Consider the following 50,821-nt stretch of genomic DNA (forward strand, 5'->3'; position numbering starts at 1 on the left):
GGAATCATTTCGGTTTTGCGAGAGAACTCGCGTCCCAACTTAAACTTCCGATCCGATTCAACCCTTTTGAATCGCTTTGGAATTTCGACCTCAACATTCCTCTTCCAAAAGTATTAGAAAATCAGAATGCACATTCTTACTATGCTTCTTCTATTCAGGGCATTTCGATTTTTCCTTCCAAAAGAAAATTTCAGGCGAGATTACAAAAATGCGGAATTCGAGTGATTAATAATGTCGTCGATATTTCCAATTACGTAATGCTTGAGATGGGACAGCCGACTCATTTTTTCGATAAGAAGTTTTTGGAAGGGCAAGGTGGGATTTCCCTCGAAGTCTCGTTTGCGAAAAAAGGGGAAAGTTTTGCGTTGTTGGACGAAAGTTCTCCTTCACTGGAAGACGAAATTCTTCTCATTAGAAACCAGGGAAAACCGGTTGCGATCGCCGGCGTAATGGGCGGAAAAGAATCTGCGGTTCAGAACGGTTCGACCGAAATCGTAATGGAGTCCGCGGTCTTTGCAAGGGAACGTGTTCGCAAATCGATCCGCCTAACAGGGATTCGGTCCGATTCTTCCGTACGATACGAGAAAGGTTTGGAAGCTACCACGACCCTTCCCGTGATTCGAAGAGCGCTCAATCTTTTAAAAGAAAACGGCTGTTCCGAGCTCAAAGCCTCGGAGCCGGTCGGATTCTTACATACTCCTCATAAAGAAGTTCACATTCATACGGACATTCATTTTATCAATTCGAAGTTGGGAGTGAGTTTATCGAAGGGTGACGTTACTGATATTTTGGAACGACTTCACTTTACGGTTTCCTGGAAAGGAGAACACCTGGAAGTTCTGGTTCCCAAATTTCGGCACAACTACGACGTTACGATTCCGGAAGATCTTGTGGAAGAAATCGGAAGAACCCGCGGTTACGATACGATCGAAGTAGCTCCGGTTTTGGCGGAAGTAAAAACCCCCGTTCGAAATCTGAGTCGCGAATTGGAAAGAAAACTCAAAACATTCTTTTCGGGAAGTCTCGGGTTTCACGAAGTTTACAATTATTCTTTTCAATCTTTAAAAGACAATACGTTCGACGGAGATCCGAAACTTTCGGTGAAAATCAAGAACGAGATGCCGGAAGAACAAGCCGTTTTAAGAAATTCTATGCTTCCTTCTCTTTTGAGAAACGTAAGAACCAATCAGGATCGTTTTTCCGAGATCAAATTATTCGAATTCGGAAGGGCTTATTTTAATTTGCCGGAACCGAATAACGAAAAGAAATTCTTTGCATATGCGGTTTCTTATGACAGAAAAAATTCGGAATCCGATTTAAAACTTCTCGAAGAGGATTTTCTAAACGTAAGAAAACAAATCGAATCTCTTCTTGAGTCCATTCGAATTTTTGAATATTCTTGGGAAATCAAACAGGAATCCTTTTATCATCCGGGAGCGAGTTTATCCTTGGTCGTCGATTCGCGTCAGATCGGAGTTTTAGGTTATGTTCATCCGGCGGTTTTGGATTCTTTCGAACTCAAAAAAAGGGTCATCTACGGTTCCTTCGATTTCTCTTCGATCGTAGAAATCTGGAATACAAATCGGAAAGTTTCAAGGTTTGTTCCTCCTTCTCAATTTCCGGAAGCCGAAATCGATCTTTCGATTCTGATCGGAGAAAAGGAGAATACGAATCGATTTACCGATCTCGTCAAAAAGGAAAGTATTCCGGAACTAAAGGACGGTTGGGTCTATTCTCAATTCTCCGGAGGAAACATTCCCGAGGGAAAAAGATCGGTCAGTTATCGTTTCAAATTGGTGAACTACGAAAGGACTTTTACGCAGGAAAGAATCAAAGAAATTTCCGATCAACTCGTGGACCTCGCCGGTAAGAACGGCTTCGCGCTGAGATAAAGATGAAAATCCACGAGACCGCATTCATTCATCCGCAGGCGACTGCGATCGGTTTGGTCGAGATGGGAGCTTTTGCTTCTCTTTGGCCGGGCGCCGTTGCGAGAGCCGATATGAATCATATCGTTCTCGGAGAAGGCGTGAATATCCAAGACAACACGACATTGCATACGGATTCGAGCAGAGGAATTTTGATCGGCGATTATACGTTAGTCGGTCATAATGCGATGCTTCACGGCTGTACGATCGGGAAAGGTTGTCTTATCGGCATCGGTAGCATTGTGTTAGACGGGGCGGAGATCGGAGACGGTTCTATGATCATGGCGGGTTGTATGGTCCGCGGTGGAAAAAAAATTCCGCCGGGTGCGATGGTAATTCAGAAAGACGGCGAATTAAAAATTTTCGAAGGAAAGGCAAAACCGATCCATACGGTTGCGGGTTGTTTGGAATACATCGCTCTTTCAAAACGTTTTAGAGACGGGATTTTCGGTCCTTTTTCCGAGGAAGAGGAACTCGAGTTTCAGAATCAGGCGAAAGTGATTTTAGAGAGAATGGGAATTCCTTTTAAGGGATGATTTTTTTGTTTCCGGAAGCCGATCGACCTCCGGAAATTTTGGAAAGAATTTAAATCTTAATAAACTTACCCAAAAGTTCAGATACCTTTTGACCTTTGCTTCTTGCATCCTTATCGAGAAAGGTTCCCGTAAAAACGTGGGCTTTCTTATCGACGATAAATACCAATTGATAGTTGTGAACCTTATAATTTTTCCCGGCGATGATTTGTTCGAATCTGCTTTCGAGAAGTGCGGAATCTAATCCCTGTATCTTGGATTTTTTCGGAGGATTGATCATTTCATATTTCTGAAAAACGGTCGGATACAGACCTGTGACCGCAGAAATATAATCATCGAGAGTAATTTCTCTCGGCTGTTTGGAAAGATCCTCGATCGTATAATTCACGTTAGTGTTAAACATTTGAGCTTCAGGACTTCCCGGCGGATATTCAAAAAGAAAAAAATTGATTCCGGCGACTTCCAACGCTTTTTTAATCGCTCCCGAATTGTCGGTACTCGCGGCGATTTCGTGCGCCTGATTGATTAGGTTGGGGTTGTCGTTAAAATGCCAGCCTTCGTAGTTGAGGCCGAGCCCAAGAGAAGGAAGTTGGACGACTTTCGAGTTTGGATCAAGGCTGTGTTCTTTTTTACAGGAAAAAAGGAACACGGCGATGAGAATCAAAAGTAAAGATTTTCGAATCGGATTATATTTCATAAAACGCCCCTTAAAAAAGGAAAAAGATAACTTCTCTTTAAAAAAAGCCAATCAAATTATGGATCGGCGAAGAAATACAGGAAGGAAAATCCTTAGTGTTGATCGCCCTAATTTCGAAGATCTTTATTTAAAAAAGAAAAGGCCGATCAAAAGACCGGCCTTTTTCAGAATTCTAAGATTTAGAATTCTGATTAGAAAGCGAAAGAAATTAGAACTTTGAATCGAGTGAAGATATCAGCCGCCGAAAATCCAAAGAGGAGCAAGAGGAAGAACAAACCGGATCCAAAGATAACTCTGTTCATCACAGTGTCGTATTTTAAGTGCATGAAGTAAGCAAGAACGAGAGAAGCTTTCACAGTGGCAACCGCCATAGCGATGATCACGTTCATGGCTCCAAAGTCGATTCCCGCAACCCAAACGGTTACAAAGGTAAAGAAAATCAAAGTGGCGAAGATGAGAGAATAGGTTTTAACGGAAATGATATGATGGGATCCGTGACCTTCTTCTGCGTGTTCCGCTTTTGCTGCAGGAACGCCGTTCATTTTGTTTTGTGCTTTTGTAATCGCGTCTTGAAGGGCTTTGCCGAGTTTGTTATCCTTGTTTCTTGAGATAAAATCTTGGAGTTTGTTTTCTTCCAAAATCTGAGAAAGAAAGTTAACGGTAAATCCCGCAAGAGTTGCGTTTACAATGGCGCCGGCTCCGACCACGAACCCGGTAAAGGGGATCAGAAATCCGATGCTAACGATTACATAAAGAGCGTAGTTTAAAAACAGTTCCATTTTATATCCTGAATTTGGACCGCAGAGTTTGCGGATGGTTTTCCGGGCGGTAAACCGCAACCTATGGGACATCCTGACAAGGTCTAAAAAAGCCTCAAGTACATTTCAAAGGAGAATCCTTTTCCTCCATTCTAAGTAGAATTTTTGAATTCTTTCGAGCATGGATTGTTCGGAGTTCTTGGGAAATCCTAAAAAAATCCAGACGGTTCCATAGGTTTTTCCGTTTGAAAATCGGTCCGGCGTGAGAGGAAGAATTTCTATTCCTTGAGAAATTCCCCAATGAAAAATCCATTCCGGATATCTTGGAATCGGTTTTTTTAAAGGGAGGGGAAGAATCGCTAGATTCGGATTGGTGATCAATTTTGTTTTGAGAAGAATTTCGGACCGCGAAAGTTCGGAGAGAATTCTTCCCATCGACCAACGAAAATTTCCTTCGCTTAGTCTTCTTATTTTTTGTTTATTTTGAGAATAAAACTCAAAACCGTCCAAGGAAACCGGGCCGTCATAATCCGGGGCAAAACTTTTCGAGAGGCTTTCCACAATGGGTTGAAGATGGGATTGGATTTGATCGGATTCTTTCTCGGAGGGAAGAAAGGCTCCGTTGTATTTTCCTTTTTCATCGCAGATTTGAATCGTGGAACCTTTTGAGGTCGGAACCCCGGCGTTCCAATCATAGAGACAAGAAAAATCAAAGGTTCTTTGCACCCAAGGCTCGGCGACGCAAGGAAACCGGAAACGATCTTTCTCGGTTTCGATTTCTTCCCAATTCTCCAAACCGAAAGAATTGAATTTTAGAATCTTATGTCTTCCGGAAAAGCTGAATTCCGGTTTGAGAACGATTCTTTCCGGCGGGAGTTCCGACCATTCTTCCAAGAGGGCCGGCAGATCGGAGATTCTCTTCAGAATCCGCGCGTCGATATCCTGAAAATCCATTTCCGATTTCCAACGAGTCAAAAGAATTTTAGAATTCAGTCTTTTCGAAAGATCCGCCTTTGCGGAAGAATAAATAATTTCACCGGAAGAATGTAGATCCGAAATCGATCCCCATTCTTCCCAGAGAAATCCGTTTTTCGGAGGAGAAGTCGTTAAATTCTTCTTTGAATTTCTTTTTAAAACTTGAAACGGCCCGAGCTGAATTCCCCTCGATTCCCAAAAGTGAATCCATTCCGGGTCCGGCGCTTCGCTGAGAAGAGAAACCGTTTGGAGATCTCGAATGGATTGAAAAAGATAGAAGAGATTCTCCAGAGTTCTGTTTTTAGAATCCAATTTTTCAGGCGCAATTCCGCCGATCTTGAGTTCCTCCTCGAAAAAGCCGTTAAACCTGGAATAACGAGTCATAATATTCTGCATTTTTTTTGTTTGTAAGATAAAGATACGGGGATAAGAATTTCGATAATCTGAATAAGGGTAAATCTATGAACATCCGTATTTTATCAATTCTGACAATTCTTTCGCTTACCGGTATCGGCGCAGCGCCTAACAAGGTGTTAACCCTAGAAGAGAAAGAAGAACAGAGACAGATAGAAGCCGTTCGTAAAGGCGGTTTTACGGATATCGAAGTGGACAACCTTCACGCTTCGATCGCCGGAAATATTCTTAAAATCAATAACCTTTTAAAGGATGAGACTTATAAAAAAGCCCTCCGCTATATCGAAGACGAACCGAGAGAGGCTGCAAAGTTTCTTTTCCAAGATAAGGAAAACAAACAATATTTGGAATTGGAACTCGGCCTCGGTCAGTCGTTTGCGGATTATCCGAAAACTTATCTTTATCAATCCAGAATTTATATTTATCCCGGAACGGACGGTCAATCCTTGGATAAGATCATTCTTCAGTTCAAAAGAACGAACGCGAAGGGTGAAGTTTTTATCCGAGAGATGAGACGTCTTATTAACAATTCTCCAAAAGGCCCGACCTTTTTGGGCGACGGAAAAAGAGCTCCGAACAATAACAGCGAAATCCTTTTGGAATTTTTTTCCAGCCATGATACGGATTTTCTCTGGCCGGACAATCCCATCCAACCGGTTCCCGCGAGCGTTACTTCCAAGCTGCACGATCCCGCCAATCCGCTTCCTTATAGCAAACAAAGACAAATTATCCTTCAGTACAAAAGATATATGAGAAAAGTGGATAAGATGGTCAGTCTAAAACTTCACACGATGGAATTGGACCAGAAAAGAATGGTTTCTAAAATGTTGGAATTCCGTTAAGAAAAAAGTATATTCTAATTTTAGAATGTTTGAAAGGCCGCGGAGAACTTCGCGGCCTTTTTATTAGAAAGATGGATCGGTTATTGAATTCTAAATTAAAAATTCTTCCCTTGTTCGAAAATCAATTTTATTCCTCTTGATTCCGAAGATTTTTTTCGAAAACGGCGTAGGGTTTTGAGTTAAGAATCGGCCGGCTTGAAAATCGGAGCGAGTGATCCTTTCAAAAGAAGGCGATTCTACTTCTTAATCAAAAAGTCGCTGATGACCTTTTCTTCGGTGAGATATTTTTTATTGAGATAGGAGATGGCGTAGTTGATAAATCTTGGAATCTCTTTTCCGGCGTCTAAAAGATCCAGCTTTGTCTGAGTCAATTCGTCGATCGTCGCCAAAGCCAGTTTTCTTTGACTTTGATGTGATTCGAACTCGTCTTCTGATTCCAACGCCATTTTACGGTTAACCCGTTTCGAGGATAACAGGAATCACAAGAAAGGGCAAGTCTTTCTTGTGATTCTCCAAAACTTAGGTTTCTTTATAATCCACTGCGGTTTGAATGCCGCGTTCTTCGTCGACGAAAGCATTGATCAAAAGCGAAATCACAAAGAAAACCGCGACCACTAAGAAAGAATTTCTGAGATCGAATAAAATCTGAAGTCCTCCGACCGCGACGAGTCCGAATGCGGCTGCAACTTTTCCTGAAAGTCCCCAGAGGCCGAAAAATTCTCCGGATTTGGATTCGGGAGCAAAGAGCCCGACAATCGCGCGACTTGCAGATTGTGTTGCGCCTAAACCGGCTCCTGCGAGAACCGTGGTTCCCACAAAAACCCATTGTTGTGTGGTCGGAATTCCGATTCCGATCAAAAAGGCGGTCAGATCCTTCACCCAATAAATGAGCAAGAGACAGGCAATCCATAAGAAAAGCGTAATGTTAAAGGTTTTTTTAGCTCCGATTTTATCTTGGATAAACCCGAAAAGGATCGCTCCGACTGCGGCAAAAAGTTGAATCAAAAGAAACATCGCGATCTCGTGTTTTTCTTCCGTTTTGATTTCCTGCGCTCCGTAGATAAATGCAAAGCTGATTACGATTCCAAGAGCTGCCATCGCGAAAAAAAGAGAAACAAGATAGATCGCCATATCCCTGAATTTATGAATTTCTTTCATCGTAGAAACGACTCTTTCCATTCCGATCTTGAGATAGGAGAGTCCTTCGGGTTTGTCCTTTCCTGCGGTGTATTCTCTTAGAAGCAGAAAGGTCGGAATTCCGGCGAATAAAAAGAAAAATGCGGTATAGGGTCCGACCATTCTTAGACTGTCGAAGTTTTCGAGCGTCTTGGGTCCTAAAGTGTTGACTAACGCGACGGCGGCGATTCCGCCGAAGTAACCGATTCCCCATGCGTAACCCGAAATTTTTCCCAAGTCTTCTTTTGGACCGAGATAGGGAAGAAAGCTCGAAGCAAAGTTTTCCCCCGAAGCGAAAAAGAAGTTAGAAAGAATGATCAGAATAAATGCGAGGACATATTCTCCCGGTGCAATTACGAACCACAAAGCCCCCGTCGAAATGATACAGAAGACATAACTAAAAAACAGAAATTGTTTCTTTCTCGCGGAATAGTCGGTGATCGCGCCGAAGATCGGTCCGGTTAATACGACAAGCAGATACGAGATTGCTAGCGCGATAGACCAGAGTAGATTTCCGTATTCGTATGGATTCTCCTGATTGGAGGAGGCAGGAACTACTAATTGGCTAAAAACGATTCCGTAGGTTACACTGATAATGACAGTCGTATAAGAGGAGTTCGCAAAATCGAACATACACCAGCCGAGGATTTCTCGGAGAGGGGCTCTTTTTGTATCTTGCATGGTTTTCCTTTGTTTTTAATCAGAAATTTCAAAAAAGGCTATTTTTCGGAAACTGGATGTCAAATGAAAACCGTAAAAAATTTCTCTTGCAGAAGAATTTCAGAGTCTCTAATCTGATTGGAAACCCGGTTTCTAACTGTCCAATTATATAGAAGATATGGATTCCTCATTTTTCAGCCAAGTCGATCTCTGCCAATTGATGCGCCCCCGAAAGGTCTGCGTTTGTAATCAGGTTTCGGAGGAAGAGATCCTAACGTCGATTCGAAACGGACACGATACGTTGGAAAAACTCATGGACGACACGGGCGCTTCGACCGGTTGCGGAACCTGTATGAGCTCTGTTCGTAAACTTCTGGCTCGGGAACTCAACGTTCCTCGAGCATGACTTCACTCCCGAATGTAACGATTAACATGGCGATGACTCTGGACGGAAAAGTCTCCCGTCCGGACGGGAGATGGTATGGTCTTTCTTCCAGAACCGATAAGAGGAGAATGGATGAAATCCGCTCCAAAGCGGAAGTTCTGATTCTCGGAAAGAATTCGATTCTCAACGACGATCCTGTCATTCATTTACGATACGTCGAAAATGGAAAAGACCCCAGACCTGTGATTCTTCTTCGCTCCGGAACTCTTCCCGAAGATAAAAAAGTATTCCGTTTTTCTAAAGAACCTCCTTTGATTTTTTGCCTGAACGAGAATTATTCCCTTGTGAGAGATAATCTTTGTTCCGTTGCTGAAATCATTTTGATTCCCGGAACAGACTTGAGTCCTTTGGAAGTGCTCAAGGTTTTATCAGAAATGGGTTATAGAGAAATTCTTCTGGAAGGGGGACCGTCCTTGAATGATTCCTTTTTTCGTCTCGATTTAATCTCAAGAATTTACGTTACCCTCGTTCCGTTTTTGATCGGAAAAAACGATTTACCCTCGATCACCGGCGGGAAAAAAGAATATTCGGACTTTGATCGGAAAAAATGGAAACTCATCACTTCGGAAATAATAGAAAATGAAGTTTTTCTAATGTACGAAAAAAACGAGTAAGTCCTAACTTTCGGAAACGAACTTTGAAACAAAAAGAACTTTTCTATACTTTTTTCTTAAGAGCCCTTCCGATTTTTTTTGTAGCGGTTTTGGTTTATGAACAATTCTTTCCTGAAAGAAAAATTTTGGTTCAACAAGATCGTCTCGTTTATCTGCCCGATCAAAAAGAATCGGTTCCTCTGGAATTGGAGTGGGTTCGATTGAAAGAACTTCCCGAGGAATGGACGTCGTATGTGGTTCAAGTCGAGGATAGGAGATTTTATTCGCATAGAGGATATTCTCTTTCGGACATTCATTCCACTCTCCTTTCTTCCGCGTTTTTCTTTCGAAAGATTAGGGGAGCGAGTACGATTACGCAGCAGCTGGCGAGAACGCTTTTTCTTTCTCGGGAAAAATCCCTATCTCGAAAATGGAAAGAGATCCAGATCGCTTCGGCATTGGAAGAGGATCTTGGGAAGAATGAAATTTTAGAATATTATATCAACAGTGTTTATTGGGGTAGAGGAATGAATGGTCTGAGCCAGGCTTCGCGTTACTATTTTAGAAAGAAGCCGATCGATCTCGAAAAAAATCAGTTCAAAGCCCTGGTTCAGATTCTAAAAAAACCGGATTGGTACAGCAGGGAAGAGGTGGTTGAACTCTCGAGAACGCTATAACTTTTCGGGAGTTTCCTTCGATCGAATTGGAAAGCCGAATTCAATCACTTTTTTGTCTGAATCAGTTTGTCGGAACAATTGAACGTTCGGAGTTTTTTTTAGATCATCGGAATGGTCGGAAGACCGACGATCATTTTGAGTTTAAGAAAAAAATCTAAGTCCAATCAGAATCTTTCGATTCTTTTTACAAGTGCGCGGATCTCTTCTTCCGACAATTCATCTTTAAAAGAAGGCATGGTTTGATTCTTCCCGTCCCGAATCGTTTTAAAAATTCCTTCTCTCATTTTATCCCCTCCAAAAAAGAAGCCCATTTTGATTCCAAATCCTCGAAGTTTTTTCGGTTTTGGAAGAACGGAATCCTTCGGAGTTCCGTCCACTCCGTGACAGGCGGCACATTTTTGCTCCCAGAGGAGATCGGCTCGGTTTTCGTCGATCGAAAAGTCGGAACTCCGATCTTTTGAATTCGGAGAAGTTTGGCAGAAAGCACAAAAAAAGAAAATTAGAAGAACGGAATGTAATTTCATTGCACTTCGATTCCATATGAAACTTGTCATTTGAAAACTTGAATTCCTATTCTCATTCATTTACTTTTGTTCCCCAGTTTTTCAGGTGCGAAACTACAAAGTTCAATAGGGCTTCCTGATTCCTTCTTGAATCGGTATTCGGGAGAAGCGGATCTCCGAACGTTATAAAAATCTTTCGATTCCTAAAAATACGCGCCAAATCTTTTACTACTCTTCCATTCTCCCAAAAATCCGTCTTGAGAGCGACCGGAATCACGGGAACTCCAGCACGAGCCGCGAGTTTGATCGCAATAGAATTGAATTCCGCAGGGGTAAAATCCGTAGTTCGAGTGCTCTGTGGAAAAACGATGATGGACATTCCTTTTTTGAGCAACGCCGTTCCTTGTTCCAAAACTGCGACCAAGTCTTCTCTGGGATTACTTCTACCCACGGAGATCGGATCTCTCGATCTCATGATCGGGCCAAAAAGTTTTCCCGTCGTTAGGCTTTCTTTGACCACGAACGTTACGGGTTTGAACTGGGTCACAAACGTGGGAAGAATAAAGGTCTCGCACGTGCTCATGTGATTTCCCGCGATGACAACGGGGCCGTCGACGGAAAGAATTTTTTCGATTCCTTGAACCTTGACTTTACCGCCGCAGTTTTCCACTAGATCCAGAATTTTGGCGGAAGATTCGCACCAAGTCGGATTATCGTACAGGCCCTTAAGAGCCAAGGTTCTACTTCTGAATATTTCTTTAAAATAACCGTAGTGAAAGGCTATGTCTGAGTTTCCGAAGATCAAGTCCGCAAAAGATCTTTTTTTGTCGGGAGCGGTTTCGTAAGAAATGGCAAGGCCTTCTTGGTAGCTCAGTGGTTTGCATAGATCGTTTCTTTGCAAAATTCGATGACTCATCTTAGCCTTCCTTTTTTTATACGCTCAAGTCGAGAGCGCAATTCTACATCGGTTTAGTTTTATTAAACCAAAAATCTTTACTTTAAAGAAAAGAATAGGAACTCTTTCTTTCCGGTTTTCATTATTTGATTGGAATTAGATTCGATTCTAAAGTTGCAAAAATGGAAAGAGGAGGATCGATTTTAGAATTTTTTAAAAGGAGGGCCTTAAAATAAGAAAACCCGGCAACGTCCTACTCTCCCATGCAGCGAACCACACAGTACCATCAGCGATGAGAGGCTTAACTTCCGTGTTCGGGATGGGAACGGGTGTGGCCCTCTCTCTATAGTCACCAGGAATCTTGAGGACAGTATTTTCCAAGAGAGCGCTTTGTCATTCTAAAATTAGAAAGTAAGAGTGTTTTTTTATTTTTTATTTCAGAGATTTTCAAAGAGAATTTTATCTTCTTCGAGATGAAGTCTTTCTTCAATTGCGGATTCGGCTGCGATTAAATCCGCAAATCCGGGAGAATCCGGAAGCCAAGGCAAAAGTTGCCAGATTCCTAAAAGTTCCTTATCGCCGGGGAGAATATAATCTTTTAGCGAAAAGGTCTGGAGATTGAATAAAAAGGAAAGTTTTCCTTGAGGGACGTTTTCGGATTTTTTAAGGGCGATCGTGAGAACACTTTGATTTTCGGGGAGACGATTGGCTCTGCAATGACGCACAACGTGTTTCGGGAAAAAACGTTCGAGAAAAAGAAAATGAGAAAGAATCGGAAGAGTAGTCCTATATCGAATTCTTAAACCCGAGGAATCTACGGTAAGTTCCAAGGTTTTGGTCATAATAAAAATCAGAGCGATCGTAAATATACCGAGAAATAAGATCGAAAAAGGGATAAAGAAGAATAGGAATATCGTTTCGAATTCTTTTATCGATAGAAAAATAGCTCCCCAGACGCCGTAAAAAATTCCCATTACCGAAAGAATCGTAAGTTTGTCTTTGATCGTTTTTTCTTTTGTAAATTCTACTTTTGTTCCTTTTTCAGCCGTGGACAACTTCAAGTATTTGGAATCTACTTTAGATTTTTCGAATGAAGGGAATACGGTCGAATTTTCTGCGACGTCTAAATTCTCCTTTGTATCGTCCGAAACCGGAAACGGAAGTAAGGCTCTGAATTTCGGAAGTTCCGCTTTTAGAGTTTCGATTGTTAAGTAAGAATGGAGAAGATAAAAAGCGCCGTCCGATTTTAGAAAGAATAGATCCCAAACCGTTCGAGAGCCGGAACTGCCGGAAGAGCTAGATGATCCGTTTCTGGAAACAACTCGCTTCTTTACCTTGTAACAGACGATCGTTGAAAGATCGATATTTAGGTTCGGTCGATTCGTTTCTTGGATCAAAAGAATTCCTTCTCCGGGGAGAATTTTCTCTTCTTGTATCGCATCTTTTGTTTTGCGATAAGCTCTTAGAGAAGAAAATAGAAGAAACAAAAAGGAAAATGTAAGATATACGATTAGGCTTGGATAAAGAGTTTCTCCTTCCGTAAACAGTTGGAGGGCGTAGATCAATATTCCCAATCCGAATAGAGAAACGAATAAGAGAATCACGAGAAGAAAACATCCCAAAAATCCTTGGAATCGATACGGATTTTTGGAAATTTTTACCGCGTAATCGGATTCAAAACTCCAAGTAGACATTGGATCCTCTTATCAATTTTTTTTGTTCAGAGAAGATTTGTATTTTGTTCATTCTGTTTTTTTTTGCCTCGGTCTTGAAGGTCGAATTTTATTCTCAGCGTCTTTCAAAAAATAAGAACAATAAATTATTGTCTTTTTCAAGTTCGGTCAAGTAGGAAAATTCATAAATCGGTATTCTCATTTTTCCCGAATTTTGAAGACCTTCGATTCTTAAAGTTGTATCCGAGATACTTTCCTTTGGAAGTCTTGCAGATAAGACTTCCTCAACTTCGTTCATGATTTTTCATTTTTGAACCGCAATTTGAGAAAGCGAATGACATTGGATGGAGGGCCGTATGGCTCAGTTTGAAAACGTTACAGTCGTAAAAAAAGCGAATATCTATTACGAAGGAAAGGTCACGAGTAGAACCGTTCTATTTTCGGATGGAAGTAAAAAAACTCTCGGTATTTTAATGCCCGGCGAATACGACTTTGGAACCGAGGAAAAAGAAATTATGGAAATCTTGGAAGGCGATTTGCTCGTAAGACTTCCGGGTGAAACTTCCTGGAAAGAAATCAAAGGTGGCCAATCCTTCGAAGTCCCCGCGAAATCCAGATTTCAATTGAACGTAAAGAAGATCAGCGATTATTGCTGTTCTTACGTTGTTTGATTTTTTTCTAAAAGGCGTTTTTTGAGAAACGATTCTTTCTCCGAGCTCGAAATCGTTTTCTTGTCTTTTGATACTAACAACTGTTAGATGTTGCCAGGGAAAATGGTCGGAGTTCGCGTTTTATTTTGGATGAGCTAAAAGTGAGTATCGAGAGGGTTTTTAGATAAAACACTTTATCGAAAGAATTGAATCCAAAAGAATTTACGATGACTTGAAACACAAATAAAAAGCCGAGATCGTTCGACCTCGGCTTTTTGCATTTAACGATGTCCGTTGAAAACGAAGGACTTCGCTTAATAAATCACTGATAACTTTCGATCGGGAGACAGGAACAGACCAAGTTCCGATCTCCGTAGACGTTATCCACTCTTCCCACATAAGGCCAGAACTTGTGTTCTTTTGTCCAAGGAGCTGGATAACCCGCTCTTTCTCTCGGATACAAATGATCCCAACGATCGGATGTCACCATCGCGGCCGTATGCGGAGAATTTTTTAGAGGGTTGTCCATCTTGTCTAAAACTCCGTTCTGAACGTCTAATATTTCTTGATGAATGAGAAGCATCGCTTCACAGAAACGATCCAATTCTTCCAACGATTCGGATTCGGTCGGTTCGATCATCAGAGTTCCCGGAACCGGAAAGGACATCGTAGGCGCGTGAAAACCGTAGTCGATCAATCGTTTTGCAACGTCTTCCACTTCGATCCCTGCGGTTTTTTTGAAAGGTCTTACATCCAGAATACATTCGTGGGCTACGAATCCGTTCTTGCCTTTATAAAGGACCGGAAACGCTTTTTCCAAACGTTTGGCGATATAGTTCGCGTTGAGAATGGAATTCTTCGTAGCCGCTGTAAGGCCTTCCGATCCCATAAGAATGATGTAAGTCCAAGAGATCAGAACGATGCTCGCGCTTCCCCAGGGCGCAGCGGACACGGCCCCGTGTTCGTTACCGGTTGTGTTGTCCACTAAAACATGTCCTGGTAAGAATGGAACCAGATGTTTTGCGACTCCGATCGGACCGACACCCGGACCGCCGCCTCCGTGAGGTATGCAGAAAGTCTTATGTAGATTGAGGTGGCAAACGTCCGCTCCGATTTCTCCCGGACTTGTTAAACCGACTTGAGCGTTCATGTTCGCTCCATCCATATAAACCTGTCCTCCGTTTGTGTGAACGATGGCGCAGATTTCTTTTACGGATTCTTCAAAAACTCCGTGAGTGGAAGGATACGTGATCATCAAAGCAGCGAGATCGTTTTTGTGTTCTTCCGCTTTTGATTTGAGATCGTCCAAGTCGATATTTCCGTTTGAATCGCAGGAAACGACGACCACTTTAAAACCCGCCATAGCCGCACTTGCAGGATTGGTTCCGTGAGCGGAGATCGGAATCAAACAAACGTTTCTGTGAGATTCTTTTCTGCTTTCGTGAAATCTTCTGATTGCAAGAAGTCCTGCGTATTCTCCTTGAGAACCAGCGTTCGGTTGTAAGGAAACACCGGCGAAACCGGTGATTTCACAGAGCCATTTTTCCAGTTGTTCAAAGACGACTTTATAACCTTTTGCCTGATCCGCCGGCGCGAACGGATGGATTGCCCCGAACTCGGGCCAGGTTACGGGAAACATTTCCGTGGTCGCATTGAGTTTCATCGTACAAGAACCGAGAGGAATCATCGAAGTTGTCAGAGAAAGATCCCGAGATTCCAATTTACGGATATAACGGAGCATCTTTGTCTCGGTGTGATACGTTTTAAAAACCGGATGTGTAAGATAAGAAGAAGTTCTTTTTAAGGAAGAAGGAATGGTCTCGGCGTTTTCAAAATTCTTTTCGATCTCCGCGTTTTTGATTCCGAAAATTTCGAAAAGATCCTGGAGATCCTCGACGTTCACGGTTTCGTCTAACGCGATTCCGATTCTTCCGTCGGCGTATTGTCTTAGGTTGATCTTTTTGGAAAGAGCTTTCTGGAGAATTTCCTTCGATTTGTTTCCGGCCTGAATCGTGATCGTATCAAAAGAAGAGTGTTCCGAGATCGTAAAACCCGCCGATTTCAAACCTCCGGAAAGGATCGAAGTAAATCTATGGATTCTTGTAGCTATGTTTTTCAGACCTTCGGGTCCGTGATAGATCGCATACATCGAGGAAATAACCGCGAGTAAAACCTGAGCCGTGCAGATATTGCTCGTCGCTTTATCCCTTCGGATATGTTGTTCTCTCGTTTGAAGAGAAAGTCTGAGTCCCGGATTCCCTTGTGAATCTTTGGAAACTCCGATCAAACGTCCAGGCATACTCCGTTTAAATTCGTCTTTGGTCGCAAAAAATCCTGCGTGTGGTCCGCCGTAACCGAGTGGAAGTCCGAATCTCTGAGAAGAACCGACCGCGATATCGGCTCCCATTTCTCCGGGCGATTTTAGAATCGTGAGCGCAAGAAGATCCGCCGCGACTGTGGAGATCGAACCTACGTTATGCGCTTTTTGGATGAATGTCGTGTAATCGATGATCTTTCCGTCGGTCGCAGGATACTGAACGAGAACTCCGAAAAAATCTTCGTTGAGTTCTACGGTTTCGTGGTTTCCAACTTCCACTTCTATTCCCAGAGGATTGGCTCTTGTGACGACCACGTCGATCGTCTGCGGATGACAGAGTTCGGAGACGAAGAATTTTTTTGCGGTTTCATTCTTACGAACCGAATACGCGAGAAACATTGCTTCCGCCGCCGAGGTTCCTTCGTCCAGAAGGGAAGCGTTGGAAATTTCAAGTCCGGTCAGATCGATGATCATCGTTTGAAAGTTGAGAAGCGCTTCCAAACGACCTTGAGAAATTTCGGCCTGATAGGGAGTATAAGCGGTGTACCAGCCCGGATTCTCCAGAATGTTTCTTTGGATCACGCCGGGGATCACACAAGAATTGTATCCTGCGCCGATATAAGAACGGAAGACTTGGTTCTGAGACGCGATCGTTTTTAGGTCTTGAAGAATTTTGTGCTCGGTGGAAGCCTTCGGAAGATCCAGAGGTTTTTTTAGTCGAATTCCAGCAGGAACCGCTTTGTCGATCAATTCCTCGAGAGAGGAAAGACCGAGTTCTTTTAGCATCACTCCGACTTGTTCCGGATCCGGGCCGATATGTCTTCTTGGAAAGGAATCCAGAGGATCGGTTCCGACCTTAGCAAAATTTTGTTTGGATTGGTTCTGGAGAGTGGAGTTCATGTTCACCTGCTTTGAATTCTCTATATTATACTTTTATGTTATTCGAGTCCCGCTACGAACGTTTTGTATTTTTCGGGATCGAGAAGTTTTTCGAGTTCGGAAGGGGAAAATCCTTTTACCTTGATCATCCAAGAATCGAAAGGTTTTGAGTTTACTTCCCCCGGACTTTTGGAAAGGGCAGGGTTGGATTCGATCACTTCTCCGCCGATGGGAGCGTATAAATCTTCGGCGGCTTTCACCGATTCGATCGTTCCGAAGGTTTCAAATTGTTTGATCGTTTTTCCGGCTTTCGGAAGATCCACGAAGACGATATCGCCTAACGCGGACTGGGCGAAGTCCGAAATTCCGATGAGAGCTACGTCTCCTTCCACTTTGACCCATTCGTGTTTTTCCGAGAAGAGATATCCTGCGGGCGCTTGTGTTTCTGCCATGATCCGTTTTCCTAATTAATTTTTTCTGATACTGCCTTGGATAAAAGGCATTGTAGTAATGATAGCTTGTTTCGGCTGTTCCCTGATTTCAATCTGAATCGGTTCGCCGTCTTTGATTTTTTCAGCGGAGATCAGAGCGAGGCCGATTCCTTTTTTCAAAGAAGGGGAGAACGTTCCGGAAGTTGTTTTGCCGATTTCATTTCCCTGAGAATCCAATACGCGAAAGTTTTCTCTTGGAACACCCGCTTCCGTAAGAGAAAACGCGACGATTTTAGAAGGAACCCCATTCTTCTTTTGAGAAAGAATTTTTTCGGAAGAAAAGAAGGGGGTTTGTTTTTCTTTTACGATCCATCCGATTCCGGATTCGATCGGAGTCCAGGCGTCGTTGAGTTCGTGACCGTAAAGTGGATATTTAGCTTCGATTCGAAGAGTATCTCTGGCGCCGAGTCCGCAGGGAACAAGACCGAATTCTTTTCCGAATTCTAAAATTTCTTTCCAGAGTTTGAGTCCGAGGGGAATGGAAGAATAGATTTCAAAACCGTCTTCTCCCGTATATCCTGTTCTAGAAACGATGATCTCCTCGTCTTGAAAGGGAAGAATTGCAAAATGATAATATTTGATCGAATCCAATTCTTTTCCTAAGTATTTGGAAAAGATTTCGTTAGCTTTTGGTCCTTGAAGTGCGATCTGGTGCCAGCGGAGACTTTGGTCTTCGACTTGAACGTCTTTTGCAGGAAGATACTTAAGTAAGTGCGCTGTAACCGCTTCGTAATTGGAAGCGTTGGAACAGATCATATATTTTTCGGGGGAGAATTTATAGATCGTAACGTCGTCTACAAGGCCTCCCTTTTCATTCAGAACGGCGTTGTACTGGACTTGAAATTCGGAAAGGGAAGCCACGGAATTACAAGTGACCGATTCCAAGAAATCGAGGATCGCCTTTGGTTCTCCCGTTACAAAGATTTCCCCCATGTGGGAGACGTCAAAAAGTCCGGCTGATTCCCGCGTTGCGTTGTGTTCCGCGATAATTCCGGAATACTGCACGGGCATGTCCCAGCCGCCGAATGGAATCATTTTTGCACCGAGTGCCCGATGGGATTCATAAAGAGGAGTTTTTTTATCTTGGGACATAAGGTTTCCGGGTACCAGTTTTTACTAGTTCCATACTAGGACAAATGGATTTTGGGGAAAAAAAGTTCGAATCTTTCGGAAATTCCGATCGGAATCGAATTTAGAATACTTCCAGTTACGGAGTTCCGGATTTACAGAACCGTCTTTGATTCTTCGAAAATAGGATCCACGTTCAAGAATTCGGATCGATTTCCGTTTCTTTTTCGCTCTGGATTGAAAAAGCGATTCGTAACCGCGTAAAAAAGAATAAGGATATTTGAGATTCTTCGTTTGAAAATCGGATCGGGAAAATAGAGGTCCGTATATTAGAACATTCGAATGCAAGGATAAGTCTGAATCGGTATTTTATATCCGAGAAGAATCTTATCCCCCTTCAAGTCCTTAACGGACAGAAAAATATAAAAAAAACGAATCGGGACTAAAAAAGTAAATTTTTTATATTTAGAGGAATTTAAAAAAACTATAATATCCTTTTACCGGAATTAAATAATTTATTGCAATGATTGCGTATTTTATTTCAAGTTGAGCGTATGAAAAAATACTTATCAATGATATCGGTCATCCTGTTCGTTGTGTTCTCGTTTCAGTGTTCTGAAATTTCTCCCCGTCAAAAATGTTATGAAGATAACTACTGTAAATCCGCCGATTCGGACTGTGTCGCGGCTTCTTTGTTGATTTCCAGTCTTTTACAAAGCGGCAGTTCTTCTTCCTCTTCGAGCACTTCTTCCAGTTCGTCTAGTTCTTTTTTGAATCTTTATTTTAGTCCGCTCACTTGTATCGGGGCGAAAGCTTCCTGTGAAGCGGATTGTGACAAAAAACATACATTCTAAAAAACGAATATTCGACCTTCCCGCAATTTTCATTAAAACGCGGGAAGGTAAGATTCTTACAACCCGATTCTTGGATCAGAATGAATTGCGGAAAAATTTCGATTCGTTCTGGGGAAAATCGGATTCCTCAAAAACCGGAAAGAACAAGGAAAACGTCGTTCCTTGCCCGAGTGTGGATTGAAAATCGATAAACCCCGAGTGTTCTTCTACGATCGTTTTTACAACGGCGAGTCCGAGCCCCGTTCCTTTTTCATTTTCTTTCGTGGTGAAAAACGGATTGAAAATTTTTTCTTTTATACTTTCGTCCATACCTTCACCCGAATCGCAAATTTCTATACGGAGATATTTTTGCGAGAGAATCGGACTAAAACGATCGAAAATCGATTCGCCGGAAACTAAGTCCTGCGTTATTTTGATTTTTCCGTTTCGGTTCATTGCGTCTCTTGCGTTCAATAACAAGTTCAGAATCGTTTGGTAGATTTGACAACCGTCCCCAAATATGCGCGCGTTTTGAGCTAAATCCAAACTTTCTATTTCGATTCCTTTTCCCATCGTGTATGGAATGATTTGAGTCAGTTCCTTGACGATTCCGGAAACGGAGACGGGTGCAAAAATGCCTGTATTCGGTCTTGAAAGAGAAAGTAATTGTTTTGCTATGGAGCCGGCGCGTCCGACCGCACCGATAATTCTTCGAAGATGTTTTTCGGATTCAGAATTTTTTTCAACGTTCAATTCTACGAGTTGTGTACACGACAAAATGATAGTTAGAATGTTGTTAAAGTCGTGGGCGATTCCGCCTACGATTCTCCCGATCGTATCGATCTTTTGAGCCCTTATTAGGAAATCGGATGGTATCTCAGAACACGAAGGTTGTTTGATACTTCCTTGCAGTCGGTTGTAGGAGATATATTTGAAACTGATTTCGACGGGGATCGTCTTACCCAATTTATGGATCAGATTGATTTTTAGAATCGTGTTCGAACATGAATCGGCTGAATCTTTTAGAAGAATGACTTTATTCTTATCCGTTTCTTCGACGATGTCTATAATACGAAGTGTCAGAAGTTCTTCCGCGTAATAACCCAGTAATTGGTGCGACTTGGAGCTAATATCTAAAAATTTTCCGTCCCCGTCGGCGAAAAAAACAATGTCCTCGGATTGTTCGATCAACGTCCTATAACGGAATTCCGTTTCGTTTTTTCTTTTTTCAACAGCAATGCTTACGGCATCCCCTAATGAAAAACGGGGAATCGAATCTTCTTCTATATTTCTAAAATAACTTTCAACGTTATAATAATACATACTTGTTCGGAACCAATTTATTTTAAATAATTGCTTAGGCAACAAATATTATACAAGACAGGGGTTAGTCTTCAAAAAATTTGGTGTTTTGGCGGATCCGTTATTGGATCTTTTGAATTATACTTTGAACTTCTTCGATCTTATACGGTTTGTCTAAGATCGCCTTTACGCCTTGCAGAAGAAGTTTTTCTTTTTTTTCTCTTTCGATATGCCCGGAAGTTATGATAACTTTTATCTCCGGTTTGATCTCTTTCAATTTGAAAAAGAGAGAGTCTCCGCTCATTTCCGGCATCCCTAAATCGGTGATGACTAAATCGATCGAATGATCGGGATTCCGAAAAACCTCCAGAGCTTGTTTTCCCGAGTTCGAAGTAAGCACGTTACAACCCGATAATTCAAGGATATCTTTTAGTACTTCCAAAACCATGATCTCGTCGTCGACGATCAAAACGTTTGCTTGAATGTTAGTTCGTTGTTTTTCAATTTCCGAAACTCTATTTTCCGCGGCCGCAATCGCGGGAAAATAGAGTTTAAATGTAGTACCTTGGTTGAGGGCCGATTCCACATCGATAAAACCGAAATGGTTTTTTGTGATTGTGTCTACGATCGAAAGCCCAAGACCGGTGCCTTTTCCTCTTTCTTTTGTGGTAAAAAAAGGTTCGAATATTTTTTGTTTTGTTTCCGAGTTCATCCCTTTGCCGGTATCGCTCACGTGAATACAAACATACTCTTTGGCGTTTCCGGAAAGGAATTTTTTTCGAACCTCGGTTCCTTTTACGGTAGTTTCTAAAATCGTAATCTTGCCGCCGTCTAACATCGCGTCTCTTGCGTTCAAAGCTAAGTTTAGAATGACTTGGTGGAGATGCCCGCTATCGCCTAAAATGATTCCGTTGGTAAGATCGATTTTTGTTTCTATGGAAATGTTTTTTGGAAGGGAAAAAGAAAGTATATCGGTAACTTCCCGAATGATATGCGAAATAGAAATCGGTTTGAGTTCGGACGAGCCAGGTCTTGAAAAAAGAAGAAGTTGTTTTGTGATCGATCCTCCCCTTTTTGCGGCTTCGATAATTCTATGGACGTGTTTGTTTAGATCCGAATCGTTTTCGATTCTTAACTTCATAACTTCCGCGCTTCCCATGATCATCGTAAGAAGATTGTTAAAATCATGAGCGACTCCGCCGGCGAGTAGTCCGATACTTTCCATTTTTTGTGCTTGTCGAAGAATTTCTTCAGCCGTTTTTCTTTCCGAGACGTTTCTCACAATTCCTTGTAGAAAACCGTTTTTCAAAATTTTCGCATTGATTTCAACGGGAACAATATCTCCGTCTTTACATACCAATTTTCTTTCGCTCAAAATCGGTTTCCCCGTGCGAAGTTCATTCATACGAAGCGGATTCTTCTTAATATCCTCCGGTTCGATAACGTCCCAAATCGTGAGGTTCGAAAATTCTTCCTTTGAGTAACCTAACAAAGCGCAGCCGCTCGGATTGATTTCCACAAATTTTCCTTCTTTGTTTATTAGAAAGATCGTATCTGATGCTTGTTCGACCAGGGAACGATAACGCGCTTCGCTCTCCGATTTGAGATCTTCGATTCTTTTTCTTTCAATCGCGATACCGGCGATATGAGCCAACGAATGGATCAGTCTTAAATCCAATTCCGAAGGTTTTTTCGGTTCGTCGTAATAGAGGGCAAATGTTCCCAAAACCTGATTGGACGGGGAAAGAATAGGATGCGACCAACAAGATCTTAGGTGAAATTTTTCAGCGAGATCCCGGTAGTTTTCCCAGAGCGGATCCGTTTGGATGTTTTGGACGACGATGAGTTTTTTTGTGTAAGCCGCAGTCCCGCAAGAACCCACTTTGGGACCAATTTTTACTCCGTCGATAAGTTCGTTGTATTCTTTGGGCAAACTTGGAGCGGCCCCGTGTCTTAAAGTGACTCCGTCCTTATCGAGAAGAAGGATACTCGCGTGAATATCGGGACGATATTCTTCAATTGAGGAAGCGAGCGTAAAAAGGATGTCTTTGAGAGATTGTCCGGAAGAGAGTTCTTCGAAAACTTGGAAGAGATGATTCAATAAAAGTTCGATTTTTCTTTGTTCTTCCGAGTCTGAGAGGGCCAGCCAACCTTTGGATTGATTTTCATTTCCGAATAACGTTTTGAATAAAGCGACCGGAAACCGCAGAAACCTATAGAATGATTCTAATATCGACATAGCCGGTTCTTTTTTTGTAAGCGCAGTTGGATTCATAGAATGCTGAAGCATAAAAGTATCCAAGTTCAAAGAAAGAATTTGGAATCTTTCTTTAAGAGACGCGATAAACTTTTAAATTCGAAGTTTAGGTCCGAACAAAATGAATTCATAGACGATTTCCCTCTTTTAATTCCGGATTTAATTTTGATACCGGATTCACATTTCGATTGGAGAATTGGATTCACCGATCGGGATGCAACAAAAGAAGAATACGATAACACAAATTCTAAAAAAAGGAATCTGAAAGAATATTTCCGTTTCGTTTTTGGATAGAATTTTTCACTGAATTCGGATTCTAATTCTTTTGAATTCCTGCTAAAACGAAGCGAAACGAATGAAATCGGCAATCCGATTCGATTTGTATGGCGATCCTAATTGAGAAATGTCAATTACAACACCGCACAACCCTTCGAGTCAGACGCTTACCCGCAAGTGAACTGATCTTTAAAAGGATTTGTAATAACAACAACGATCCTCCATGAAAAGCGCCCACCGCCCAAATTTCGAACGGAGGGGAGGTAGAGGAACTCAATACAACGTTATCTAAGTATCGCGTCGCGGGAAAAAGTCCGGGAGATTTTTCTCTATCACGAAATCATAATTTTGCATGGAAAATTTTCACTCAGAGTTCTTGTAAGAACTCCTACAAAAATTCCCATTTGGATCTTGTTGATTCTGAATAGGTGGTTTCCAACTTGTGGATAAGGTTGTACTTTCGAGTGGGTGGCAAAAAACCGGAAGGAATGGAATTTTTTAGATCACGATTTTTTCGATCGGTAGGATTCGGTTTTTAGTTTCAATAATTTAGAATATTGTTCGGGAGATTTTCCCACAATCGTTTTGAAATCCTTTATAAAGTGAGCCTGATCAAAGTAGCCTAAATCCAAAGCGAGTTGGATTCCGTCTACGTCTTCGCCATTCTCCAATCTTTCCGCCGCTTCGTGCAGTCGATATCTTTGAATCACCCACTTGGGAGTGACTCCAACGTAACGGCCGAACTGACGTTGTAGCGTTCTTTTGTGAATACGAAGTCGGTTCGCCAAATCGTCCACTTTATGGATGTCCGGGTTTTTAAGAATGTAATCGATCACTTCCTGGATCCATAAAACGTTTTGATCGGGTTTGGGAAGATTTTGTAAAAGAATCAGTTCCATGGTTTCCAATCTTTCCTCGTCGTTTTTTGCGGAAAGAATCGAGTTTTCCAGACTCGGCACGTCGACTGAAAAAACTGAATCGATGGGAATGGATCGGTTCCGGATAGAATGAATCGGTTTTTTGTAAAACTGATAAAACGCACCCGGCTTGAATTTGATTCCCCAGACCTTTCCAAAATTTTTTAGTAGATAAGAAAATTTTCCTTCGATAATTCCTTGAATTCTTGAATTACCTCGATCGATCACGAGATGAACGTTCGGATGAGGGAGTGTTTCGGCGAGTTGAGGTTCCTTTCCTCGAAAATCCCATTCTACGGTCCAATGATGTTCTATAAAGAATTCTAAACTTGAACTCGGTAAATAACGAGCATGAATCAAATTTTCGGTTTCTTTTTCCGATTTTAAAACTCCTCTCGGTTTGTCTTTTTTGGATTTCATATTTGGATCTATAAAATCCGAAATCAAATCAAGGCTCAACGAGTTTTTTGAATTGTATCGAAGTAAGAATAAAACGGATCGAAGAAGGAAAAATCTTTCTAAGATTTCCTTCGAAAAAATTGAAAGGAAAAATATATGACATCTTTTGGCAATATTCAAAAAAGGATGTGCAATCGATTTAAAAAATTCTTACCTTAAAAAACTTTAAATGTTGAGTCCATAAAAGAATGAAAACATACTCTGAAATAAAAAACAACGGAATAGGAATCAAGTATGAGTCTAAAAAAATACAACGGCAGCTGTCACTGCGGAAAGGTAAAATACGAAGTCGATCTCGATCTTTCTTTAGGAACCTCGAAGTGTAATTGTTCCTTTTGTACTAAGGTAAGAAATTGGAGCGTTACGATAAAACCGAATGCCTTCCGTCTTCTTTCCGGAAAAGAAGAACTGGGAAACTATCAGTTCGGAAGCATGAGCGCAAACCATAAGTTTTGTAGGAGCTGCGGAGTTCGTACTTATACCGAAGGTTTTATCGAAGAGATCGGAGGAGACTTTATCAGCGTGAGTTTGTCCACTCTGAACGATCTCGAACCGGCCGAACTCATCGAAGCTCCAATCTGGTATGCGGACGGACTTCATAATAATTGGAGATCACAACCGGCGGAGATTCGTCATCTTTGAAAAAAGGTCCGGAATCAATTTTCCGGACCTTTTTCAAACCTAGCTGAATATTTTCCGGAGACGATTGATTCGAATCGGATTCTCATAAAACGCGTGTTTGGTGAAAAAGGGAATCCGATCACTCTTTTAGAGTTTCTAAACCGGCTCTTGCGACTTGACCGTCTTGCGCCGAGGTTCCTCCGGAAACACCGATCGCTCCGATGATTTTTCCGTCCACAAGAATCAATTCTCCGCCTTCCAATGGATAAACGCCGGGTAAACCGATGAGTCTAAGTCCCATTCCGCCGGCGACTACTGCGTCTTCCATCGATTTTGTAGGTCTTCTAAAATTGATCGCACACTTTGCTTTTCCTTGGGAAATATCGATCGAACCGAATTGAGTTCCGTCGATTCTTTCTAAATAAACAAGATTTCCGCCGGAATCTACGATTGAGATCACCATCTTCCATCCGTTTTTTTTGGCTTCCGTCTCCGCTTTCGCAGCGATCTTTTTGGCGATTTCAAGACGGATCGGATTTCCGTAATCGGGAAAACCGGGTTGGCTTTGACTCATAAGGCTCTCTGAGTTTGTAAGAAGAATACAAACCGCGATGAATGTGAAAATTTTCGGGTACATAGGATTTTCCTCCGTTGAAATAAAATGGGATTTTGTTAACCGAAGAGTCCTTTTTTTCGGATCGGGCCGATGGAAATAGAATTCCGGTTTTAGTTTAACCTTTTGGGATTTGAAACTGAGGTCGATCGAGAACGAATCATTCGTCCGGATCGAGGCGGGTTTTTTCGTAGCGCAGAAAGACGAATTCTAAAAAATTAATTTAGAATCTAACTTGAGTTAAATGCTCGAATTTTTTTCCGTCAAGTTTTTTATAAAGATCGTATCCGAAAATTGCGGATACGGAATTTTCTTTTCTATATCGATTTCAGATCGGAATGAATATTATTTATAAAAGGAGCATAACGTGTTGCATCAAAATTTTCAAAACTTGGCCGGTTACAACCAATGGATGAATGAAAGAATGTTCGCTATTATTGAAAGATTACCTTCTTCCGTTAGAACGCAAGATCAAAAAGCTTTTTTCGGATCCATACAAGCGACCCTCAATCATATCCTCTGGGGAGATAAAATTTGGCTAAGCCGATTTTTGAAGGGCGGGTATTCTTTCGATATTCTCACGGAAGAGACGGTCTCGGGTGTAGAAACTCAGACGTCCAACCATCGCCACCAATTGGAAGAAGATTTCGATCGACTCAGAAAGGAAAGGATGAAAGTGGATAGTGACTTGGTAAGCTGGATCAGGGACGGATTTTCAGAATCCGATTTTGGTAAAAATTTGGAGTATCAGAATACGAAAGGAATTGTACAAACCACTCCGATTTTTTTCGTTTTGACTCATTTGTTCAATCACCAGACTCACCATCGAGGGCAGATAACGACTTTATTATTTCAAAACGGAGTAGATCCCGGAGTTACGGATTTGATTTATTATCTGCGAATGAATTCGAACTAAAGTTCAAAGAAATTTTATATTTTTAAGAATTTAGAATCCGGTAAAAAAAGGCTTTCCTCCGTGGAGAAATACAATCAGGATTCTCCCCATGTTCTTACGATTCAAAACTAAAGTTAGATTTTTTCAATTTTCCGTTCTTCCCTGGCTATTCTTTTTATCCTTTTTGGGCTCTTGTTCCAGTGTTCCGATCGTAAACAAACCTCTGGACGGAAATTTGGATCTGCAAGGTCATCGAGGTGCGCGCGGACTCAAACCGGAAAACACTTGGCCTGCATTTGAAGAAGCCATTCGACAAGGAATGACTACGTTGGAATTGGATACGGTGCTTACGAAAGATAAGAAAATCATCATCCATCACGATTCTGAGACAAATCCCGTGATCTGTCAAAAGAAGGATGGAACCGAAATTCTTTCTCGGTCTTTATACGAATTGACCTTGATCGAATTGAAACAACTCGATTGTGGAACGAAAAAAAATCCCAAGTATCCGGAACAAACTCCCGTTCCCGGTACGGAGTTGATCACGATAGAAGAATTTTTTACGCTCGTAGCAAAAGCCGAAAAACAATTTCCGGAAAGAGCAAAGCTGAAGTTTAACATCGAGACGAAATTCCCGAACGACGACAAAGCTCAACTTCCTTTAGAGATCGTACAGGAACACGTCGGTCTTTTGGTACAAGCGGTTGAAAAGGCGAACGTTGTAGATCGAACTACGATCCAATCGTTTTATCTAAAAGCCCTTCCGATCGTAAAAGAAAAAAACCCAAAGATCAAAACGAGTGCGCTTTTTTCTCTGACGTATTTCCAGGGCGCGATGATGACCTTCGGTTTTGGAAATTCTACAAGAAAGAATGTTTTGGAAAAAACTCTCGAAATAAAAGCTGATATCATTTCTCCATATTTTCTTTATGTGACGGATGATTTTGTGCAGAAGGCTCATTCTCACAAAATCGCCGTGATTCCTTGGACCGTCAATGAACGCACCGAGATGCGGAGATTGATCCAAGCGGGTGTGGATGGAATCATCACGGATTATCCGGATCGATTGAAGCAGATACTCAATCAATAAGAATATAATAAAAATTTAAAGTTTGTTTAACGTTCAAATCAAAAAAAATTAAGAATTTCACCTTCTTTCGTAACCTCAAGGAACCGTTTCCGGTAGCGGGGGCGGAAACGCGCTTGCAATTTTAAGAATAGAGAATACAAATATGGTTATGGATTTCATTCAAAAAGTACCTAGGAAATTGGAAGAAGTTCTCGGAGCGGAAGGGGTTGATCAATTCGTCGATTTTCTCAATTCTGCTTTTGACGCTTCTCGGGCTCAGATTCTGGAAACTTCTTCCGATCGTTTTGAACGTCACTTATCAATCGAAATTGCGAAATTGAAAGTTGAGTTTATGGCGTTTAAAACGGATATAAAAAACGAATTTTTGGAATTCAAGATTCAAATTCAATCCGAGAACGCCAAGTTTCGATCCGAAATTCGAACTGAAATCGCAGATTTTAAAGCGGAAATTCAAAAAGAAATTAGAGAACTTCGCGAAGACATGACTCAGTCCCGCTTGGAAACTTTTAGATCCATTGGAGATATTCACAAAGCAATCGCGGTACAAACTCGCTGGATGTTCGGTGCTATTCTGGGATCGGTCGGTTTAGTATTCGCGATTGAAAAGATTTTACACTCCCTTCCTTAAATTTTTACCATTCAGTTTTGATCTTCGCAAAGCGGCCTTCCTGTGAGAAGGCTCCTCGTTTGAACTGAAAAATTCGAATTGTCGATTTAAATTTTTACTGGGTCTTTGCTTCCTGACTTTTTTTGAACGCTTTTAGAACTCAACGACCTTTAAGAATTTCTTATACCGTTTTGCGTTTTTTCTGGAACGAATTTGATCCAAGAGTAAATTTCCGATCAAAGAACTCGGAAGTTTCGGTTCATTGCCTTGACCGATTCTACGGAGTTGTAACCGAATCGCGGACATTTTGGAAAGAGAGTTAAAGGTAGGATTCGAAAGATTCGGAATTTTTAATTCTACGGAATTCAATTTTCCCGAAAGCAATTTGCCTGCAGCATCCGGTTCAAATGCAAAAGGAGCCGCAATACCAATCACGTCTAACGCGCCGCTTGTGATTGCGTCTTCCATCACGTTTTTGGAACGAAATCCACCCGTTGACATCAACGGCATTTGTGCGGTTGCTCTTGCCTTTTTTGCGAATTCCAAAAAGTAGGCTTCTCTTTTTTTCGTGCCGTTGGATTCTCCACCTTGCATTGCAGGAGACTCGTAGTTTCCTCCGGAGATTTCCAAAAGATCTATATTCGTTTTATTTAACATTTGGATGACTTGGATGGCGTCCTCTTCTCTAAAACCTCCACCCTGAAAATCGGCGGAATTGAGTTTGACTCCGACTGAAAATTCTTTTTGGGTCCGAGCTTGGATTCCGGTTACGATTTCGAGAAGAATTCTGGCTCGATTTTCCAACGAACCTCCCCATTGATCCTCTCTGAGATTGGTCAACGGAGAAAGAAATTGATTCAGAAGATAACCGTGAGCCCCGTGAACTTCCACTCCGTCAAAGCCGGCTTTTTCCGCGATCACTGCGGCCTGAATAAAACGGTCGATGATTCTTTTGATTTCGTCTCCGGTCAGCGCACGAGGGATTCCGAAAACTTTTGCAAACATTCTTCCAGGGATATGGACTTTTACGGCGGAAGGGGCTACGGGTGTTTCGGAGATAAAACCAAAAACCTGTCTCCCGGGGTGACTGATCTGCATCCAAATTTTGGAACCCCCGGATTTACCTGCCTCGGCCCATTGTTTGAATCGGTCTAAGTTCCCATTGTCTCTGACAATTACGTTTCCCGGACCGGTCAACGCATAGGGATCGACCATCGCGTTTCCAGTCAGAAGAAGTCCAGCTCCTCCCTGTCCCCAACGTCGATAGAGTTGGATCATCTGATCACCGGGTAAAAACTGATCGTCGGCTAAACTTTCCTCCATGGAGGCTTTTGCAATTCGATTTGGTAGAATTTGCCCGTTTGGCAAACGAAGAGGTTGTGCAAGAGGGGTGGTAGAAGTTGGCATGGAAATCTCCGGTTTAAAATTTCATTTCCTACCCATCGGTATTTATTCTCATGAAATTGTCAAACCTAAATTCCTACCAGTTGGTATTTATTTAAGAATCTCCGATCGAATTCGTTTGACCGGTCGAGAGATTCTTGGAGAATGAAAAGAGAAATCGGAACCTATGTCTAAAACCCTTGGATGGAAAAAATTACCGGAAGATGTTCGTAGAGAATCCATTCTCTCGGCTGCGATGCGTTGTTTTTTCTCCAAAGGTTTTGAAAAAACTTCGGTCCAGGATATCGCCGATACGGCGGGTCTCACGAAAGGGGGAATTTATTTTCATTTTGAAAGTAAGGAAGAGATTCGGGACACTTTGATTCGGGATTTTCTAAATTTGGATCGATTTGGATTTCACGATGCTGAGGTTCTGGCGCTTCCCCCTCATTTACGTCTAAAAGAATTCTTAGAAAGACTGGCGAATCGACTTACGATCGAAGGGAATTGTTCGCCCCGTCTGTTTGCGGAAGCCACCTCCAACGGAGGAGGGATGGAAAAGGAAATCGTTTCTTTTTACGATTCTCTGGAATCCATTTTTGCGGAAACGATTCGGGAAGGACAAAAAGAGGGAAGCCTCGTCAACTCGATGTCTCCCGAACTTCTCGCGAGAACCGTCCTCGCGGTTTTTGACGGTCTCCAAATTCAAGCCGACATATCTCCGACAAAAAGGGATCTGCAAGTCCGCGGAAGAGAAACTCTCAATTCTTTTTTTAAGAATTTACTTTTGACCTTTGATCCGACCTGCGAAAGAACAGACCAGCCTTAACTTCGTATCGAAGATAGAAGCGAATAGATACCGATTCCTAAATAATTTCCGATCGCGTAACCGACCAATCCGGTGAGAATTCCGACCACCAAAACCCCTCTATTTCGAATTGCTTGTGTAATCGGCGGAACAAAAGCAGGACCATAAATGCTGGAGACCGACGTGATCATCCAAGTATCGACCGGGATTCGAAATAAAATTCCTAAAATCAAATGAAGAAGAATGGCTCCGAACAAGATGGAAGTTAAGATTAAGAATACGGATCCAAAGTCCTGTTTTAAGTCTTCCAGATTCGCCAAAAAACCGACCGCCACCGAAAAAATTAAGATCAAGTAACTTCCGAACCCGTAAGTTTTGAGTTGTCTTATCTTGGAATGAAAAGAGGTTCCGATCCCCCAAGTCGTAATTCCTAATAAAATCGAAGGAGCGTATAAAGAGGAAAAGACTAAAAACGTAAATGTGATGGAAATTACAAAACCGATCGCAGCTATAAGAAGTCCAACTCCGTTGGAAAACACCAAATTCTTCCAGTGAATAGAATGGACTTCCTCTCCCAATACCGAGTTTTCAAAAGAAGATTCCGCAGTGTTTTCTTTTTTTAAAAAGAGGGAGAAGAATTTTTTTCCCCCGGTGAGCAGGAAAAGAAGATAAGCGCCTCCCAACACTACGTCAACGGTGTTGACTAACGCGATCGTTTCTTTTGTCGAATCTACTGCGAGTCCGATCGCGTTTAGGTTCGGAGCGCCGCCCGTGTACATCCCGGCGAGCATACCCGCTATCTTTGCGGATTCCGGATGTAAAAAGGAAAAATAAAAACCAGCCGCACAGGATGAGATTGCGACAGAGACTGCGGAAAGAAAAAAGGAGAAGATTGCAAGCCTTGCTTCTCCAAATCCTTTGCTGAAGTCTGTGGAACTCAATAAAAGGGGAATCGCGAGGGGAATCGTAATTTCAGCAAACGTCTGCGGGACCGATTTGGAAATCCATTCGGAAGGAATTGTATTTCCTAAAAAAATTCCCGCGATGTAACAAAGGGAAACCGGACCTAAAAGACCGAGAAATTTTACTTTTTTTGCGATATGAAGCGCTGACCAAGGAAACAAGAGGATAAACAATGAAAGAACAATCGAGTTTATCGTAGAAATTACGGATTCCATAATGATTCCTGAATATGCAAAATAATTAATTTACTTAGGATCTTATCGATTGGATCGAGGATTTTATTCCAAAACTTACCGCTCAAAAAATCAGATTTCTGAATCCTTCCATTCAAAAACGATAAACCTGACTCTTTGACTTTTCTTTTGTGAAAAGTATGAAAATTAGATTCGAAGAATTCAAGCAGAAAAGGCGAAGAATCTCGATTCTCCTGTTTTCTTTTTCGATCCTTTCTAAAATCTTAACTAAAAGGGAGTTTCTCGTTCATCGATTTTTTTGAAAACGACGGGAATCCATTTAGCTTTGTAATCAGGTCTCAGTAAAAGTATTCTCATCTTTTTAGAATTGAATTCAAATTAGGAAAAACTATGAAATTCATCTCCATTCTTTTTCATTTTGGTATGATTACGGGAACAATTTGGACTGGAGGTTTTTTATTCCTGACGAGTTGTTTGGTGGCGGATTCAAAATGGGAAAGGATCGGCGAAATTCAGACTCCGGACGGCAGTTCTCGTATTTCTTATCCGAAAGATTCCTTTTCCAATTTTGTTAGGAATTTACCGTTAAAACCGGACTCTACACTTTGGACTTTTCAAAAACGAAATATCATTCATCGATACGACACCCTCGCGGTTTTGAACGTTCCACTTTTATTTCAAGATGACTTGGAACAATGTGCGGATTTTACGATGCGTATTTGGGCGGAATATCACAAACAGAAGGGAAACCTAGATCGATTCTATCTTTTTGATTACAATGGAAGGAAGAAGTCGTTTCGGGAAAGCGGGTTGAGTTACGTTTCTTTTTTGAGAAAATCCTTCGTTTCTTCCAATTCGTATTCTCTCAAAAAAGGCGGTCTCGGTATCGAAGAGGCGGATCTAAGACCGGGCGATCTTTTCGTTCAAAATGAAACGGGCGGGATCGGGCACGTATCGATGATCTTAGACGCGGCCGAAAATTCAAACCGCGAAAGATTTTATCTCATCGGATTCAGCTTTATGCCAGCCCAGGAAATGCATATTGAAAAGGCTCCTAAAAAATTCGGTTCAAAAGGTTGGTTTACTTACAAAGGATTTATAAAACATCTTGAAGAATTTTATCCTTATGGAACCCCCGTTCTCAGAAGATTTCCAGAAAAATAAGAATATTATAATTTACCGATATGCGACCCAGCCGCCGACGTAATGCGCCTGAAAGATTTGTTTCGATTTCTGAAAACCTGCCTCTTGAAAAAGAACATCGTATCTCCGTGCCGGGACTTTGTGAAGCGTTTTGACTCGATCCAAATAAGTTTCGAGAGCGCTATTATCCCAACTTTGAAACGTTCTTAAATATTCCGCGACTTCTTGAAAGACTGAATTCATGTCCTCGCTGGAATCGTATATATCAAAAAGGATAAACTTTCCATTCGGTTCCAATCGAGAAGAAACGTCTTTTAAAAGGGAAAGTTTTGCTCCGTCATCCGGTAGAAAGTGAAGGACGAACAAAAGAGTCGCGCCTGCAAAACTTATATTTTTATCCAAGCCGGAAACGGTAGAACAGATCCAATCGGCATTCGGAAATTTCGTTTTTGCCTGTTCGATCATTTCCGGAGATGGATCGACTCCGGTAATTTCGTAACGATCGGGTGCGACTTTTAAAAGCGCACGAAAGTCGGCACCCGTTCCACAACCGGCAGCGAGAATTTTTTTGCCTGAAGGAACCGAATCGATCAACGAGCTCGCGACCAATTCGGAAACTTCGGAATAAAAAGGGATCATCTTTCCGATTCTATTTTCGTATTGTGCCGCTCTTTCGCCTTCAAACTTCTCAATAAAATCCATTAGTTCCTACTTTCGGTTAGAATCCAAGTTTTAAGGATTTGAAAACGATTCCGAATCTATCCTTTCGTCAAAGTTCGTTCCTCCTTCCATTCTTTCCAACCAATTGCGATTCCAAGAATATGCGAAGAGAAAGCGAGTGGAACCATCAACAACGGTAAGTAACTGATTGGAAAACGAGTTACGATTTCGTTCGGTGGATTCGTAAAAAGAATCCGAAATGGAAACGGCACCGACATAACTCCGGTAAACACCGTAAGTCCCAGGACAAATATCGCTATCACATTCCAAAGAAGGAGCCAGCGGATCGAAAGTAGATTTCGAGAGATCGCGAGATAAAGAATAGGAGCGCTCATCGGAACCCAGAGATCGAAGTTTCTACCCTTTAGGGTCATAATTTCGGAAAGTAAACCTTCCCTTACTAAAAGGAAGATCAGGAGTTCCGGGAGAAATCTCCAAACTTGAAAGAGACAAAGATTGATAGAACCGAACTCTTTTAGAAACGAAAAAATTTGCTTCGAAAATCCGAAACTTAAAAAAATCACAAACGTGGATAGAATACCGACTAATAACTTCGGCGGTAGTTCGAAGTTATGGAAAAAACCCTGAAAGGATAAAAATCCCTGAAACAAAAGAAAAAGAAAAATCGCGAAGAGAGAAATATAGATTCTTCTTCTTTTCTTGTTAGAGATCGTCTTTAACCTTCCATAAAAAAAATTAAAAATGAGAAAGATCAGCGATCCGGATGAGAGTAAGCTGAAAACCGAAATAAAAAGGGGAATTGTTTTTGTTACCATCGTAACCTCCATCGATGAGATTACACGAATTTTAAAAATGAATCCATAGAAGTATTGTCACGAAACGTTTTTTGGACCGTGACGATCGTCACGGTTTTCTAAATTTCTGAAGAAAAACCGTAAGCCTTTGAAACTTATCTTTTCCTCCATTCGATTCTTTTTCTTTATCCACGGTTTTATCATAAAGGTGTACTAGATGATTTCGTAACGTTCCGTCGGCGATTCCAAGAAAAAAACCGATTTGTTTGCGGGTATATCCTTCGTTTATCAATTCGCAAATTCTTAGTTCCTGCTTCGTCAGACCTCTTTGAGAGAGAGAATTAAAATCCAATAACTCTAAAGTGTTTTTGGCGGGTCGAAAAAAACGGAGAACAATCCAAGAAGCCGCCGCCCCGATTAAGGAAAGCAAAACCGTTTGTGTTCGACTCGATTCGATTCTTGTTAAATACAAAACGGAAAGAGAACCCAATCCTAACGCAACGCTCAAACATACGAGACCTTCAGCAATTCTATGAAAAATGGAATCCATTTCCTTTCTGGAAAGATAGACCGAAACAAAAACGCTGACGATTGAATCCACTCCCATGCCGAGCGGGAGCAGATTGATTCCGAAAAGAGGAATAAAATTTGTTCCTAGACCTAACCACCAGAAAAAGACTAATACCGGAATCCAACCTCTCAAAAGAGTTTCCTCCGGGTTTAATAAAAGAATCAGAGAAAGCAGAAAACAGATTCCGAATAAACCGCCGACGAGAATTCTCGCCGGAATTTCTAAAATGGGAAACCAGCCCCAGTCGTATAATTTCCATTCTCGAATAAGAATGGATTTGTTTGCAAAAAAATCAAATTCGATAAGAATCAGGAGAGCGATCGTGATCGTCAGAACGAAGTAAGTCATCGCAGATTTTACGGGACGTCCCGAAAGAATTCTGCTTAAGCTGAGAAGAAGATAGGGAACAAAAAAAATAAAGTGCCGGAAAATATGAAAAAAAACGGAGGCTTGATCGGAAGACGAGGATTTTAAAAGTAAGAAGATAGTAAAGTTACCTCCTGCTAAAATCAGCAGGAAGATACGGAAATAAACTCCAAAAGGATCGCGGTCGCGGATGATCGCAAAGAAGGCGGCAAGATTTGCCAACATTGCAGAGATGGGAAATAAATGAACCACTTCCATAAAAAAAGCAAACTATAGAGGAGAATTCGGATGGAAATATATTTTTATTTCGAAAAACATTTTTCTTCCACGGAATCCTGTCCGAGTCTGAAACTAGGTCCTATAAAATAATTCGGTTACAAAAGACGATTCGTTCTGAAAATCTAAAACGACTATGAAACACTCGATTCTTCTTTTAATCGTGATCTTTACCTTTGCACAATGTTCAAAGGATTCTTTCGATACGGAAAGTCTTAACGAGGAAAGTTTAAACGTTTCTCTGCATCTGCAAAATCGACTGAATGGGCTGATCTCGAAAACTTTGCCCGCTACCGTAAGCGTATTTCCGAAAGGAAGTGCCTCCGGATCCTCCCCGATCGGTTCCGGTTTTTTTATCGACTCGGAAGGTCATGTTCTGACATGTCTCCACGTAATCAAAGGCGGGTCCGAATTTTTGGTTCGGCCCGCGAAGTCCGGTAAACTTCTAAAAGCAAAACTCATCCGATCCGGAAAGGAAATGGAAGTCACACTGAGCAATTCTCCATAAAGCGGTTTCCGGATTATTATCCAATTCAAAGTTTGAAGCAACGCTGAGTTCTCCTTCCGGCTTGACAATAATAGAATACGAAGGAGCGACGGCGGGCGCTTCCAAGACCGTTACTTTACAAAATGTTAAGTATGGTTACGAATCTTCGATTTCGATAAGCAGTCCGACGAGCCCGGTGACGAGTGGAAGTTTTAGTGTTTCCTTTTCCGGAACGGTAAACGGTGTCGCGATCGATCAAATTTTCGCATTCAATTTCTAATTCATTGGAAATTACGATTACGAAGAATTTCGAAATGCCCTCTGTAGGAGGGTATTTTTTTACCTAAGAGCAACTCGAAATAAAATCTAAATTCCTCTTCAATCCTTTCCCGGCCCGAAAATTCTGCCAAATCTTCCGATTCCACTTTTATAAAAAGAGAGAACGAAAAAAGTTGTAACCATTTCTGTTACAAGATGTCTAAGTGAAGAATGGAAATCTTTACTTTCGGAGTAAAAAATAAAAATGAATGTCGAATCAAAACAAGCAGTGGATCTCTTTGGGCCCACTCAAATCGGAAACTTACATCTTCAAAATCGAATCGTAATGGCGCCTATGACACGATCCAGGGCGATCGATAATATCCCAAACTCGATCATGGCGGACTATTATTCCCAGAGAGGAAGCGCAGGATTGATCGTAACCGAAGGAACTTCTCCTTCGCCGAATGGATTGGGTTATAGTAGAATTCCGGGAATCTTTAGCAAAGAACAAGTCGAAGGCTGGAAACTGACCACAAAAGCGGTTCATGAGAAGGGAGCGAAGATCTTTGTTCAGCTCATGCATACGGGCAGGGTCGGAACTCCGGTCAATCTTCCGGAAGGATCGGAAGTTGTAGGACCTTCTTCCATTCAGGTAAAAGGCGAGACCTGGACGGATACAAAAGGACAACAACCGTATGCGGTTCCCCGGGAAATGAATTCCGACGATATCAAACACGCGATCGAAGAATACGTTCAAGCGGCGAAGAATGCGGTCGAGGCGGGATTTGACGGCGTTGAACTACACGCGGCAAACGGATATCTTTTAGAACAATTTTTAAACGCAAATTCGAATCAAAGAACCGATTCTTACGGAGGTTCCAATGAAAATCGGAATCGTTTCGTGATTGAAGTCGCCCGCGCCGTTGTCGACGCGATCGGGAAAGATAAGGTGGGAATCCGCGTATCGCCGTACGGAGTTTTTAACGATATGGGAGCGTTTGAAGGAATTGAAGAACAGTACGAAATTCTTTCCAAAGAGTTGAATTCGATCGGACTTGTTTACGTTCATATCGTAAATCATAGTTCTATGGGAGCTCCGGAAGTTCCGGAAAGTGTGATTCAAAAGATCCGAAAAGAATATAAGAATACGTTAATACTCAGCGGGGGTTACGATAAGAAGAGGGCCCAATCCGATTTAGAAGACGGTAAATGTGAACTCGTTGCGTTCGGAAAACCGTTTATCGCCAATCCGGATTTTGTGATTCGGCTCAAAGGAGATAAAACTTTCTCCGATGCGGATCAAAGCAAATTTTATACTCCGGGTGAGGAGGGATACACCGATTACCCAAGTTTAAACTAACACGAATAAAAATTCAAAATCTAGAAAGTATTGGAGAATCCGTCTTTCAAATTTTCTTAGATTTTGAATTCCGTTTACATCCCTTTATGATTCCAAATTCAAAAGTAATTTTCTCAGGAGTTTCGATAGCTCGGTGTGTTCCTTTTCGGAAAGAGCGCTCATCAATTCGTGTCCGCTTTTGACGTGGTCCAAAAGAGTTTTTGTAATCACAAGTTTTCCCTCGGACGTTAAACAAATAAGAACACCGCGTCTGTCCTTCGGATCCGGTTCTCTCTGAACCCAACCCATCGATTCCAATCGGTCGATTCGATTTGTCATCGTTCCGGATGTGATCATCAAGGTTGCAAGAAGATCACCGGGAGCTTTTTTATAAGGTTTTCCGCTACGGAGAAGGGCGGCCATAACGTCGAAATCTTGGGTGGAAAGACCGTGACTTTCAAAAACTTCCTTATGAACGTTATAAAAGAAAATGGAAGACAACCGATGAATTCTTCCGATCGTTCCCATTGCAGTCATATCAAGATCGGGTCTTTCTATAGCCCACTGTTCCAAAATAAAATCGACATGGTCTTCCGTTTTTTTGGACTTCATATCTCCCATCCTAAAGAAAATATCTTGACGTCAAGATAAAGTTGAAATATTCTTCCTGCAAAGAATCTTGATATCAAGATAAATGAGTTTTGGAGGGAATATGAATATTGCAGCCTTTTTTATACTACTAACCGGGATCGTTGCACTTTTGCTAACTCCGATCCAGTCATTCCTTTGGAACGGAGAATCCGCTCCTTTTTACGTTTTGAAAACGACCGATTTGATATCCGCTTTTCTAAAAATGAGAGCCGAACTTTCTCCGGAGACTTCGGATTACTATTTTTTCGGAAGAATGACGATCTTGATTCACATCGGAATTTTGTTAGGTCTGAGGGAATTGTATAGAAACGGTTTTTTTCCGACTTCCGTTTTGAAAATTTTCAAGCTGGTAGTTGCCGTTCTAATGGTCGCCGCTTTTGGAGATCTCGTAACCTATTGGGGAGGAAGTTTTTTCGGCGAGAGATTCAGAAACATCGGTTTTCGTTGGATCGAGGGGCCTTCACTGGTCCTACTTTTGTTCGTGCTCGGATATTTAGGATTTAAGTTAAAAAACGAGAAAAAATGGGACGGAAATGTATTTCTTTTTCTGCCGGTGATCATGGTCGGGTCCACATTATTTTTTTCTTATATACCGCATGGATTTTTATTACCTTTACTGATCGTTATAACGGGTTTTGTATTGAGTTCCGACTCTTCTCCGATTTTGCAGAGAATCAGTCGATCGTTTACGAAAGTCACTTCGATAAAAAGTATTCTTCTTTTGTTCGTATTTGCGATGTTATGTGCAGAGACGATGCAAATTTTGGAAAAGTGGATTCCGATTACCGGTCAGGTCCTTCCTAAAAAAATGGACTTCCGACCATTTTCATCTTCAAAGGATATCATAGAAGTTTTCGGAGCTTACGGAGAACAAGGAAGAATCCTCTACTTCTGGATCGATATCGTGGATATGATTTTTCCAATTCCTCTTTTTTTGTCTTTTGCGGGAATTTACACAAGGGCGGCGCAAAAAATAGACTTACCTATCTCTTTCAATCTTTTGTCGTTGGGATTTTTAATCTTTGATATTCTTGAAAATTCTCTGATGTTTTACTTTTTATCATCTTGGCCGGATGTTCCGGAACCGTTGGCGACATTCACCGGAGCCGTAACCGCAATTAAGTTATTTTTTCTTTTTGTCGGTTTTGCGATGTTTTTCGCTTCATTTTTAATTCTCACTTATATTTGGATTCGGGAAAAACGAAAAAAACTTTCAGCTGAATAGAATGATTTTTCGGGTAAAGGGAGACTTTTGCCCGGAAACTCTTCCTTCCATTTTTACAAGCTCTTTTTAATCATTTATAACTTGTCCCGACAAACGATTCTCTGAAATTCTTCTGGATCCGGTCTTGAAGTCCCTCTTGAAATAGAATTTCGAAAAATCTTTTTTTCGATATCTGATCGAGAAGAAAATACTCCAAAAGGTCATTTAAACCATTTCGGGAAATAGAAAATAGTTTTAAAGAATCTGATTCTATTCCAAAGATTCGATTCGACCTTACCCAAAAACCTGAAAAGACATCGCTTCCAGCTCTAGGTAAACTCGTAATCAATACGCTGGAGTTCCCACAGATTACGTCGCCTTAGCGCTTTATGAACCTTCCACGGACTTATACTTGGGAAATTCTTATTGGAGTTCCTACATTTTGTGAAACTCAGTGTTCAGTTCCTGCCGACTTTAGCGGGTTCCGGATACAATTTTATTAAAAAACATACCATAAGGTATGGTATGTTGGTTGACGAACTTTTATTTTTTGATATTTTTTATTTAGGAGAATTTTATGAAACCGGAAGATTTTCTAATTTTAGGGGCCGTTCATAGCGTAGGTTTTGCAGTTTTTCACCTTTATTTTTGGAAGTTGTTTCGTTGGAAGGAGGATTTAAAACGTGTCTCCTTTGCGAATCGAGCCATTCTTCAAATTGCAAATCTTAGGTTGATTTATGTTTTTATCTTTATGGCCGTTATCAGCTTTTTCTTTAGAACGGACCTCGTCCATTCTAGAATGGGAACTTGGATACTAATCGGTTTTTCCCTTTTTTGGTGGGGAAGGTTGGTGGAGCAGTTTATTTTTCTAAGAGTCAATCAAGCGATGGTTCATTTTTTGTCTGTTCTATTTTTCTTGGGTGGAGTTTTGTATTTGATTCCTTTGTTTGTGTTTTAATTTTTAGAATCATGCTCGTTGCTGAAGATTGGATATTGGCTGGTTTGGATCTTCTTTATCTCAAAGGAGAAGCGTCGCTCACAATCGAAACCTTATGCAAAAAATTGAAACTTACAAAGGGTTCTTTCTATCATCATTTTAAGAATCGGGAAGAATTTACGCAGAGGATGTTGAATTATTGGGAAAATCATTTTACGGACGAAGTCATTCGTAAGGCCGAAGAACAATCGTCTCCGCAGGCGAGACTGAAAGTTTTACGGTCGCTTACTTTAGCGCTTCCAAAAAATGCGGAAAGAGCAATCCGAGCCTGGGCGTTTCGAAATTCAAAGGTGAAAAAAATTCAGGAACGAGTGGATTCTAAAAGAATTTCTTTTTTAAAGAATGCGTATTGGGAACTTTCCGGGGATCGTAGGCAAGCGGATCAGAAAGCTAAACTTGCCTACGCGATTTTTGTGGGAGTGGAAATGATTCTTCCAAGCCTAAGTGAAAAAGAAATTAAAAAACTCTATTTTTCAGTCTGATCGTTTGTTTTTGATTTTTTCTTTTCTTCTCACGTAAACTACCTTGTCCAATTCCGCGACTACCTTTCCCGTTTTTTCGTCGTAGACTTTTGTTTGAAAGAAGGCGTCTAACTTTCTTTTTTCATCCGCTTCTTTTCGTATCCTCTCAATTTCTTCGCGGGGAATCTGAAATTCTGCGTAAACTTTTCCCATTCCGGGGCTAATAAATCGAATTGTAGCGGCTTTGTCCCAGACGAGATATTCTTCGCCCAGATTCTCCATTAAAATCAGCATATAAAACGGATCGCACATGGAATAAAGAGAGCCGCCGAAATGAGTTCCCACTAAATTTCGATTCCACCAATGAAGTTTCATACTGAGCCGGAAATGGGTAAAATCTTTGCTGATTTGTTTGTAACGAATCCCCGCCGCAAAATAAGGAGGATAAAAGTTGAAAAAATAAAATCGAAGTCGTTTCCAGAAATTCATGTAGTTTGATACCAAACCTTATCGTTATTTTCCTTTTGTTGAAGATGCCCCTGATTTTAAAATCAGAAAATAAGTCATTTGTAATGAAAACCTCGTAAAATGTCTCGTTTTGTTTGAAAGCCTCTTGCTTTTTCAAAGCATCCAATGTAAAAACATCTTCCCCGGAGGAATTGAATTTGAACCTTTCAAAATTTCGAGAGATCCTATGGATTCTCTTTTCCTTTTTATTTTTTCTAAACTTTCTCGGTTGTAGCGATTCTACAACTTATGTGATTAAGAATAAAAAACCGCTTTTGACTTCGAACACGAAAGGTCTTTTTGCCGGAGCGTCTAAGGTTGACATTACACCTCCGCCGGGTCTTCCCCTCGCAGGATATTCGATGCTCGCTAATACGGAGAAGGGATTCAGAACAAAAATTTATGCGAGAGTGATTTATATCAGAAAGGATCAACACGCTCCGTTGGTCTTGATCCAAACGGATCTTCTTTCCGGTTCCTTATTGTTGCATCATAAGCTTGCTGAACGACTTGCTGAAAAAACCGATATCAGTTTAGGAGGAATTGTTCTTTCCGGAACCCATACACATTCCGCACCCGGAAATTTTTACGAGAATAACTTCTACAACGAGTTTGCCGGAAACAAACCCGGTTTTGAAAAGGAATGGTATGAATTTTTAGAAGATCGAATTTACGATGCGGTCTTAGAAGCCTATCAATCCGCGAAACCCGCGAAAATAGCTACGGGAAAATCCAACGTTTGGGGACTGACGAGAAACCGCTCCATCGAAGCCTATGCGGCGAATCGTAATTCGGGAATTCAAGAAATCAAAACCGAACAGATTTACGACGCGATCAATCCGACGATGACGATGATTCGAGTGGATGCCAAAGACAAGGACGGTTTGTTCAAACCTCTTGCTGTCTATTCTACGTATTCGATTCACGGAACTACGGTTCCGTCTTGGAACAAGGTGGTTAACGCGGACGTTTTCGCTTATCCGGAAAGAGAATTAGAATTAAAAATCAAAGAAGAATACAAATCGGAATGGGATCCTTTGCACGCGGTGTCTAACGCGACTCATGGAGACAATTCTCCGGATTATCGCGAAGACATGCAGGGGTTTATAGAATCAAAAAGACTCGGTCTCGAAATATCGGAAAAATCTTATGAACTCTTTCAAGTCTTAGGTAAAAAATTAAACTCCGACGTTACGTATTCTTACAATTCGAAAGAAGTGGATGTTTACGAGAATCCTAAGATGGGAGAAGCTGAACTCTGTAGTCGGCCTGTGGCGGGAACCGCTCTGACCGGAGGCGCCGAAGACGGAATGACTCCGGTTTTATTCTGGCTTCCTTTTTGGGGAGAAGGGTGGCCCCGTTATATTTTTACCGGCGGTTGTCAGGGGCATAAAAGAACCGCAGGTTCCTTTTTTCAATATCTCGTCTTAGCAAAGAAAAATTTTCCTCATAGAATGATTCTTCAATCCGCAAGAATCGGAGATACGGCCCTGCTCGCGGTTCCTTTTGAAGTTACAAACGAATCCGGAAGAAGATTTTCAAAGGCCGCCCTTGATGCGGAAAAACAAAGAACCTCGAAAAGTAAAGAACACGTCACTCACACTTCCGTCTTGTCATGTACCAACGGTTATTTCGGATATTCAACGACTCCGGAAGAATATTCCAAACAACACTACGAGGGAGGACATACGATCTATGGACCCGGGACTCAGCCCTTTCTTCAAGCCCATCTCGCGGATCTTATAAAACAAATGCCATCGGAAGGTGGTAAGGAAAATTTTCCGGATTCTTGGGAATTTCAACTCGATACGAAACATTATATGCCCGAAAAACGAGAGGCAAAAGGAAATCGTGAATTGAAGGAAGCTCCTCGTCTGGTCCTTGCCGAAGAAAACTTAGAGAAACATTGGATCTTTCGATACAAGGACGTGAATCCATCCTTGATACAATTTCATCAGCCTTTGATTTCGATTCAATACCGGGATGAAAAAGAAGAATGGAAGAATTTAATTCAGGATGGAAAATTGATAAACGACTTCGGAACCGAGTTGGACGTTCGTCTGCAAGGTGATGCTTCGGAAGGAATGGCGATCTATGAAGTCCGTTGGTTCAATCCGGAGTTTCATTCTAAAAGGAAGTATCGTTTTGCGATCGCTCCACGAGGAAAGGAAAAGGAATTCTATTCTCCCGAATTTTGATCTTTTTTGCGATGAATTCGTTTTGTTTCGACAAACGGATTCATTTTTTCTAATGAATTTTATAAAAGTCGAATTGGTAGCTTCTTCGACGATGGATTCCTTTTTTCTACTTTCAAACCTCGATCGGTCTTTAGGTATAAAAATTTCTAATTAGAGAATGTGTTGACTTTGTGTTTCGTTTTCGAACCGAGATTGTTCTTTTTTGCCGGTAAAATTTCCTTGCCCGGAAATTCAGGATTCTTATAACTTCGTTTCATGCAAAGAACGATAGCTCTGGTTCGTAAAAAGGGATCTCTGGAAAACGTAGAATTGATAAGCGAAGTTCTCCCGGAACCTTCCGAAAACGAAGTACAAGTTGAGATTCATTCGATCGGTTTGAATTTTGCGGATCTTTTCGCAATTCAAGGTCTTTATAGCGCGACTCCGGAAGGGGCTTTTATTCCAGGTCTTGAATATTCCGGCGTCGTTTTATCAGTCGGTAAAAAAGTTAAAAACGTAAAGAAAAAGGATAAGATTATGGGAGTGACCCGTTTCGGCGGTTATACGTCTCATTTGAATATCGATTCTCGGTATGTTTTTAAACTCCCTTCGAAATGGAATTTTGATCAGGGCGCCGGCTTTTTAGTTCAAGGTTTGACCGCCTACTACGCATTAGTTGCTCTCGGTGATCTCCAAAAAGGTCAGACGGTTTTGATACATAGCGCCGCGGGTGGAGTTGGAATTCTCGCGAATCGAATCGCAAAAAAATTAGGAGCCTTTACGATCGGAACGATCGGTTCGCCTTCCAAAATCGAACTTCTTAAAAAAGAAGGTTATGATAAACAAATCGTACGTTCGAGTCGATTTGTAAAAGATCTCAAGGATTCTCTTTCCGGAAAAGAATTGGATTTGGTTTTGGAATGTATCGGAGGGAAAATTTTTCAAGAAAGTTACGATAGTATGGCTCCGATGGGAAGAATGATCGTATACGGCGCCGCAGATATGATGGGCGGAGGAAGTTCCGTGAACTGGCCCAGACTTGCGTATAAATATCTGACTCGTCCAAAGTTGGATCCTATGGAGATGGTTTCGGACAATAAAGCGGTGATGGGTTTTAACTTGATCTGGTTGTACGATCGGGTAGAAAAACTTACGAAAAATCTCAACGGTTTAGTAAAACTCAACCTTGCTCCTCCCCTAGTAGGGAAAACATTTCCTTTTGAAAAGATCGACGAAGCACTCAAATTTTTTCAATCGGGAACTTCAGTGGGTAAAGTCGTATTAAAAGTAATAGCAGGGTGACCGTGTAGGATTTAATCCTTTGTGTTTTTTAACGATTTTATAAAAGTTCGTACGCTTCGAAAAAACGAGTTCGGTAAGCGGTAGACTTTGCTTTACAAGAATAGGAATTCTTTCAGTTTGGAGGCAGAGTGAGCCAATCTGTTTTTTCCGAAATTTTTCATTCTTATCGAGCGACCTTTGAGAATTTTTTAAATTCTCAAACACTCTCCGCCTTATCCGAACGTTCTGCGCCGGAACTTTTTGAAGCTATGAAATACAGCCTTGTGGCAGGCGGAAAACGTCTGAGACCGGTTTTGGCTCTCGCCTCTTCCGGAGGATTTCAAGTCGATTCTAAAAACGCCTTTTTACTCGGATCGTCCTTGGAATGTATTCATACCTATTCTTTGATTCACGACGATCTTCCGAGTATGGATAACGACGACTTTAGAAGAGGAATGCCGACTCTTCACAAGAAATTTTCAGAAGCAACCGCAATTTTAGCGGGGGATGCTCTCAATTCTTTTGCTTTTTATCTTCTATCTTTTGTTGAGGCGGAGAATGGTGACGTTTCACTTTACCGCGATCTATTAGAAATTTTGCATACGGGTTCCGGCGCTCCGGGAATGGTCTCCGGACAAATTTATGATTTGCAGATGGAAAGGGAAAATTTGGTCCAACCAGGAAACTCGGAAGACCGAATCGCAAAGGTGCTCTTGACCCATCGTTTAAAAACTGGCGCTTTGATCAAGGCTTCTCTTTTGATGGGGAATCGTCTTAGAAAAGATTGGAAGGAAAGGGAGAATTCCCTTTCAAAATACGGAGAAGATCTGGGTTTGATTTTTCAGATCACCGACGATATTTTGGACGTGGAAGGAACGCAGGAATCACTCGGAAAAACTCCCGGCAAAGACTTAAAGTCGGGAAAGATCACCTATCCGGCGTTATTTGGAATGGATCGTTCTAAGGAGATGGTTCGGGAACTTCAAAAAAATCTAATTTCTCTTTCCGGAGATTTCGTTTTTACTCCGGAAGAGAAAATATTCTTCCAGGAACTTCCGATCTACATTGGCCAAAGAAAAAATTAGACTCGACCGGCTTCTTTTAAAGAAGGGTTATGCGGAGACGCTGGAAAAGGCTAGAAGTCTGATCCTTTCCGGTTCCGTTTTGATAAACGAACAGAAGATTACGAAGGCCGGTCTCCAATTTCCCGAGAGTTCCGAAATTCGGATTTTGAACGTGATCCCTCAATACGTGAGCCGAGGAGCTTACAAACTTTTAAAAGCATTTGAAAGTTTTTCCGTAGAAGCAAAAGGAAAACTCTGTATAGATCTTGGCGCTTCTACCGGAGGATTTACCGAAGTCCTCCTTGAAAAAGGGGCTTGGAAGGTTTTTGCTTGTGATGTCGGCTACGGGCAGTTAGCCGAGAGATTACGAAATCATCCTTTCGTCGTCGTAAAAGATCGTTTTCATCTTAAGAATTTATCCGCTTTCGAGATCGGCTGGGATACTCTAAAAGAGCAGGTTCCGGATCCGAATTCTATCTTGATCGTTATGGATTTGAGTTTTATTTCTCTTCGATCCGTTTTTCCGGTTCTGAAAAAATTCAGGGAAGAAAAGTTCATTCCAAAAATTGAATGTGTTACCCTGATTAAACCTCAATTTGAGGCTGAACAGAAAGATTTAGTCAAAGGGGTTCTTCGTGATCCTAAAATTCGCTGGAAGATCGTCCGATCGATCTGTAGATTTCTCAAGGTGGAAACCGGGGCTTCCGTCTTAGGTTTGGAGTGGTCTCCGATCAAGGGGAGGGAAGGGAATAAGGAAATTCTTCTATATTGGGAATTGTAATTCGAAGACTTATTCAGTTTAAGCGGATCGTAAGTTGGGATTTTTTACGATAACTTTCGCTGATAAATTTGATTTTTACTTGAAAAATGCGGCGGACGTTACGGTTTAATTGAAAGAGACAAAATTTGATTCATTCAAATCAAATGCGAAAAATACAAAAGATCTGAAAATGAAAAATTCTAATAAATGAAGACCAACTCCTCAAAATGAGAGGACTTTTCACTAAAGTCTATTGCTATGGGCGATTTAGCCGTATCTACCGATCTACTATACGAAGTATATTAATTATTCTTAATGGATTCAAGCAGAATTTATGAACCAAAAATCAGAAAATAAAAGAGAGGAAATTCCTCCTCTCAACGGCCTGAGGGCATTTGCAATTACCGCAGTCTTTGTGTATCACTACTATTTCTATTCCGGATACACAGCTGCGAATAAAAATTCCCTTCTGGACGGGTTTATAGCCATGCTCCATCATTTTGAAGTGAATTTATTTTTTATCCTGAGCGGTTTTTTGATTTCAATGGCTCTTTGGAAAGAATGGTCTCAGAATGGGAAAATCAGATATCTGGATTTTTTCTTAAAACGAAATTACAGACTACTTCCAGTATATTATATTTTTATAACTCTTAGTTATTGGATCAATAAAGTCTCGTATTCTATGAGTCAAAAATGGGTCGCTAAAAAAGAATTATCAGTTCCGGAAAAATTAATGGCTTTAGGCGCGCTGGAAAATACGGATAATTTACTGGGAAACGCTTGGGCCGATTTCGTGCTTTTAGGAAATTATTGGCGAGGGCCTAATATCCATACTTGGTTCCTTTCCATGATCGAGCAGTTTTATCTGATATTTCCTTTCTTTTGCGGCCTTATCTTATTCAAAAAGGATTTTTTTACCAGGCAATGTATCCTTTGGGGATTATATTTAATACCCGGGTTGTTCCGAATTTGTATTTATCTTCTGCCGGATGTATTCGGAACCGATTATGAAACCTTAGTTTTTCGTCCTACCCATACGAGAGGGGACTCGATTGTGATAGGGGTAATACTCATGGATTGGGTTGTTAATCGCAAAGACCAGCTCAAAGAGTATTTATCTGGAAATTTTATAAAATATTTTCTGATCTTTTTTCCCGTATTAATTCTGGCTTTAATTAATCTCAAAGGAGATCCGATCTATTCCTTCTTTTCCGGAACTGTAAGGTTTAATTTAATCGATGTCGTTTATATCTCGATCATTTTATCCGTTATTTTTTTTCCGGACACGTTTCTTGCGAAAGGGCTGAGTTTGAAATTCTTAACTCCGATTTCCAATTTGAGTTATACGATTTATATCTGGCACTTACTGCTTTCATTGATTTCATTCGGAGTATTAAAAATCGTAGTGCCGGATCTTTTTGAAACGGGGCTTATGTTTTTCGTTCTTAGTCTTTTTCTTGGATTTCTGTTTACGCTCGGGGTTTCTTGGCTGATTTTTAGATTTATAGAAGATCCTCTGAGTCGTATTTTTAAAAAATTCTTTCCGCCGGCATCTTAATGTTTGCCCATAGGAAATCGCTTTTCGTGTTTTGACACGGAGAGAATTTTGATTGTTAAAAATCGTATCTCGAAAAATGAAAAATAAAATCAAAGATTGGGCAGTCTTTAACAAAGAATCCGAATTTGGTATTTCCGAAACCTGAGTTTTGATACGATGCCAGAATTATTAAAAAACCTATATTCCGATTCTGTTTTAAACAAAATCGCATTGTCCTTTTCTTCCGAATTTCCTTCCATTTCAGAGGAAGAATGGATTAGAAGATTCAAACAAAAAGACTGGAATCGACTCGAACTCAAACAAAGGATTCGAAGAATCGCGGAAGTAATTTCCGAAGAACTTCCGAAACCTTTTCCAAAATCTCTCAAAACGCTCCTTACGATTACGGATACGATCGAAACCAGATTCACGGGGAAAGAAATTTTTCTTTCCATTTTTCTCGGAGACGTTGTTGAAATTCTCGGAATCGAACATCCGGAAGAATCGATGATCGCTTTTGAAAGAATCACAAAACTGATTTCCTGCGAATTTTCCATTCGTCCCTTTTTGATCCGTCATCCCGAACTCACTTGGGCTAAGATGTCTGAATGGTCTCTTCATTCAGACCCGAATGTAAGAAGGTTATCATCGGAAGGAAGTCGTCCGAGGCTTCCTTGGGGGATGGGAGTTCCCGGTTTAAAAAAAGATCCCCAAAGAACGATTTCCATTCTTCAAAATTTAAAGGACGATCCGGACGAGGTTGTTCGAAGAAGTGTTGCCAATCACCTGAATGATATTTCTAAAGATCATCCCGATCTTGTCTTAGAAATTGCAGAGAGTTGGGTTGGAGCTACGAAAGAAAGGGATGCGTTGCTGAAACACGCACTTCGGGGGCTCTTAAAAAATGGAAATCAAAAAGCTCTGAAGATATTCGGATTCGGTTCGAAGGTAAATGCAAAAATTCTAAACTTAAAACTGAAATCAAAAAAGGTCAAAATCGGAGGGGAGCTTCTGTTTAGTTTTACCGCCGTTTTGGAAGAGAAAAAGAAAATGAAGCTTAGAATCGAATATAAAATCGAATACGCCAAAGCTTCCGGAAAAACCTCGAAAAAAGTTTTTCAAGTCGAGGAAAGATTTTTTGATTCAAAAAAATCCGTTGAATACGAACGAAAGCAGTCCTTTAAACAGATGACCACCCGAGTTCACATTCCCGGGAAACATTCTCTGGAGATTCATATCAACGGAGAGGCGAAAGCAAAAGTTGACTTTCAGGTTATCCGTTGATTCCGAAAAAATCTCTCGGAAATTTTTAGGCATTGAATTTACGAAAACTAAAATAGATCTTTTGCGCTTTGAGAATTCAATTCTAAAATTTATGCGATATTACCCTTAGAATTCGGATGAAATTTTATCTCTTCCAGGATTCAAGGAATTGATAGAGCGAGTGTATGCAAAAATTATAAAGTATTCTCATTCTGTTGGTCTCAGCAAAGTTATTTGCAGAAACGAGGCAAATTATAGAAGGACGAATTTTTTGGTATCCGGTCGATGAGCTTCATTCTGCAAAGTTTACGTTTGTTCAAGAATTCTACGCTAATAAAACGCCGTAGAGGAGGATCAGAATTCCGATAAGATTGGTCGTAACTCCGATCGCTCCTAAAGATTTTCCTAAAATCGGGTTTTCTTGAAATTCATCCTTAATTCCTTGGAGCCAGTTTGCGGTATCTTTGAGCGCAAGAAAGAGCGAAGAGATCGCGAAAAAGGCCGCTCCAATCAGTCCTAAGTTTTCGGACAAGTTTGCATAACGAAAGGCGATCAGCAATCCCAAAAGCATCGCGCCCTGCATAAGAGATCCGATATGTGCGGCTTGCAGATAACGAGAAGGAAATTCGGCCTTTTTTCTTGCGAGCGCGTAAGGAAAACCGGTAAGACTGCCATAGGCTAAATTCAAAACTCCGGCTAGGATGAGAATCTTTTCGGAAAGAAGCATGAGACACCTCGTTAACGAAAGAAAATAGCAAACAACGTCGATTTAGTCTATTCATAAATTTTAAAGAAGATTCTAAATCCTTGAGTCTGTTTCTTAAAATTTAAACGGAAGTCGCGACCGAATGGTAAGAAAAACCACTTCTTTCGAAGAAATCGATCTCACGCATACCCAATCAAAGGAAGTCCAAGTTTGAAATAAACACCGGTTCCATTTTTTGACGAACCGGGAGATCGAAAAATAGATTCAGGAATTTGAGATTGTGTAGAGGGAAAGGGTAGCGGTTCATCAGAAAGAATCTTAACTTTTTCGATTTAAATAAAAAAAACCCCGCCGTTTCCGACAGGGTCTTAATAAAAAGAAAAAATAAGAATTCGATTCTCTTACTTTTTCTTACCTTTTACGGGAGCTGCGTCAAAAGTAGGAATGGACTTAGCGTCGTCTTCGACAAAATCCAAATATCCATTTTGTTTCAATTCCTCAACGTCTTCCACCGATAGATCGAGATCGTCTAAGACAAGATTCGCATCGGTCAATAGTTGACCGAACGTCTCTGCATCGAAACGATTCATGATTTTGTCGGATGTGAAGTAAGGTTTTAGAGCTTTCGCTTCTGCATACTTATCTTCAGTATTTTCTCCAATTCCCGGTATGAAAAATGTCATATAGGAAATATAGGCGTTAAGAAGATTGGATGGGTTTAAGTAGTCCACTTCTTCAGCAGGAATTACTTTTTCTACGGTTGCTTTTGATAGAACAGACCGAGCTTTTTCCGCCCTGCTTGAAAGTTTTCTGCTTTGTTTAAGAATTTGAATAGATCCGAATATGGAGTCACCCGTAAAAGAATAAACGAAAAGATTAAGAGGCATTAATATAATGTCCCCT

51 protein-coding genes and 1 rRNA gene (2 of these 52 only partly in view) are annotated in these 50,821 nt (G+C 41.2%); 26 read left to right on the forward strand and 26 right to left on the reverse strand.

Features of this window, described 5'->3' with window-relative positions:
* Together pheT and JWG44_RS06700 are read left to right on the forward strand one after the other, a co-directional pair.
* On the forward strand, nt 1–1,892 hold the 3' portion of the coding sequence (gene pheT, locus JWG44_RS06695) for a phenylalanine--tRNA ligase subunit beta (RefSeq protein WP_205274185.1). Its footprint begins 517 nt before the window's first position; the window shows 1,892 of its 2,409 coding nt (coding positions 518–2,409); its start codon lies off the left edge, out of view; its stop codon occupies nt 1,890–1,892.
* 2 nt (nt 1,893–1,894) lie between these two features.
* Nucleotides 1,895–2,464 carry a gamma carbonic anhydrase family protein gene (locus JWG44_RS06700; protein WP_205274186.1) on the forward strand — a complete coding sequence of 190 codons (570 nt, stop codon included), beginning with the start codon at nt 1,895–1,897 and terminating at the stop codon, nt 2,462–2,464.
* A 49-nt stretch (nt 2,465–2,513) separates the two neighbouring features.
* On the opposite strand, the gene JWG44_RS06705 is transcribed toward JWG44_RS06700, so the two are convergent.
* From JWG44_RS06705 to JWG44_RS06715, 3 genes are all read right to left on the reverse strand, one after another.
* Entirely contained in the window at nt 2,514–3,158 is a 645-nt protein-coding gene (locus tag JWG44_RS06705) for an LIC_13215 family putative lipoprotein (RefSeq protein ID WP_205274187.1), read from the reverse strand.
* Between the two features lie 191 nt (nt 3,159–3,349).
* Nucleotides 3,350–3,937: a cytochrome C oxidase subunit IV family protein gene (locus JWG44_RS06710; RefSeq protein ID WP_205274188.1), complete on the reverse strand. Its 588-nt coding sequence runs from the start codon at nt 3,935–3,937 to the stop codon at nt 3,350–3,352.
* Between the two features lie 105 nt (nt 3,938–4,042).
* A complete protein-coding gene (locus JWG44_RS06715) occupies nt 4,043–5,275 on the reverse strand; it encodes a hypothetical protein (RefSeq protein WP_205274189.1) in 1,233 nt (410 codons plus the stop codon).
* A 77-nt stretch (nt 5,276–5,352) separates the two neighbouring features.
* Here JWG44_RS06715 and JWG44_RS06720 point away from each other — a divergent pair, with 77 nt between their 5' ends.
* A complete protein-coding gene (locus tag JWG44_RS06720) occupies nt 5,353–6,147 on the forward strand; it encodes an LIC13212 family protein (protein WP_205274190.1) in 795 nt (264 codons plus the stop codon).
* A gap of 236 nt (nt 6,148–6,383) precedes the next feature.
* On the opposite strand, the gene JWG44_RS06725 is transcribed toward JWG44_RS06720, so the two are convergent.
* On the reverse strand, nt 6,384–6,593 hold the full coding sequence (locus JWG44_RS06725) for a hypothetical protein (RefSeq protein ID WP_100785273.1): 210 nt from the start codon (nt 6,591–6,593) through the stop codon (nt 6,384–6,386).
* A gap of 73 nt (nt 6,594–6,666) precedes the next feature.
* Nucleotides 6,667–8,004, reverse strand: coding sequence for an MFS transporter (locus tag JWG44_RS06730; protein WP_205274191.1), 1,338 nt, complete (start codon nt 8,002–8,004; stop codon nt 6,667–6,669).
* 157 nt (nt 8,005–8,161) lie between these two features.
* Here JWG44_RS06730 and JWG44_RS06735 point away from each other — a divergent pair, with 157 nt between their 5' ends.
* From JWG44_RS06735 to JWG44_RS06745, 3 genes are read left to right on the forward strand one after another with little or no spacing between them, the layout of a single operon-like run.
* Nucleotides 8,162–8,389: a (2Fe-2S)-binding protein gene (locus JWG44_RS06735; RefSeq protein WP_167883767.1), complete on the forward strand. Its 228-nt coding sequence runs from the start codon at nt 8,162–8,164 to the stop codon at nt 8,387–8,389.
* Entirely contained in the window at nt 8,386–9,042 is a 657-nt protein-coding gene (locus JWG44_RS06740) for a RibD family protein (RefSeq protein WP_205274192.1), read from the forward strand. Before JWG44_RS06735 ends, JWG44_RS06740 begins: the two co-directional genes overlap by 4 nt.
* Before the next feature lie 23 nt (nt 9,043–9,065).
* Complete coding sequence (locus JWG44_RS06745) at nt 9,066–9,698, forward strand: biosynthetic peptidoglycan transglycosylase (protein ID WP_205274193.1); 633 nt, start codon at nt 9,066–9,068, stop codon at nt 9,696–9,698.
* 164 nt (nt 9,699–9,862) lie between these two features.
* Here the strand turns inward: JWG44_RS06745 and JWG44_RS06750 are convergent, their stop codons facing one another.
* The 5 genes from JWG44_RS06750 to JWG44_RS06770 all read right to left on the reverse strand — a co-directional run bounded on the left by JWG44_RS06750 (nt 9,863) and on the right by JWG44_RS06770 (nt 13,067).
* Entirely contained in the window at nt 9,863–10,222 is a 360-nt protein-coding gene (locus JWG44_RS06750) for a c-type cytochrome (RefSeq protein ID WP_232371521.1), read from the reverse strand.
* Between the two features lie 52 nt (nt 10,223–10,274).
* Nucleotides 10,275–11,117 carry a lysophospholipid acyltransferase family protein gene (locus tag JWG44_RS06755; RefSeq protein ID WP_232371522.1) on the reverse strand — a complete coding sequence of 281 codons (843 nt, stop codon included), beginning with the start codon at nt 11,115–11,117 and terminating at the stop codon, nt 10,275–10,277.
* Nucleotides 11,118–11,336: 219 nt separating this feature from the next.
* A 5S ribosomal RNA gene (rrf, locus tag JWG44_RS06760) occupies nt 11,337–11,453 on the reverse strand.
* An 80-nt stretch (nt 11,454–11,533) separates the two neighbouring features.
* Nucleotides 11,534–12,790 carry a hypothetical protein gene (locus tag JWG44_RS06765; protein ID WP_205274195.1) on the reverse strand — a complete coding sequence of 419 codons (1,257 nt, stop codon included), beginning with the start codon at nt 12,788–12,790 and terminating at the stop codon, nt 11,534–11,536.
* 94 nt (nt 12,791–12,884) lie between these two features.
* On the reverse strand, nt 12,885–13,067 hold the full coding sequence (locus JWG44_RS06770; RefSeq protein ID WP_205274196.1) for a hypothetical protein: 183 nt from the start codon (nt 13,065–13,067) through the stop codon (nt 12,885–12,887).
* Between the two features lie 58 nt (nt 13,068–13,125).
* On the opposite strand from JWG44_RS06770, the gene ppnP reads away from it, so the two are divergent.
* The gene (gene ppnP, locus JWG44_RS06775) at nt 13,126–13,440 is read left to right on the forward strand and encodes a pyrimidine/purine nucleoside phosphorylase (protein ID WP_205274197.1); all 315 of its coding nucleotides are present in this window, start codon (nt 13,126–13,128) and stop codon (nt 13,438–13,440) included.
* A 301-nt stretch (nt 13,441–13,741) separates the two neighbouring features.
* Here the strand turns inward: ppnP and gcvP are convergent, their stop codons facing one another.
* The 3 genes from gcvP to gcvT are packed head-to-tail and all read right to left on the reverse strand — an operon-like array spanning nt 13,742 to nt 18,198.
* A complete protein-coding gene (gene gcvP / locus JWG44_RS06780; RefSeq protein WP_205274198.1) occupies nt 13,742–16,636 on the reverse strand; it encodes an aminomethyl-transferring glycine dehydrogenase in 2,895 nt (964 codons plus the stop codon).
* A gap of 38 nt (nt 16,637–16,674) precedes the next feature.
* On the reverse strand, nt 16,675–17,067 hold the full coding sequence (gene gcvH / locus JWG44_RS06785) for a glycine cleavage system protein GcvH (RefSeq protein ID WP_205274199.1): 393 nt from the start codon (nt 17,065–17,067) through the stop codon (nt 16,675–16,677).
* Between the two features lie 15 nt (nt 17,068–17,082).
* Nucleotides 17,083–18,198, reverse strand: coding sequence for a glycine cleavage system aminomethyltransferase GcvT (gene gcvT / locus JWG44_RS06790; protein ID WP_205274200.1), 1,116 nt, complete (start codon nt 18,196–18,198; stop codon nt 17,083–17,085).
* A gap of 530 nt (nt 18,199–18,728) precedes the next feature.
* Between gcvT and JWG44_RS06795 the strand changes: the two genes are divergently transcribed.
* The gene (locus JWG44_RS06795; RefSeq protein ID WP_205274201.1) at nt 18,729–19,028 is read left to right on the forward strand and encodes an LA_0364 family Cys-rich lipoprotein; all 300 of its coding nucleotides are present in this window, start codon (nt 18,729–18,731) and stop codon (nt 19,026–19,028) included.
* A gap of 75 nt (nt 19,029–19,103) precedes the next feature.
* Here the strand turns inward: JWG44_RS06795 and JWG44_RS06800 are convergent, their stop codons facing one another.
* The 3 genes from JWG44_RS06800 to JWG44_RS06810 all read right to left on the reverse strand — a co-directional run bounded on the left by JWG44_RS06800 (nt 19,104) and on the right by JWG44_RS06810 (nt 24,179).
* The gene (locus tag JWG44_RS06800; RefSeq protein WP_205274202.1) at nt 19,104–20,330 is read right to left on the reverse strand and encodes a two-component system sensor histidine kinase NtrB; all 1,227 of its coding nucleotides are present in this window, start codon (nt 20,328–20,330) and stop codon (nt 19,104–19,106) included.
* Between the two features lie 100 nt (nt 20,331–20,430).
* Nucleotides 20,431–22,599 carry a hybrid sensor histidine kinase/response regulator gene (locus tag JWG44_RS06805; protein WP_205274203.1) on the reverse strand — a complete coding sequence of 723 codons (2,169 nt, stop codon included), beginning with the start codon at nt 22,597–22,599 and terminating at the stop codon, nt 20,431–20,433.
* A 746-nt stretch (nt 22,600–23,345) separates the two neighbouring features.
* Complete coding sequence (locus JWG44_RS06810; protein ID WP_205274204.1) at nt 23,346–24,179, reverse strand: helix-turn-helix domain-containing protein; 834 nt, start codon at nt 24,177–24,179, stop codon at nt 23,346–23,348.
* A gap of 273 nt (nt 24,180–24,452) precedes the next feature.
* Between JWG44_RS06810 and JWG44_RS06815 the strand changes: the two genes are divergently transcribed.
* Nucleotides 24,453–24,860 carry a GFA family protein gene (locus JWG44_RS06815; protein WP_205274205.1) on the forward strand — a complete coding sequence of 136 codons (408 nt, stop codon included), beginning with the start codon at nt 24,453–24,455 and terminating at the stop codon, nt 24,858–24,860.
* 118 nt (nt 24,861–24,978) lie between these two features.
* On the opposite strand, the gene JWG44_RS06820 is transcribed toward JWG44_RS06815, so the two are convergent.
* Nucleotides 24,979–25,476, reverse strand: coding sequence for a GlcG/HbpS family heme-binding protein (locus JWG44_RS06820; RefSeq protein WP_205274206.1), 498 nt, complete (start codon nt 25,474–25,476; stop codon nt 24,979–24,981).
* A gap of 343 nt (nt 25,477–25,819) precedes the next feature.
* Here JWG44_RS06820 and JWG44_RS06825 point away from each other — a divergent pair, with 343 nt between their 5' ends.
* The 3 genes from JWG44_RS06825 (at nt 25,820) to JWG44_RS06835 (ending at nt 28,065) form a co-directional block, all read left to right on the forward strand.
* A complete protein-coding gene (locus tag JWG44_RS06825; RefSeq protein WP_332460778.1) occupies nt 25,820–26,368 on the forward strand; it encodes a DinB family protein in 549 nt (182 codons plus the stop codon).
* Nucleotides 26,369–26,456: 88 nt separating this feature from the next.
* Complete coding sequence (locus JWG44_RS06830; RefSeq protein ID WP_205274207.1) at nt 26,457–27,437, forward strand: glycerophosphodiester phosphodiesterase; 981 nt, start codon at nt 26,457–26,459, stop codon at nt 27,435–27,437.
* Nucleotides 27,438–27,585: 148 nt separating this feature from the next.
* Nucleotides 27,586–28,065: an LA_3696 family protein gene (locus tag JWG44_RS06835; RefSeq protein WP_205274208.1), complete on the forward strand. Its 480-nt coding sequence runs from the start codon at nt 27,586–27,588 to the stop codon at nt 28,063–28,065.
* Nucleotides 28,066–28,197: 132 nt separating this feature from the next.
* On the opposite strand, the gene JWG44_RS06840 is transcribed toward JWG44_RS06835, so the two are convergent.
* Entirely contained in the window at nt 28,198–29,451 is a 1,254-nt protein-coding gene (locus JWG44_RS06840) for an NADH:flavin oxidoreductase/NADH oxidase family protein (protein WP_205274209.1), read from the reverse strand.
* A 163-nt stretch (nt 29,452–29,614) separates the two neighbouring features.
* On the opposite strand from JWG44_RS06840, the gene JWG44_RS06845 reads away from it, so the two are divergent.
* Nucleotides 29,615–30,256: a TetR/AcrR family transcriptional regulator gene (locus JWG44_RS06845; protein WP_205274210.1), complete on the forward strand. Its 642-nt coding sequence runs from the start codon at nt 29,615–29,617 to the stop codon at nt 30,254–30,256.
* Here JWG44_RS06845 and JWG44_RS06850 read toward each other — a convergent pair.
* Nucleotides 30,253–31,413 (reverse strand): DUF819 family protein, encoded by a 1,161-nt coding sequence (locus tag JWG44_RS06850; RefSeq protein WP_205274211.1) that lies wholly within the window; start codon nt 31,411–31,413, stop codon nt 30,253–30,255. The genes JWG44_RS06845 and JWG44_RS06850 overlap by 4 nt on opposite strands.
* A gap of 402 nt (nt 31,414–31,815) precedes the next feature.
* Between JWG44_RS06850 and JWG44_RS06855 the strand changes: the two genes are divergently transcribed.
* Complete coding sequence (locus JWG44_RS06855; RefSeq protein WP_232371535.1) at nt 31,816–32,556, forward strand: DUF4846 domain-containing protein; 741 nt, start codon at nt 31,816–31,818, stop codon at nt 32,554–32,556.
* 12 nt (nt 32,557–32,568) lie between these two features.
* Here JWG44_RS06855 and JWG44_RS06860 read toward each other — a convergent pair whose 3' ends face one another.
* The 3 genes from JWG44_RS06860 to JWG44_RS06870 all read right to left on the reverse strand — a co-directional run bounded on the left by JWG44_RS06860 (nt 32,569) and on the right by JWG44_RS06870 (nt 35,205).
* On the reverse strand, nt 32,569–33,237 hold the full coding sequence (locus JWG44_RS06860) for a class I SAM-dependent methyltransferase (RefSeq protein WP_205274213.1): 669 nt from the start codon (nt 33,235–33,237) through the stop codon (nt 32,569–32,571).
* 56 nt (nt 33,238–33,293) lie between these two features.
* Nucleotides 33,294–34,031 (reverse strand): hypothetical protein, encoded by a 738-nt coding sequence (locus JWG44_RS06865; RefSeq protein WP_205274214.1) that lies wholly within the window; start codon nt 34,029–34,031, stop codon nt 33,294–33,296.
* Nucleotides 34,032–34,119: 88 nt separating this feature from the next.
* Nucleotides 34,120–35,205, reverse strand: coding sequence for a helix-turn-helix transcriptional regulator (locus tag JWG44_RS06870; RefSeq protein WP_205274215.1), 1,086 nt, complete (start codon nt 35,203–35,205; stop codon nt 34,120–34,122).
* A gap of 154 nt (nt 35,206–35,359) precedes the next feature.
* Here JWG44_RS06870 and JWG44_RS06875 point away from each other — a divergent pair, with 154 nt between their 5' ends.
* The 3 genes from JWG44_RS06875 (at nt 35,360) to JWG44_RS06885 (ending at nt 37,331) form a co-directional block, all read left to right on the forward strand.
* Nucleotides 35,360–35,731, forward strand: a complete 372-nt coding sequence (locus JWG44_RS06875) for a S1C family serine protease (protein ID WP_205274216.1) — start codon at nt 35,360–35,362, stop codon at nt 35,729–35,731.
* Nucleotides 35,732–35,792: 61 nt separating this feature from the next.
* A complete protein-coding gene (locus tag JWG44_RS06880) occupies nt 35,793–35,990 on the forward strand; it encodes a hypothetical protein (protein ID WP_205274217.1) in 198 nt (65 codons plus the stop codon).
* A 243-nt stretch (nt 35,991–36,233) separates the two neighbouring features.
* Nucleotides 36,234–37,331 carry an alkene reductase gene (locus JWG44_RS06885; protein ID WP_205274218.1) on the forward strand — a complete coding sequence of 366 codons (1,098 nt, stop codon included), beginning with the start codon at nt 36,234–36,236 and terminating at the stop codon, nt 37,329–37,331.
* Nucleotides 37,332–37,415: 84 nt separating this feature from the next.
* Here JWG44_RS06885 and JWG44_RS06890 read toward each other — a convergent pair whose 3' ends face one another.
* Nucleotides 37,416–37,922 (reverse strand): MarR family winged helix-turn-helix transcriptional regulator, encoded by a 507-nt coding sequence (locus tag JWG44_RS06890; protein ID WP_205274219.1) that lies wholly within the window; start codon nt 37,920–37,922, stop codon nt 37,416–37,418.
* A gap of 100 nt (nt 37,923–38,022) precedes the next feature.
* On the opposite strand from JWG44_RS06890, the gene JWG44_RS06895 reads away from it, so the two are divergent.
* The 3 genes from JWG44_RS06895 (at nt 38,023) to JWG44_RS06905 (ending at nt 40,644) form a co-directional block, all read left to right on the forward strand.
* Nucleotides 38,023–39,186, forward strand: coding sequence for a hypothetical protein (locus JWG44_RS06895; RefSeq protein WP_205274220.1), 1,164 nt, complete (start codon nt 38,023–38,025; stop codon nt 39,184–39,186).
* A 556-nt stretch (nt 39,187–39,742) separates the two neighbouring features.
* The gene (locus tag JWG44_RS06900) at nt 39,743–40,123 is read left to right on the forward strand and encodes a hypothetical protein (RefSeq protein ID WP_205274221.1); all 381 of its coding nucleotides are present in this window, start codon (nt 39,743–39,745) and stop codon (nt 40,121–40,123) included.
* 11 nt (nt 40,124–40,134) lie between these two features.
* Nucleotides 40,135–40,644: a TetR/AcrR family transcriptional regulator gene (locus JWG44_RS06905; protein ID WP_205274222.1), complete on the forward strand. Its 510-nt coding sequence runs from the start codon at nt 40,135–40,137 to the stop codon at nt 40,642–40,644.
* Here the strand turns inward: JWG44_RS06905 and JWG44_RS06910 are convergent.
* Nucleotides 40,636–41,112 carry a DUF4442 domain-containing protein gene (locus tag JWG44_RS06910; protein WP_205274223.1) on the reverse strand — a complete coding sequence of 159 codons (477 nt, stop codon included), beginning with the start codon at nt 41,110–41,112 and terminating at the stop codon, nt 40,636–40,638. The genes JWG44_RS06905 and JWG44_RS06910 overlap by 9 nt on opposite strands.
* A 176-nt stretch (nt 41,113–41,288) precedes the next feature.
* On the opposite strand from JWG44_RS06910, the gene JWG44_RS06915 reads away from it, so the two are divergent.
* From JWG44_RS06915 to JWG44_RS06940, 6 genes are all read left to right on the forward strand, one after another.
* Nucleotides 41,289–43,328, forward strand: a complete 2,040-nt coding sequence (locus JWG44_RS06915; protein WP_205274224.1) for a neutral/alkaline non-lysosomal ceramidase N-terminal domain-containing protein — start codon at nt 41,289–41,291, stop codon at nt 43,326–43,328.
* Nucleotides 43,329–43,583: 255 nt separating this feature from the next.
* Complete coding sequence (locus JWG44_RS06920) at nt 43,584–44,609, forward strand: synaptic vesicle VAT-1 family membrane protein (RefSeq protein WP_205274225.1); 1,026 nt, start codon at nt 43,584–43,586, stop codon at nt 44,607–44,609.
* Between the two features lie 128 nt (nt 44,610–44,737).
* A complete protein-coding gene (locus JWG44_RS06925; protein WP_205274226.1) occupies nt 44,738–45,673 on the forward strand; it encodes a polyprenyl synthetase family protein in 936 nt (311 codons plus the stop codon).
* Nucleotides 45,654–46,433 (forward strand): TlyA family RNA methyltransferase, encoded by a 780-nt coding sequence (locus JWG44_RS06930; RefSeq protein WP_205274227.1) that lies wholly within the window; start codon nt 45,654–45,656, stop codon nt 46,431–46,433. Before JWG44_RS06925 ends, JWG44_RS06930 begins: the two co-directional genes overlap by 20 nt.
* Before the next feature lie 313 nt (nt 46,434–46,746).
* Nucleotides 46,747–47,970: an acyltransferase family protein gene (locus tag JWG44_RS06935; RefSeq protein WP_205274228.1), complete on the forward strand. Its 1,224-nt coding sequence runs from the start codon at nt 46,747–46,749 to the stop codon at nt 47,968–47,970.
* 156 nt (nt 47,971–48,126) lie between these two features.
* On the forward strand, nt 48,127–49,233 hold the full coding sequence (locus JWG44_RS06940; protein WP_205274229.1) for a DNA alkylation repair protein: 1,107 nt from the start codon (nt 48,127–48,129) through the stop codon (nt 49,231–49,233).
* Nucleotides 49,234–49,537: 304 nt separating this feature from the next.
* On the opposite strand, the gene JWG44_RS06945 is transcribed toward JWG44_RS06940, so the two are convergent.
* Together JWG44_RS06945 and JWG44_RS22240 are read right to left on the reverse strand one after the other, a co-directional pair.
* Nucleotides 49,538–49,939, reverse strand: coding sequence for a hypothetical protein (locus tag JWG44_RS06945; protein ID WP_205274230.1), 402 nt, complete (start codon nt 49,937–49,939; stop codon nt 49,538–49,540).
* A gap of 380 nt (nt 49,940–50,319) precedes the next feature.
* Nucleotides 50,320–50,821, reverse strand: the 3' portion of a protein-coding gene (locus JWG44_RS22240) for a hypothetical protein (RefSeq protein WP_232371523.1). The gene runs 440 nt beyond the window's last position; only the last 502 of its 942 coding nucleotides appear in the window; the start codon falls outside the window, past its right edge; its stop codon occupies nt 50,320–50,322.

Source organism: Leptospira ainazelensis, from assembly GCF_016918785.1.
GTDB lineage: Bacteria > Spirochaetota > Leptospiria > Leptospirales > Leptospiraceae > Leptospira > Leptospira ainazelensis.

What these genes read in the sequence shown, in the direction of transcription:
- JWG44_RS06935 (WP_205274228.1), top strand. Translation starts at nt 46,747, where the DNA reads ATGAACCAAAAATCAGAAAATAAAAGAGAGGAAATTCCTCCTCTCAAC.
- JWG44_RS06885 (WP_205274218.1), top strand. Translation starts at nt 36,234, where the DNA reads ATGAATGTCGAATCAAAACAAGCAGTGGATCTCTTTGGGCCCACTCAA.
- JWG44_RS06805 (WP_205274203.1), bottom strand. Translation starts at nt 22,599, where the DNA reads ATGCTTCAGCATTCTATGAATCCAACTGCGCTTACAAAAAAAGAACCG.
- JWG44_RS06710 (WP_205274188.1), bottom strand. Translation starts at nt 3,937, where the DNA reads ATGGAACTGTTTTTAAACTACGCTCTTTATGTAATCGTTAGCATCGGA.
- JWG44_RS06795 (WP_205274201.1), top strand. Translation starts at nt 18,729, where the DNA reads ATGAAAAAATACTTATCAATGATATCGGTCATCCTGTTCGTTGTGTTC.
- JWG44_RS06815 (WP_205274205.1), top strand. Translation starts at nt 24,453, where the DNA reads ATGAGTCTAAAAAAATACAACGGCAGCTGTCACTGCGGAAAGGTAAAA.
- JWG44_RS06920 (WP_205274225.1), top strand. Translation starts at nt 43,584, where the DNA reads ATGCAAAGAACGATAGCTCTGGTTCGTAAAAAGGGATCTCTGGAAAAC.
- JWG44_RS06730 (WP_205274191.1), bottom strand. Translation starts at nt 8,004, where the DNA reads ATGCAAGATACAAAAAGAGCCCCTCTCCGAGAAATCCTCGGCTGGTGT.
- JWG44_RS06740 (WP_205274192.1), top strand. Translation starts at nt 8,386, where the DNA reads ATGACTTCACTCCCGAATGTAACGATTAACATGGCGATGACTCTGGAC.
- JWG44_RS06855 (WP_232371535.1), top strand. Translation starts at nt 31,816, where the DNA reads ATGATTACGGGAACAATTTGGACTGGAGGTTTTTTATTCCTGACGAGT.
- JWG44_RS06900 (WP_205274221.1), top strand. Translation starts at nt 39,743, where the DNA reads ATGAAACCGGAAGATTTTCTAATTTTAGGGGCCGTTCATAGCGTAGGT.
- gcvT (WP_205274200.1), bottom strand. Translation starts at nt 18,198, where the DNA reads ATGTCCCAAGATAAAAAAACTCCTCTTTATGAATCCCATCGGGCACTC.
- JWG44_RS06705 (WP_205274187.1), bottom strand. Translation starts at nt 3,158, where the DNA reads ATGAAATATAATCCGATTCGAAAATCTTTACTTTTGATTCTCATCGCC.
- JWG44_RS06820 (WP_205274206.1), bottom strand. Translation starts at nt 25,476, where the DNA reads ATGTACCCGAAAATTTTCACATTCATCGCGGTTTGTATTCTTCTTACA.
- JWG44_RS06735 (WP_167883767.1), top strand. Translation starts at nt 8,162, where the DNA reads ATGGATTCCTCATTTTTCAGCCAAGTCGATCTCTGCCAATTGATGCGC.
- JWG44_RS06860 (WP_205274213.1), bottom strand. Translation starts at nt 33,237, where the DNA reads ATGGATTTTATTGAGAAGTTTGAAGGCGAAAGAGCGGCACAATACGAA.
- gcvH (WP_205274199.1), bottom strand. Translation starts at nt 17,067, where the DNA reads ATGGCAGAAACACAAGCGCCCGCAGGATATCTCTTCTCGGAAAAACAC.
- gcvP (WP_205274198.1), bottom strand. Translation starts at nt 16,636, where the DNA reads ATGAACTCCACTCTCCAGAACCAATCCAAACAAAATTTTGCTAAGGTC.
- JWG44_RS06770 (WP_205274196.1), bottom strand. Translation starts at nt 13,067, where the DNA reads ATGAACGAAGTTGAGGAAGTCTTATCTGCAAGACTTCCAAAGGAAAGT.
- ppnP (WP_205274197.1), top strand. Translation starts at nt 13,126, where the DNA reads ATGGCTCAGTTTGAAAACGTTACAGTCGTAAAAAAAGCGAATATCTAT.
- JWG44_RS06700 (WP_205274186.1), top strand. Translation starts at nt 1,895, where the DNA reads ATGAAAATCCACGAGACCGCATTCATTCATCCGCAGGCGACTGCGATC.
- JWG44_RS06765 (WP_205274195.1), bottom strand. Translation starts at nt 12,790, where the DNA reads ATGTCTACTTGGAGTTTTGAATCCGATTACGCGGTAAAAATTTCCAAA.
- JWG44_RS06800 (WP_205274202.1), bottom strand. Translation starts at nt 20,330, where the DNA reads ATGTATTATTATAACGTTGAAAGTTATTTTAGAAATATAGAAGAAGAT.
- JWG44_RS06845 (WP_205274210.1), top strand. Translation starts at nt 29,615, where the DNA reads ATGTCTAAAACCCTTGGATGGAAAAAATTACCGGAAGATGTTCGTAGA.
- JWG44_RS06755 (WP_232371522.1), bottom strand. Translation starts at nt 11,117, where the DNA reads ATGAGTCATCGAATTTTGCAAAGAAACGATCTATGCAAACCACTGAGC.
- JWG44_RS06810 (WP_205274204.1), bottom strand. Translation starts at nt 24,179, where the DNA reads ATGAAATCCAAAAAAGACAAACCGAGAGGAGTTTTAAAATCGGAAAAA.
- JWG44_RS06840 (WP_205274209.1), bottom strand. Translation starts at nt 29,451, where the DNA reads ATGCCAACTTCTACCACCCCTCTTGCACAACCTCTTCGTTTGCCAAAC.
- JWG44_RS06875 (WP_205274216.1), top strand. Translation starts at nt 35,360, where the DNA reads ATGAAACACTCGATTCTTCTTTTAATCGTGATCTTTACCTTTGCACAA.
- JWG44_RS06720 (WP_205274190.1), top strand. Translation starts at nt 5,353, where the DNA reads ATGAACATCCGTATTTTATCAATTCTGACAATTCTTTCGCTTACCGGT.
- JWG44_RS06830 (WP_205274207.1), top strand. Translation starts at nt 26,457, where the DNA reads ATGTTCTTACGATTCAAAACTAAAGTTAGATTTTTTCAATTTTCCGTT.
- JWG44_RS06910 (WP_205274223.1), bottom strand. Translation starts at nt 41,112, where the DNA reads ATGAATTTCTGGAAACGACTTCGATTTTATTTTTTCAACTTTTATCCT.
- JWG44_RS06905 (WP_205274222.1), top strand. Translation starts at nt 40,135, where the DNA reads ATGCTCGTTGCTGAAGATTGGATATTGGCTGGTTTGGATCTTCTTTAT.
- JWG44_RS06725 (WP_100785273.1), bottom strand. Translation starts at nt 6,593, where the DNA reads ATGGCGTTGGAATCAGAAGACGAGTTCGAATCACATCAAAGTCAAAGA.
- JWG44_RS06750 (WP_232371521.1), bottom strand. Translation starts at nt 10,222, where the DNA reads ATGAAATTACATTCCGTTCTTCTAATTTTCTTTTTTTGTGCTTTCTGC.
- JWG44_RS06945 (WP_205274230.1), bottom strand. Translation starts at nt 49,939, where the DNA reads ATGCTTCTTTCCGAAAAGATTCTCATCCTAGCCGGAGTTTTGAATTTA.
- JWG44_RS06890 (WP_205274219.1), bottom strand. Translation starts at nt 37,922, where the DNA reads ATGAAGTCCAAAAAAACGGAAGACCATGTCGATTTTATTTTGGAACAG.
- JWG44_RS06715 (WP_205274189.1), bottom strand. Translation starts at nt 5,275, where the DNA reads ATGACTCGTTATTCCAGGTTTAACGGCTTTTTCGAGGAGGAACTCAAG.
- JWG44_RS06870 (WP_205274215.1), bottom strand. Translation starts at nt 35,205, where the DNA reads ATGGAAGTGGTTCATTTATTTCCCATCTCTGCAATGTTGGCAAATCTT.
- JWG44_RS06865 (WP_205274214.1), bottom strand. Translation starts at nt 34,031, where the DNA reads ATGGTAACAAAAACAATTCCCCTTTTTATTTCGGTTTTCAGCTTACTC.
- JWG44_RS06895 (WP_205274220.1), top strand. Translation starts at nt 38,023, where the DNA reads ATGAATATTGCAGCCTTTTTTATACTACTAACCGGGATCGTTGCACTT.
- JWG44_RS06850 (WP_205274211.1), bottom strand. Translation starts at nt 31,413, where the DNA reads ATGGAATCCGTAATTTCTACGATAAACTCGATTGTTCTTTCATTGTTT.
- JWG44_RS06940 (WP_205274229.1), top strand. Translation starts at nt 48,127, where the DNA reads ATGCCAGAATTATTAAAAAACCTATATTCCGATTCTGTTTTAAACAAA.
- JWG44_RS06835 (WP_205274208.1), top strand. Translation starts at nt 27,586, where the DNA reads ATGGATTTCATTCAAAAAGTACCTAGGAAATTGGAAGAAGTTCTCGGA.